General features: G+C 65.0%; 49 protein-coding genes (2 of these 49 cut by a window edge). 25 read left to right on the top strand and 24 right to left on the bottom strand.

Features of this window, described 5'->3' with window-relative positions:
- The 4 genes from ACNJYA_RS35285 to ACNJYA_RS35270 all read left to right on the top strand — a co-directional run.
- A protein-coding gene (locus tag ACNJYA_RS35285; RefSeq protein WP_439401610.1) for an aldehyde dehydrogenase family protein crosses the window boundary here: on the top strand, positions 1-49 show its final stretch. It extends 1,448 nt beyond the left edge of the window; 49 of the gene's 1,497 nt are visible here — the last part of the coding sequence; the start codon falls outside the window, past its left edge; its stop codon occupies positions 47-49.
- A gap of 119 nt (positions 50-168) precedes the next feature.
- Entirely contained in the window at positions 169-1,296 is a 1,128-nt protein-coding gene (locus ACNJYA_RS35280; RefSeq protein ID WP_439401609.1) for an alkene reductase, read from the top strand.
- Positions 1,297-1,537: 241 nt separating this feature from the next.
- The gene (locus ACNJYA_RS35275; protein ID WP_439401608.1) at positions 1,538-2,041 is read left to right on the top strand and encodes a GFA family protein; all 504 of its coding nucleotides are present in this window, start codon (positions 1,538-1,540) and stop codon (positions 2,039-2,041) included.
- Between the two features lie 106 nt (positions 2,042-2,147).
- The gene (locus tag ACNJYA_RS35270) at positions 2,148-3,809 is read left to right on the top strand and encodes a thiamine pyrophosphate-binding protein (RefSeq protein ID WP_439401607.1); all 1,662 of its coding nucleotides are present in this window, start codon (positions 2,148-2,150) and stop codon (positions 3,807-3,809) included.
- Positions 3,810-3,923: 114 nt separating this feature from the next.
- Here ACNJYA_RS35270 and ACNJYA_RS35265 read toward each other — a convergent pair whose 3' ends face one another.
- Complete coding sequence (locus tag ACNJYA_RS35265) at positions 3,924-5,303, bottom strand: LLM class flavin-dependent oxidoreductase (RefSeq protein ID WP_260381058.1); 1,380 nt, start codon at positions 5,301-5,303, stop codon at positions 3,924-3,926.
- A 275-nt stretch (positions 5,304-5,578) separates the two neighbouring features.
- Here ACNJYA_RS35265 and ACNJYA_RS35260 point away from each other — a divergent pair, with 275 nt between their 5' ends.
- The 6 genes from ACNJYA_RS35260 (at position 5,579) to ACNJYA_RS35235 (ending at position 11,314) form a co-directional block, all read left to right on the top strand.
- Positions 5,579-6,964: a M20 family metallopeptidase gene (locus ACNJYA_RS35260; RefSeq protein ID WP_260381057.1), complete on the top strand. Its 1,386-nt coding sequence runs from the start codon at positions 5,579-5,581 to the stop codon at positions 6,962-6,964.
- An 87-nt stretch (positions 6,965-7,051) separates the two neighbouring features.
- A complete protein-coding gene (locus tag ACNJYA_RS35255; protein ID WP_172787089.1) occupies positions 7,052-7,963 on the top strand; it encodes an amino acid ABC transporter substrate-binding protein in 912 nt (303 codons plus the stop codon).
- Between the two features lie 129 nt (positions 7,964-8,092).
- On the top strand, positions 8,093-8,824 hold the full coding sequence (locus tag ACNJYA_RS35250; protein ID WP_035997279.1) for an amino acid ABC transporter permease: 732 nt from the start codon (positions 8,093-8,095) through the stop codon (positions 8,822-8,824).
- Between the two features lie 3 nt (positions 8,825-8,827).
- Entirely contained in the window at positions 8,828-9,520 is a 693-nt protein-coding gene (locus tag ACNJYA_RS35245) for an amino acid ABC transporter permease (protein WP_439401606.1), read from the top strand.
- Between the two features lie 12 nt (positions 9,521-9,532).
- A complete protein-coding gene (locus tag ACNJYA_RS35240) occupies positions 9,533-10,264 on the top strand; it encodes an amino acid ABC transporter ATP-binding protein (protein WP_212260106.1) in 732 nt (243 codons plus the stop codon).
- 189 nt (positions 10,265-10,453) lie between these two features.
- The gene (locus ACNJYA_RS35235) at positions 10,454-11,314 is read left to right on the top strand and encodes a D-amino-acid transaminase (RefSeq protein ID WP_212260108.1); all 861 of its coding nucleotides are present in this window, start codon (positions 10,454-10,456) and stop codon (positions 11,312-11,314) included.
- Positions 11,315-11,444: 130 nt separating this feature from the next.
- Here ACNJYA_RS35235 and ACNJYA_RS35230 read toward each other — a convergent pair whose 3' ends face one another.
- The 3 genes from ACNJYA_RS35230 to ACNJYA_RS35220 form a co-directional block, all read right to left on the bottom strand.
- Positions 11,445-11,906: a carboxymuconolactone decarboxylase family protein gene (locus tag ACNJYA_RS35230; RefSeq protein WP_172787094.1), complete on the bottom strand. Its 462-nt coding sequence runs from the start codon at positions 11,904-11,906 to the stop codon at positions 11,445-11,447.
- Between the two features lie 26 nt (positions 11,907-11,932).
- Complete coding sequence (locus ACNJYA_RS35225; protein WP_439401605.1) at positions 11,933-13,546, bottom strand: MDR family MFS transporter; 1,614 nt, start codon at positions 13,544-13,546, stop codon at positions 11,933-11,935.
- Positions 13,547-13,663: 117 nt separating this feature from the next.
- Entirely contained in the window at positions 13,664-14,845 is a 1,182-nt protein-coding gene (locus ACNJYA_RS35220; RefSeq protein ID WP_439401604.1) for an HlyD family secretion protein, read from the bottom strand.
- 214 nt (positions 14,846-15,059) lie between these two features.
- Between ACNJYA_RS35220 and ACNJYA_RS35215 the strand changes: the two genes are divergently transcribed.
- Positions 15,060-15,971, top strand: a complete 912-nt coding sequence (locus ACNJYA_RS35215; protein WP_172787097.1) for a LysR family transcriptional regulator — start codon at positions 15,060-15,062, stop codon at positions 15,969-15,971.
- Between the two features lie 177 nt (positions 15,972-16,148).
- Here ACNJYA_RS35215 and iaaH read toward each other — a convergent pair whose 3' ends face one another.
- Together iaaH and ACNJYA_RS35205 are read right to left on the bottom strand one after the other, a co-directional pair.
- Positions 16,149-17,567 (bottom strand): indoleacetamide hydrolase, encoded by a 1,419-nt coding sequence (iaaH, locus tag ACNJYA_RS35210; RefSeq protein ID WP_271509328.1) that lies wholly within the window; start codon positions 17,565-17,567, stop codon positions 16,149-16,151.
- Positions 17,568-17,642: 75 nt separating this feature from the next.
- Positions 17,643-21,092 (bottom strand): indolepyruvate ferredoxin oxidoreductase family protein, encoded by a 3,450-nt coding sequence (locus ACNJYA_RS35205; RefSeq protein WP_439401603.1) that lies wholly within the window; start codon positions 21,090-21,092, stop codon positions 17,643-17,645.
- Positions 21,093-21,244: 152 nt separating this feature from the next.
- Between ACNJYA_RS35205 and ACNJYA_RS35200 the strand changes: the two genes are divergently transcribed.
- Both ACNJYA_RS35200 and ACNJYA_RS35195 read left to right on the top strand, forming a co-directional pair.
- On the top strand, positions 21,245-21,700 hold the full coding sequence (locus ACNJYA_RS35200) for an Lrp/AsnC family transcriptional regulator (RefSeq protein ID WP_172787099.1): 456 nt from the start codon (positions 21,245-21,247) through the stop codon (positions 21,698-21,700).
- Positions 21,701-22,040: 340 nt separating this feature from the next.
- A complete protein-coding gene (locus tag ACNJYA_RS35195; RefSeq protein WP_439401602.1) occupies positions 22,041-26,147 on the top strand; it encodes a bifunctional diguanylate cyclase/phosphodiesterase in 4,107 nt (1,368 codons plus the stop codon).
- On the opposite strand, the gene ACNJYA_RS35190 is transcribed toward ACNJYA_RS35195, so the two are convergent.
- The 5 genes from ACNJYA_RS35190 to ACNJYA_RS35170 all read right to left on the bottom strand — a co-directional run bounded on the left by ACNJYA_RS35190 (position 26,121) and on the right by ACNJYA_RS35170 (position 31,944).
- Positions 26,121-26,462 carry a hypothetical protein gene (locus tag ACNJYA_RS35190; RefSeq protein ID WP_172787181.1) on the bottom strand — a complete coding sequence of 114 codons (342 nt, stop codon included), beginning with the start codon at positions 26,460-26,462 and terminating at the stop codon, positions 26,121-26,123. The genes ACNJYA_RS35195 and ACNJYA_RS35190 overlap by 27 nt on opposite strands.
- A 224-nt stretch (positions 26,463-26,686) precedes the next feature.
- Positions 26,687-27,679, bottom strand: a complete 993-nt coding sequence (gene galE, locus ACNJYA_RS35185; protein WP_172787101.1) for a UDP-glucose 4-epimerase GalE — start codon at positions 27,677-27,679, stop codon at positions 26,687-26,689.
- 19 nt (positions 27,680-27,698) lie between these two features.
- Complete coding sequence (locus ACNJYA_RS35180; protein WP_439401601.1) at positions 27,699-28,502, bottom strand: WecB/TagA/CpsF family glycosyltransferase; 804 nt, start codon at positions 28,500-28,502, stop codon at positions 27,699-27,701.
- On the bottom strand, positions 28,495-30,870 hold the full coding sequence (locus ACNJYA_RS35175; RefSeq protein WP_439401600.1) for an exopolysaccharide transport family protein: 2,376 nt from the start codon (positions 30,868-30,870) through the stop codon (positions 28,495-28,497). The genes ACNJYA_RS35180 and ACNJYA_RS35175 overlap by 8 nt, the downstream gene beginning before the upstream one ends.
- Before the next feature lie 291 nt (positions 30,871-31,161).
- Entirely contained in the window at positions 31,162-31,944 is a 783-nt protein-coding gene (locus tag ACNJYA_RS35170; protein ID WP_439401599.1) for a class I SAM-dependent methyltransferase, read from the bottom strand.
- Positions 31,945-32,265: 321 nt separating this feature from the next.
- On the opposite strand from ACNJYA_RS35170, the gene ACNJYA_RS35165 reads away from it, so the two are divergent.
- Complete coding sequence (locus ACNJYA_RS35165; RefSeq protein ID WP_439401598.1) at positions 32,266-33,294, top strand: glycosyltransferase family 2 protein; 1,029 nt, start codon at positions 32,266-32,268, stop codon at positions 33,292-33,294.
- Positions 33,295-33,305: 11 nt separating this feature from the next.
- Here ACNJYA_RS35165 and ACNJYA_RS35160 read toward each other — a convergent pair whose 3' ends face one another.
- A complete protein-coding gene (locus tag ACNJYA_RS35160; protein WP_212259294.1) occupies positions 33,306-34,292 on the bottom strand; it encodes a glycosyltransferase in 987 nt (328 codons plus the stop codon).
- Positions 34,293-34,543: 251 nt separating this feature from the next.
- Here ACNJYA_RS35160 and ACNJYA_RS35155 point away from each other — a divergent pair, with 251 nt between their 5' ends.
- The 3 genes from ACNJYA_RS35155 to ACNJYA_RS35145 are packed head-to-tail and all read left to right on the top strand — an operon-like array spanning position 34,544 to position 38,124.
- Entirely contained in the window at positions 34,544-35,626 is a 1,083-nt protein-coding gene (locus tag ACNJYA_RS35155) for a glycosyltransferase (protein ID WP_212259295.1), read from the top strand.
- Positions 35,627-35,629: 3 nt separating this feature from the next.
- Positions 35,630-36,982 (top strand): O-antigen ligase family protein, encoded by a 1,353-nt coding sequence (locus tag ACNJYA_RS35150; RefSeq protein ID WP_439401597.1) that lies wholly within the window; start codon positions 35,630-35,632, stop codon positions 36,980-36,982.
- Positions 36,979-38,124, top strand: a complete 1,146-nt coding sequence (locus tag ACNJYA_RS35145) for a GNAT family N-acetyltransferase (protein ID WP_439401596.1) — start codon at positions 36,979-36,981, stop codon at positions 38,122-38,124. The genes ACNJYA_RS35150 and ACNJYA_RS35145 overlap by 4 nt, the downstream gene beginning before the upstream one ends.
- Positions 38,125-38,145: 21 nt before the next feature.
- Here the strand turns inward: ACNJYA_RS35145 and ACNJYA_RS35140 are convergent, their stop codons facing one another.
- The gene (locus ACNJYA_RS35140) at positions 38,146-38,685 is read right to left on the bottom strand and encodes an RBBP9/YdeN family alpha/beta hydrolase (protein WP_439401595.1); all 540 of its coding nucleotides are present in this window, start codon (positions 38,683-38,685) and stop codon (positions 38,146-38,148) included.
- A 122-nt stretch (positions 38,686-38,807) separates the two neighbouring features.
- Here ACNJYA_RS35140 and ACNJYA_RS35135 point away from each other — a divergent pair, with 122 nt between their 5' ends.
- Positions 38,808-39,284, top strand: a complete 477-nt coding sequence (locus ACNJYA_RS35135; RefSeq protein ID WP_439401594.1) for an Lrp/AsnC family transcriptional regulator — start codon at positions 38,808-38,810, stop codon at positions 39,282-39,284.
- Between the two features lie 36 nt (positions 39,285-39,320).
- Here ACNJYA_RS35135 and wrbA read toward each other — a convergent pair whose 3' ends face one another.
- The 3 genes from wrbA to ACNJYA_RS35120 form a co-directional block, all read right to left on the bottom strand.
- A complete protein-coding gene (wrbA, locus tag ACNJYA_RS35130) occupies positions 39,321-39,920 on the bottom strand; it encodes an NAD(P)H:quinone oxidoreductase (RefSeq protein WP_172787112.1) in 600 nt (199 codons plus the stop codon).
- Positions 39,921-40,071: 151 nt separating this feature from the next.
- On the bottom strand, positions 40,072-40,770 hold the full coding sequence (locus tag ACNJYA_RS35125) for a pirin family protein (RefSeq protein ID WP_439401593.1): 699 nt from the start codon (positions 40,768-40,770) through the stop codon (positions 40,072-40,074).
- 37 nt (positions 40,771-40,807) lie between these two features.
- Positions 40,808-41,560, bottom strand: coding sequence for an SDR family NAD(P)-dependent oxidoreductase (locus tag ACNJYA_RS35120; protein WP_439401592.1), 753 nt, complete (start codon positions 41,558-41,560; stop codon positions 40,808-40,810).
- Between the two features lie 119 nt (positions 41,561-41,679).
- Here ACNJYA_RS35120 and ACNJYA_RS35115 point away from each other — a divergent pair, with 119 nt between their 5' ends.
- Positions 41,680-42,615 carry a LysR family transcriptional regulator gene (locus tag ACNJYA_RS35115; RefSeq protein ID WP_439401591.1) on the top strand — a complete coding sequence of 312 codons (936 nt, stop codon included), beginning with the start codon at positions 41,680-41,682 and terminating at the stop codon, positions 42,613-42,615.
- A gap of 152 nt (positions 42,616-42,767) precedes the next feature.
- Here the strand turns inward: ACNJYA_RS35115 and ACNJYA_RS35110 are convergent, their stop codons facing one another.
- On the bottom strand, positions 42,768-43,025 hold the full coding sequence (locus tag ACNJYA_RS35110; protein WP_439364703.1) for a hypothetical protein: 258 nt from the start codon (positions 43,023-43,025) through the stop codon (positions 42,768-42,770).
- A 145-nt stretch (positions 43,026-43,170) separates the two neighbouring features.
- Here ACNJYA_RS35110 and ACNJYA_RS35105 point away from each other — a divergent pair, with 145 nt between their 5' ends.
- Complete coding sequence (locus tag ACNJYA_RS35105) at positions 43,171-44,157, top strand: tripartite tricarboxylate transporter substrate binding protein (RefSeq protein ID WP_172787118.1); 987 nt, start codon at positions 43,171-43,173, stop codon at positions 44,155-44,157.
- A gap of 96 nt (positions 44,158-44,253) precedes the next feature.
- Positions 44,254-44,610: a hypothetical protein gene (locus ACNJYA_RS35100; protein ID WP_172787119.1), complete on the top strand. Its 357-nt coding sequence runs from the start codon at positions 44,254-44,256 to the stop codon at positions 44,608-44,610.
- 53 nt (positions 44,611-44,663) lie between these two features.
- On the opposite strand, the gene ACNJYA_RS35095 is transcribed toward ACNJYA_RS35100, so the two are convergent.
- The 4 genes from ACNJYA_RS35095 to ACNJYA_RS35080 all read right to left on the bottom strand — a co-directional run bounded on the left by ACNJYA_RS35095 (position 44,664) and on the right by ACNJYA_RS35080 (position 47,563).
- Positions 44,664-45,518 (bottom strand): adenylate/guanylate cyclase domain-containing protein, encoded by an 855-nt coding sequence (locus ACNJYA_RS35095; RefSeq protein ID WP_439403508.1) that lies wholly within the window; start codon positions 45,516-45,518, stop codon positions 44,664-44,666.
- 45 nt (positions 45,519-45,563) lie between these two features.
- Positions 45,564-46,046 carry a YbaK/EbsC family protein gene (locus tag ACNJYA_RS35090; RefSeq protein WP_172787120.1) on the bottom strand — a complete coding sequence of 161 codons (483 nt, stop codon included), beginning with the start codon at positions 46,044-46,046 and terminating at the stop codon, positions 45,564-45,566.
- A gap of 37 nt (positions 46,047-46,083) precedes the next feature.
- Positions 46,084-46,815, bottom strand: coding sequence for a haloacid dehalogenase type II (locus ACNJYA_RS35085; RefSeq protein ID WP_439364701.1), 732 nt, complete (start codon positions 46,813-46,815; stop codon positions 46,084-46,086).
- Between the two features lie 136 nt (positions 46,816-46,951).
- A complete protein-coding gene (locus tag ACNJYA_RS35080) occupies positions 46,952-47,563 on the bottom strand; it encodes a TetR/AcrR family transcriptional regulator (RefSeq protein ID WP_439364700.1) in 612 nt (203 codons plus the stop codon).
- 114 nt (positions 47,564-47,677) lie between these two features.
- Between ACNJYA_RS35080 and ACNJYA_RS35075 the strand changes: the two genes are divergently transcribed.
- Genes ACNJYA_RS35075 through ACNJYA_RS35065 form a run of 3 tightly spaced genes read left to right on the top strand, consistent with a single transcriptional unit; the run spans position 47,678 to position 49,347 of the window.
- Positions 47,678-48,112, top strand: coding sequence for an ester cyclase (locus ACNJYA_RS35075; RefSeq protein ID WP_172787123.1), 435 nt, complete (start codon positions 47,678-47,680; stop codon positions 48,110-48,112).
- A gap of 43 nt (positions 48,113-48,155) precedes the next feature.
- On the top strand, positions 48,156-48,644 hold the full coding sequence (locus tag ACNJYA_RS35070; RefSeq protein ID WP_210268372.1) for a DUF3237 domain-containing protein: 489 nt from the start codon (positions 48,156-48,158) through the stop codon (positions 48,642-48,644).
- A gap of 1 nt (position 48,645) precedes the next feature.
- Complete coding sequence (locus ACNJYA_RS35065) at positions 48,646-49,347, top strand: aquaporin (protein ID WP_439367550.1); 702 nt, start codon at positions 48,646-48,648, stop codon at positions 49,345-49,347.
- Between the two features lie 53 nt (positions 49,348-49,400).
- Here ACNJYA_RS35065 and ACNJYA_RS35060 read toward each other — a convergent pair whose 3' ends face one another.
- Positions 49,401-50,324 carry a LysR family transcriptional regulator gene (locus ACNJYA_RS35060; protein ID WP_439364699.1) on the bottom strand — a complete coding sequence of 308 codons (924 nt, stop codon included), beginning with the start codon at positions 50,322-50,324 and terminating at the stop codon, positions 49,401-49,403.
- Between the two features lie 111 nt (positions 50,325-50,435).
- Between ACNJYA_RS35060 and ACNJYA_RS35055 the strand changes: the two genes are divergently transcribed.
- Complete coding sequence (locus tag ACNJYA_RS35055; RefSeq protein WP_439364698.1) at positions 50,436-51,131, top strand: alpha/beta fold hydrolase; 696 nt, start codon at positions 50,436-50,438, stop codon at positions 51,129-51,131.
- 160 nt (positions 51,132-51,291) lie between these two features.
- On the opposite strand, the gene ACNJYA_RS35050 is transcribed toward ACNJYA_RS35055, so the two are convergent.
- A complete protein-coding gene (locus ACNJYA_RS35050; protein WP_439401590.1) occupies positions 51,292-54,702 on the bottom strand; it encodes an AAA family ATPase in 3,411 nt (1,136 codons plus the stop codon).
- Positions 54,703-54,940: 238 nt separating this feature from the next.
- Positions 54,941-57,060: the 3' portion of an AAA family ATPase gene (locus tag ACNJYA_RS35045; RefSeq protein ID WP_439401589.1), read on the bottom strand. 925 nt of this gene lie beyond the right edge of the window; 2,120 of the gene's 3,045 nt are visible here — the last part of the coding sequence; its start codon lies beyond the right edge, outside the window — the gene reads right to left on this strand; its stop codon occupies positions 54,941-54,943.

Below are 57,060 nucleotides of genomic sequence, written 5' to 3'. Positions count from 1 at the left end.
CGTCGAGGAATATCTCAACGTGAAGGCCGTCTGGATCAAGACGGCGTAGCATCCATTCCTTCCCGCGTTCCACGAGGGGGAATATCTATTTTTGCAGGGGCGGCGCCTTTTCGAAGGGCCGCCCCTCGCTATATGATCCGCATCCTTCCATAGAAAGTCGGTGTCAGCATGAAATTCGAGGCGTTGTTCAAGCCGTTGCAGGTCGGTCCGTACAAGCTCGCCCATCGCGTCGCGATGGCGCCGTTGACGCGTATGCGGGCCGAGCGCGAGAGCTTTTCGCCGCGCTCGCTCAACGCCGAATATTACGGTCAGCGCGCAACGAAGGGCGGTTTGCTGGTCGCCGAAGCTTCGCCGGTGCTCTCGCACGGCCGCGGCAACCCGGCGACACCCGGCATCTATTCGGACGCGCAGATCGCCGGCTGGCGCAAGGTGGTGGATGCCGTGCATGCCAAGGGCGGCATCATCTTCCTCCAGCTCTGGCATGTCGGCCGCGTCTCGCATTCCTCCTTCCACGGCGGTGAACTTCCGGGTTCGGCCTCGGCAATCCCGATCAAGGCCGAAGGCATGAAGGCGATGACGGCGGACGGCAAGATCGCCGAGTACGAGACGCCGCGCGCGCTGGAGACCGAGGAGGTCAAGGGCATCGTCGAGGCGTTCCGGCAGGGCGCCACGAATGCGCTCGCCGCCGGCTTCGACGGCGTCGAGATCCACGGCGCCAACGGTTATCTGCTCGAGCAATTCCTGCAATCGCGCAGCAACCACCGCACCGATCAGTATGGCGGCGGAATCGAGAACCGCGCGCGCCTGCTGCTCGAGGTCACGCGGGCCGCGATCGACGTCTGGGGCGCGAACCGCGTCGCCGTGCGGCTGTCGCCCCACGGCATCGCCAATGATTCCGGCGAACCCGACCCGATGCCGCTGTACACGCATGTGGTAAAGGCGCTCGACAAGCTGGGTCTCGCCTATCTGCATTTCATCGAGCCGCGCTCCAGCGGCACCGGCCGCGCCGATGTCCACTGGGAGAACGTGCCCTCCGCCATGATGCTGTTCCGCCCGCTCTACAGCGGCATCTTGATGACGGCCGGCGGCTTCACCGGCGAGACCGCCAACGCGGCGATCGCGGAAGGCCACGCCGACATCATCGCCTTCGGCCGCATCTTCATCTCCAATCCGGATCTGCCGCGGCGCCTCGAGCATGATTATCCGATCACGCCGTACAACCGCGCGACGTTCTACGGCGGCGAGGAGAAGGGGTACACGGATTATCCTGTTTATGACGAGCTGACGTCGGCCTGATCTCACCCGTCATTCCGGGGCGACGCGCAGCGTCGAGCCCGGAATCCATTTCACGTCCTGGCTTGCCGCCAATGGATTCCGGGCTCGCGACCTCGTCGCGCCCCGGAATGACGATCTTGATTTGTGGCGCGGCCGCCACCACAATTTCCGTCATTGCGAGCGCAGCGAAGCAATCCAGAATCTTTCCGCGGAGACGGCCTGGATTGCTTCGCTGCGCTCGCAATGACGACGGAGAGAGACGATGGCCAAAGCCGCAGCCGCCGCAGGGATCGCCACCGGCCAATGCCTCTGCGGCAAGGTCGCCTTCGAGATCGACGTGCCGGCACGGTGGGCCTGGCATGATCATTCCGCCGCCAGCCGCCGCGCTCACGGCGCGGCCTACGCAACCTATGTCGGAAGCTGGAAGAAGCGCTTCCGCATCACCGCCGGCAAGTCCGCGCTGACCCGCTACGAGGACAAGGCGACGAAGACCGCGCGCAGCTTCTGCTCGCATTGCGGCACGCCGATCATGTACGAACGTCCGCGCGGCCCGCACATGGTCAACATCCCGCGTGCGCTGTTCAGCGAGCGCACCGGCCGCCAGCCGCTCTATCACATCGCCATCGAGGAGCTGCAGGAATGGGCCTATACCGGCGAGCCCCTGGTGCCGCTGAAGGGCTTTCCCGGCGTCGTCTGGCAGCGCGCGAAAAAGAAGAAGCGCCCGGGCGGCGAGGATCCGTTCGAACTCGGTCGCGAGGAGATGTAGCGCCTCTCCCGCGCAACGCAGCCATGACAGCGCTTTCTTGCGCGTCTGCCGACATCTCGGCCATCATGCCTCGTCCTTGCGGCAACGGTCCGCTCCTGGAGGAAACATGAAGAACAAGATCACCGGCCGCTCCGCCTTTCTCGCGCTGCTCAAGGACGAGGGCATCACGCATCTGTTCGGCAATCCCGGTACCACCGAGCTGCCGATCATGCATGCGCTGAAGGACCATCCCGATCTCACCTATGTGATGGCGATGCAGGAGAGCCTCGTGGTCGCGATCGCCGACGGCTACAGCCGCGCTTCGGGTAAGCTCGTCGCCTGCAACGTCCATGTCGCGCCCGGCCTCGGCAATGCGATGGGCTCGCTCTACAACGCCCAGTTCACGGGCACGCCGATGATCTTGACCGCGGGCCAGCAGGAGCAGGGCCACGGCCTGATGGAGCCGGTGCTCTATGGTCCGCTGGTGCGCATGGCGGAGCCGCTGGTGAAATGGGCGGTCGAGGTGACGCGGCTGGAGGACCTGCCGCGCATCGTGCGCCGCGCCGCCAAGGTGGCGATGACGCCACCGACCGGGCCGGTGTTCATCTCGCTGCCCGGCGACATCCTCAACAGCGAAGCCGGCATCGATCTCGGCCGCTCCACCCGCATCGATGCGCGCACGAAACCATCCGACGAGGCGCTGAAGGCCTTTGCCGCACGCCTGCTCAAGGCCGAGCGTCCTGTGATCGTCACCATGGACGAGGTGGTCAAGAGCGACGCGCTGAAGGAGGCCGCCGAACTGGCGGAGCTGCTCGGCGCTGCGGCCTATCAGTCCTCGACACCGTACGGCTCGCACTTCCTCTCGGAAAGCCCGAGCTTCGTCGGCACGCTCGCGCGCGTGCAGAAGGCCGCGCGCGATACGCTCGCGCCGTACGATCTGCTGATCGCGCTCGGCGGCGATCCCTTGCGGATGTCGGTCTACAGCGAGGTCGACGCGCTGCCTGACGGCCTCGGCATCGTGCAGATCGGCCTCGTCGATTGGGAGATCGCCAAGAACTACGGTGCCGAGATCGCGCTGAAGGCCGATTTGAAGGAAACGCTGCGCGCGCTGATCCCGGTGCTGAAGGAGATGGGCGGCGCGGCCCTCGCGAGCCGCGCAAGGCAGCGTCTCGCCGAGCTCGCGCCGAAGAACTGGACCGCGCGCCGCGCCGCTTTGGTCGAGCAGATCGGCAAGAGCGCCGGCCGCACGCCGATCGATCCGGACTTCCTCGTGCTGCAAATGGTCGAGGCCATGCCTGATAACGCCATCCTGGTCGATGAAGGCCTCACCTCCAGCCGCCAGGTCACGGCCCTGCGGCCGCATCGCGATCGCTACGGCTATCACGGCCTCGCCTCCGGCGGCATCGGCTGGGGCCTGCCGGCCTCGGTCGGGGCCAGCATTGCCAATCCGGATCGACCCGTCGTGTGCTTCTCCGGCGATGGCAGCGCGATGTACTCGATCCAGTCGCTCTGGACCGCGGCGCATCACAAGCTGCCGCTCAACGTCGTCATCGCCAACAATGGCGGCTATCGCATCATCAAGCAGCGCCTGCTCGCCTTCCACGGCGACGACAATTACGTCGGCATGGATTTCGTCGATCCGCCGGTGGATTTCGCTGGCATGGCGAAAGCGCTCGGCTGCGAGGCGATCAAGGTCAGCGATCCCCGCGAGCTGAGGGCGGCGCTGACGTCGGCGTTCAATCGTCCGGGGACGAAGCTGATCGAGGTGATGGTGGACGGAAAGGTGTAGGTCGGGCTCTATCCACCGTCATTGCGAGGAGCGCAGCGACGAAGCAATCCAGAATCTCTCCGCGGTGACAGTCTGGATTGCGTCGCTGCGCTCGCAATGACGAGGTGGAGGCAGCTAGCCCTTCCTCCCCACGCGATAGCCCGCCGCCGGGTGTGGCGCATCGAGCCTCGCACGCCCCCCACCAAACAGCTTCTCCCGCAACGTGCCCTTGGCATACTCGCTCTTGTACCGCCCGCGCCGGGTCAGCTCAGGCACCAGCATGTCGGCGATATCCTCGAAGTCGCCGGGCGAGATCGCGAACGCGACGTTGAGCCCGTCGACGTCGGTCTTCTCGAACCAGTCCTCGATTTTGTCCGCGACCATCTCGGGCGTGCCGACCACGACCGGGCCGGCGCCGCCGATGCCGACATGCTCGATGACATCGCGCACGGTCCAGACGCGGTCGGGATCGGCGCGGGTGACGTTGTCCATGGCGCTGCGGCCGGCATCGTTCTGGACGTGCCGCACCTGCTGATCGAGGTCGTAGCCGGAGAAGTCGACGCCGGTCCATCCCGACATCAGCGCCAGCGCGCCTTCGGGGCTGATGTGGCGGCGATAATCGGCGTATTTTTCCTTTGCTTCGGATTCCGTCCGGCCAAGGATGATCGTCATCATCGAGAACATCAGGATCTCGGCCGGGTTGCGGCCGAGCGCGGCGGCCTCCTGCCGGATCGCAGAGACGCGCGGCGCAATCACCTTGGCCGACGGTCCCGACATGAACACGCACTCGGCATGCCTGGCCGCGAACTGCCGGCCCCGCGGCGAGGTGCCGGCCTGGTACAACACCGGCGTGCGCTGCGGCGAGGGCTCGCTGAGATGAATGGTGTTGTTGATGCGGTAATTCGCGCCCTCGTGATTGACGCGATGAACCTTTGCCGGATCGGTGAAGATGCCGCGCTTGCGGTCGCGCAGCACGGCATCGTCCTCCCAGCTGCCCTCCCAGAGCTTGTAGACCACATCCATATATTCGTCGGCGATGTCGTAGCGGTCGTCATGCCCGGTCTGCTTGTCCTTGCCCGCGCCGCGCGCGGCGCTGTCGAGATAGCCGGTCACGACATTCCAGCCGATCCGCCCCTCGGTGAGGTGATCGAGCGTCGACATCCGCCGCGCGAACGGGTAGGGCGGCTCGAACGACAGATTGCTGGTGACGCCGAAGCCGAGATTTTGCGTCACTGCGGCCATCGCCGACAGCAGCAGCAGCGGCTCGTTTGACGGCGTCTGCGCTGCATTGCGCAAAGCTGCGTCAGGGCTGTTGCCATAGACGTCATAGACGCCGAGCACGTCCGCCAGGAACAGCCCGTCGAAGCGGCCGCGCTCCAGCGTCTTGGCCAGATCGATCCAGTAGGGCAGGCGATTATAGTCGGCGGTGCGGTCGCGCGGATGGGTCCACAGGCCCGGCGACTGGTGCGCGACGCAATTCATCGCAAAGGCGTTGAGCCTGATCTCTTTGGCCATGCTGGTCCCTCGGCGCCCCTGTACTGAGCGCTCTTCGAATGATAGATGTGCGCCCGACCTTGGCGAACTTCTTGCATATCGCTTGCGCTTGGCAAGGCCAAAGTCGGCGTCGCAGCTGCGCTCGGCAGGCCAATCCTAGGGAAGCAAGAACGAAATCCCAAGAGAGCTACAAGAAAACTACAAGAGAACTACAAGAGCAATCCAAGTCCCCGCCACTTTCGAGGGCCACCCCATGTCGGGTAAGGTCCTTCGTCTCACAGTCTCGAAAAGCAAGTATGACCAGAGCCGACGCCATCGCCCGCGCCCGTGAGGATTTCAAGTCCGGCGCGTTCCTCGCTGAACTCGACCGCCGCGTCGCCTACAAGACCGAGAGCCAGAATCCGCAGCGCGGCCCCGAGCTGCGCGCCTATCTGGAGCAGGAGATGCAGCCGGCCTTCGCCGCGCTCGATTTTTCCAGCCGCATCGTCGAATCCCCGAGCGGCAAGGCGCCGTTCCTGTTCGCCGAGCACCACGAGAGCGCGTCCGCGCCGACCGTGCTGGTCTACGGCCATGGCGACGTCGTCGACGGCATGGAAGGCGAGTGGCGCGATGGCCGCGATCCCTGGCGCACCAATGTTGCGGGGACGCGCCTTTACGGCCGCGGCACCGCCGACAACAAGGGCCAGCACAGCATCAATATGGCGGCGCTCCGCGCAGTGCGCGACGCGCGTGGTGGCAAGCTCGGCTTCAACGCCAAATTCATCATCGAGATGGGCGAGGAGATCGGCTCGCCCGATCTCGGCAAGGTCTGCGATCTCCATCGCGACGCGCTCAAGGCCGATTTGTTCATGGCCTCGGACGGGCCGCGCCTCTCGGCCGATCGGCCGACGCTCTTTCTCGGCTGCCGTGGCGGCATCCGCATCCATCTCGACGTGAACTTGCGCGACGGCGGCCACCATTCCGGCAATTGGGGCGGCGTGCTCGCCAACCCCGCGACCATCCTGGTCAACGCGATCTCCACCCTGGTCGACGGCCATGGCCGTCTCCAGCTCGATGCGCTGAAGCCGCCGCGCCTCACCAACCAGATCCGCAGCTATCTTGCCGACGTCGAGGTGGTCCCGACCGCGGACGAGCCCGCACTCGCGGAGAACTGGGGCGAGGAGGGGCTTTCGGCCGCCGAACGGCTCTACGCCTGGAACACGCTGGAAGTGCTGGCGATGTCCTCAGGCAATATCGAGAAGCCGGCCAACGCTATTCCGGGCCAGGCCAACGCCGTGCTGCAACTGCGTTTCGTGGTCGGGACGAAGGTCGAGGGGCTGATCGAGGCGATCCGTGCGCACCTGGTCGGACGCGGTTTCCCGATGGTCGAGGTGCGCGCGGCGCAGAGTTTTGCTGCATCGCGCACCGATTTCGACAGCCCGTGGATCAAATGGGCCGCGGATTCGGTGCAGGAGACCACCGGCAAGGCGCCGGCCGTGCTGCCGAATTTCGGCGGTTCGCTGCCCAATGACGTGTTCTCCGAGATCCTCGGCCTCCCGACGATCTGGGTGCCGCACTCCTATCCCGGCTGCTCCCAGCATGCGCCCAATGAGCACATCCTGCTGCCATTGACCGAAGAGGCCTTGACGGTGATGGCCGGGCTGTTCTGGGATCTCGGCGAGTTGCCGGCGCCGTTAACCTGAGCCGTTAATCCAGCCGAAAGTTACATTCTAATCCGGCCCGATTTGTGCTTGCATCCGGGCCGCACCATCCGAAAGGGGAAGTAAAACGTGAAACATTTCCGTCACATCGGGCTCGCGCTCGCCGCGACCTTCGTCGTCAGCCAGGCCGGGGCCCAGGAGCTGACCGGCACGCTGAAGAACATCAAGGACACCGGCGCGATCACGCTCGGTTTCCGCGACTCCTCGATCCCGTTCTCCTATCTCGACGACAACCAGAAGCCGGTCGGGTTCGCGATGGACATCTGCTACAAGATCGTCGACGCCGTGAAGAAGGAGCTCAAGCTCGACAAGCTCGAGGTCAAGCTCAACCCGGTGACGTCGGCGACCCGTATCCCGCTGATGGCCAACGGCACCATCGATCTCGAATGCGGCTCGACCACCAACAATGCCGAGCGCCAGAAGCAGGTTGCCTTCACCAACACCCACTTCCTGACCGCGAGCCGCTACGTCTTCAAGAAGTCGAGCGGCCTGAAGTCGATCGAGGACCTCAAGGGCAAGACCGTGGTCTCGACCGCCGGCACCACCAATATCAAGCAGCTCACCGAGGCCAACGTCGCCAAGGGCCTCGGCGCCAACATCATTCCGGCCAAGGATCACGCCGAGGCCTTCCTGATGGTCGAGACCGATCGCGCGATCGCCTTCGTCATGGACGACATCCTGCTCGCGAGCCTCGTCGCCGGCTCGAAGTCGCCGGGCGATTATGAGGTCTCCAAGGACGCGTTCTCCAAGCCCGAGCCCTACGGCATCATGCTGCGCAAGGACGACGCGCCCTTCAAGAAGGTGGTCGATGCTGCGACCGCCGCGCTCTACACCTCGGGCGAGGCCGAGAAGATCTACAACAAGTGGTTCACCCAGAAGATCCCGCCGAAGGGCCTGAACCTCAACACGCCGATCTCGGCCGAGCTGAAGAACGAGTTCGCCAAGCCGACGGACTCGCCGAACCCGGACGATTACAAGTAAGATGCATCATCCGCCTCTCCCCGTTTGCGGGGGGAGGCGGTACATTCGGCCTTTTCTGGAGGGAGAATGGCCGGACATTTGCATAGGCGCCCAGGACATCCATGATGGGCGCGTTCGCGCGGGGGACACGTGAACTACAACTGGAACTGGGGAATTTTCTTCCAGCCGAATCCGATGGGGACCGGCACCTATCTCGACATGCTGCTGTCGGGTTTGGCGCTGACCCTCAAGACCGCGGCGCTGGCCTGGGTGATCGCGCTGATCACAGGCTCGATCGTCGGCGTCATGCGCACGCTGCCGTCGAAAGGCGCCAATTGGTTCGGCTTCGCCTACGTCGAATTCTTCCGCAACATGCCGCTGCTGGTGCAGCTCTTCCTGTGGTTCTTCGTGCTGCCGGAGATCCTGCCGAGAGCCGCGGGCCTGTGGCTGAAGCAATTGCCGAACGCGCCGTTCTGGACGGCTGCGATCGGGGTCGGCTTCTTCATGTCGGCGCGCGTGGCCGTGCAGCTGCAGGCCGGCATCTCCTCGTTGCCGCGCGGGCAGAAGATGGCGGCGACTGCGCTCGGCCTGACCACCGTGCAGGGCTATCGCTACGTGCTGCTGCCGATGGCCTTCCGCATCATCCTGCCGCCGCTGACGTCCGAATTCCTCAACACCATCAAGAACACCGCGGTCGCCATCACCATCGGCCTGCTCGAGCTGACCGGACAGGCGCGCTCGATGCAGGAATTCTCGTTCCAGGTGTTCGAGGCCTTCACCGCCGCGACCATCCTCTATCTCCTCGTCAACGCCGTCGTCGTCACCGCCATGCGCTTCCTCGAGCGCTGGGTGGCGATCCCCGGCTACATCACGGGGAAATAAGCGATGTTCGGCAATCTCGATTTCGATGTCATCCGCCGCGCGCTGCCCTATCTGTTCTACGAGGGCATGACGTTCACACTGACGCTGACGGCTCTTGCTGCCCTCGGCGGCCTGGTCTTCGGTACGGCGCTCGCTCTGATGCGCCTGTCCGGCTTCAAGATTCTCGGCCGCATCGCCGGCATCTATGTCGACTTCATGCGCTCGCTGCCGCTGGTGCTGGTGATCTTCTGGTTCTACTTCCTGGTGCCCTATATCGGCCAGTGGCTGACCGGAGCCTCGCGGCCGATCAGCGTCGGCGCCTTCGCATCCTCGCTGATTACTTTCATCATGTTCGAGGCCGCGTATTTCTCCGAGATCATGCGCGCCGGCATCCAGTCGATCTCGCGCGGCCAGCCGGCCGCGGCCAGCGCGCTGGGGCTGACCTACGCGCAGACCATGCGCTACGTCGTGCTGCCGCAGGCCTTCCGCAACATGTTGCCGGTGCTGATCACGCAGACCATCGTGCTGTTCCAGGACACTTCGCTGGTCTACGTCCTGTCGATCACCGACTTCCTGGGCGCGGCGAGCAAGGTGGCGCAGCGCGACGGCCGCCTGGTTGAGATGTATCTGTTCGCAGCGATCGTCTACTTCACCATTTCCTGTATCGCGTCCTACGGCGTCCGTCGCCTGCAGGCGCGCATCGCCATCATTCGATAGAGCGTGTCGATCATGATCGAAATCAGCCATGTCAACAAATGGTACAGCCCCACCTTCCAGGTGCTGACCGACTGCACCACCAATGTCACCAAGGGCGAGGTGGTCGTGGTCTGCGGCCCCTCGGGCTCGGGCAAGTCGACGCTGATCAAATGCGTCAATGCGCTGGAGCCGTTCCAGAGCGGCGACATCCTGGTCGACGGCACCAAGGTCAACGATCCCAAGACCAATCTGCCGAAGCTGCGCTCGCGCGTCGGCATGGTGTTCCAGCATTTCGAGCTGTTTCCGCACCTCAAGATCATCGACAATCTCTGCCTCGCGCAGGAGAAGGTACTGGGCAGGGGGCATGACAAGGCGCTGACCAAGGGGATGCAGCTGCTCGAGCGCGTCGGCTTGAAGGAGCAGGCGCAGAAATTCCCGGCGCAGCTCTCCGGCGGCCAGCAGCAGCGCGTCGCCATCGCGCGCGCGCTCGCCATGGATCCGATCGTGATGCTGTTCGACGAGCCGACCTCGGCGCTCGATCCGGAAATGGTCAGCGAGGTGCTCGACGTCATGGTCGATCTCGCCCGCGAGGGCATGACCATGATGGTCGTGACCCACGAGATGGGTTTTGCCCGCAAAGTCGCCAACCGCGTCATCTTCATGGACCGCGGCGAGATCGTCGAGGACGCGGCGAAGGACGATTTCTTCGGCAAGCCCCGCAGCGACCGCGCGCAGAAGTTCTTGTCGAAGATTCTGTCGCATTAACCGGTCGTCATCCCGGGGCGCGCTTAGCGCGAGCCCGGGATCCATCGGGCGCCAGTACCGGGGTGAGATGGATTCCGGGGTCATTCGCTTTGCGAATGCCCCGGAATGACTGATCGAGGGTTTATCGGGCTCGCCAAATCTCCTATACCGATAGCCAATTCCCCCCTTTTCCCTCCCAGGAGACCTGCCTTGGACTCGATCGCCTACGTCAACGGCTCATTCGTCCCGCTCTCGGAAGCCAGGATCTCGGTGCTCGATCGCGGCTTCCTGTTCGCCGATGGCATTTACGAGGTCTCGGCCGTGCTCGACGGCAAGCTGGTCGACAATGCTTCGCATCTGGCGCGGCTGGAGCGGTCCGTCGGCGAGATCAGCTTGAGGCTGCCGGAGACCATCGAGCGCATCACCGAGCTGCAGAAGGAGCTGATCGCCCGCAACAAGCTCGTGAACGGCCTCGTCTATCTCCAGGTGACGCGCGGCGCCGACAAGGGGCGCGACTTCCCGTTTCCCAAGGCTGACGTCAAGTCGAGCCTGGTGATGTTCACCTCGGAGAAGGACATCATCAACACCCCGGTGGCCAAGACCGGCATCAAAGTCATCACGGTGCCCGACATCCGCTGGGAGCGCCGCGACATCAAGAGCGTGGCGTTGCTGGCGCAAGTGCTGGCGAAGCAGGCCGCGGCCGAAGCCGGCGCCGGCGAAGCCTGGATGCTGCAGGATGGCTATGTGACCGAGGGCGGCTCGTCCACGGCGTTCATCCTGACCAAGGACGACGTCATCGTCACCCGCAAGAACTCCAACGCCATCCTGCCCGGCTGCACCCGCAAGGCCGTGATCGCGCTTGCAGAGGAGCGCCAGCTCCGCGTCGAGGAGCGTTCCTTCACGGTCGCCGAAGCGCTCGCCGCCAAGGAAGCGTTCATCACCAGCGCATCCTCCTTCGTGCAGCCGGTCGTCGCCATCGACGGCAAGACGATCGGCGACGGCAAGCCCGGTCCGACGGCGACGCGCCTTCGCGAGATCTACGTTGAGTTCGCCAAGGCGACGGCGGTTTAGGCCACACGCTCAGCTGCCGTAGGGTGGGCAAAGCGAAGCGTGCCCAACTTTTCTTGAATTCATGGAGAGATGGTGGGCACGGCGCAAGTGCGCCTTTGCCCACCCTACGAGACCGTCTGTTACGGCCGGCTCACGCCACCGACGCCTTCACCTTCACCGGATGAACGGCGCGGAACGCGATCGCAATCCGGTTCCAGGCATTGATGGCGCCGATCAGCATGGTCAGGTTCACCGTGTCCGCCTCGGAGAACTGCGCGCGGACCTGTTCGTAGACGTCATCCGGCGCATGCGTCTCCGAGATCAGGGTCACCGCTTCCGTCCAGGCCAACGCCGCGCGCTCGCGGTCGGAATAAAGCGGGGATTCGCGCCAGGCATTGAGTAGATAGATGCGCTGCTCGGTCTCGCCGCGCTTGCGGGCGTCCTCGGTGTGCATGTTGATGCAGAAGGCGCAGCCGTTGATTTGCGACGCCCGGATCTTGACCAGCTCGATCAGCGATTTCTCCAGGCCCGTCGACTGGATCTGCGCTTCCAGCGCCATCAGCGCTTTGATCGTGTCGGGCGCGGCCTGGTAGTAGTTCATGCGGGGCTTCATGGTCGGTCTCCTTTTCTTTGGCTGGGTCAGTGGGCTCCGCCGGCCGAGACTTGGCCGGGCTTCTTCAGGAAGAGGACGGCAACCAGGGCAACGATCAGCGCCATGCCGAGCAGATAGAACGTGTCGCTGAAGGCGAAGATAAAGGCCTGCTTCTGCACGGTATGGCCGATCGCTACATAGGCGCGATGCGCGGCGTCCGCACGGTCGAGAACGCCGTGATTGACGAAATATTGCGTCAGCTGCCCGATCCGCGTGCGTGTGGCTTCTTCGAACACAGAGACCGACTGCATCAGCACGTTGGAGTGATATTGCTCGCGCTTGGTCAGAACGGTCTGCAGCAGCGCGATGCCGACGGCGCCGCCGAGATTGCGCATCATGTTGAACAGGCCGGAGGCCGAGCCCGCATTCTCCGCTTCGATGCCTGCGGTTGCGACCGCCGACAGCGGCGCCATCACCAGCGCCTGGCCAATGGCGCGAACGACATTGGGCCACAGCAGCTGGTCGGCGGCATAGTCGTTGGTCATGTCGATGTTCATGAAGTTGGATGCTGCGAACAGAACGAAGCCGAAGCCGATGATAATCCGCGCATCGAATTTTTGCATCAGGCGCGGCACCAGCGGGATCAGCACGAGCTGCGGCAGCCCGGTCCAGGCCAGCACCGTGCCGATCTGCTCGGCGTTGTAGCCCTGGATGCGCGACAGGTATTGCGGCAGGATGAACACGGAGCCGTAGAGTGCGACGCCGAGCAGGAAGTTCGCGAGCATGCCGAAGCCGAAATTGCGGCGCACGAGCAGGCGCAGATTGAGCAGCGGCTTCTTCACCGTGAGCTCGATGATCAGGAAGGCGGTCAGCGCAACGGCGGCAATGACCGAGAGCTTGACGATGAAAGGCGAGCCGAACCAGTCGTCCTTGTTGCCTTCCTCCAGCACGGTCTGCAGTGCGGACAGGCCGATCGCCATGGTGATGATGCCAGCCCAGTCGCCCTCGCGGAGCAGCGAAAGATTCATGGGCTTCGCCTCGAGCGCGTACCAGAGCATGCCGACCATGATCGCGCCGGGCACGAGGTTGACGTAGAAGATGTATTGCCAGCCGAAATTCTCGGTGAGATAGCCGCCGATGGTCGGGCCGATCGCCGGCGCGAACGTCGCCGACAGCGCGAACAGCGCAAGGCCGACCGGCTGCTTGCCGCGCGGCAGCAGCATGATGATCAGCGTGAAGGCCATCGGGATCAGCACGCCGCCGGTGAAGCCCTGGATGGCGCGCAGCACGATCATCTGCGACAGATCCTGCGCCAGCGCGCAGGCCGCGGACAAAACCAGGAACAGGATCGCGTTGGTGAGCAGGTAGATGCGGATCGAGAACACCTGCGCCAGCCAGCCGGAGAGCGGGATCACCACGATCTCGGCGATCAGGTAGGAGGTCGAGATCCAGCCGCCGTCATCGATGCCGGCGCCGATCGCGCCCTGGATGTCCGCGAGCGAGGCGTTGACGATCTGGATGTTCAAAACCGCCATGAAGGCGCCGAGGGTGGCGCCGATCACCGCGATCCAGGTCCTTGTGGATACAACCGGCATCGTGGGCTCAGCAGGGACGGGGAGATTGGCGGAGGTGGCGTTGAGGGCCGGTTGGAGCGTGCTCATGGAAGCCTCGTCTCGGGTACGGAGACAGGATGCGTTAGGCGGGTGGTTTCGATCATCGCGGAAATTCTGGAAGGATCATCCGGTCGGATTTGACGGTCCGGCCGGAGCCTTCCGGCTTCAGTCTCCGCTTGGGTGGGGTGCGTTGTCAGCCAGACGTTTCGCGCTGTCGCGCTCGGCCAGCACCGCCTGTTTGGTGTCGACGGTCGGCACCGCGGACATGCCCGGCCGGAGTAGGCCCGTGAGGCTGTGATCGTCGAGCACGATCTTCACGGGAACGCGCTGCACGATCTTGGTGAAGTTGCCGGTGGCGTTGTCGGGCGGCAACAGCGCGAATTCGAGCCCGCTTGCCGGCGATAGGCTGTCGACATGGCCGCGCAGAATGGTGTCGCGGAAGCTATCGACGTGCAGCTCGACCGGCTGGCCCGGCCGCACATGGGTGAGCTGGGTTTCCTTGAAATTGGCGACGACATAGACGGCATCGAGCGGCACCACCGCCATCAATTGCGTGCCGGCCTGCACGTATTGGCCGACACGCAAGCTGCGGGCGCCGACCGTGCCGTCCACGGGAGCTGTGATTTCCGTATAGGACAGGTTCAGCGCGGCTTGCTGCGCGACCGCACGGGCGCGTTCGAGCTGGGCGGCAGCCTGGGCGCGCTGGGTGGTGAGCACGTCGACCTTGCGCTGCGCGGCGACGAGGCCGGACTTGGCATGCTGCAATTGCGCGCTGCTGGCGCGCAGCGCCGCATCGGTCTGCTGCGCGCGCTGGATCGTGCCGGAGCCCGACTTCATGAGGTCGTCGTAACGGGCGCGCTCCTCCTGCGCGAATTTCAAATTGGCGTCCGCAGCCGCCACATCAGCCGTGCTCTGCGCGATAATCGGCTGTTGCAGTTCGAGTTGGGCATCAATGTTGCGGACCGAGGCTTCGCCGGCAGCAACGTCGGCTTTCGCCTGGTCGAGCGCCGCCTTGAAATCGCGGTCGTCGATCTTGGCCAGCAGTTGGCCCGACCGAACCTTCTCGTTGTCGCCGACCAGCACCTTGGCGATGTAGCCGGAGACCTTCGGCGCGACGATCGTCGAGTCCGCCTTCACATAGGCGTCGTCGGTGGATTCGAGGTATCGGCCGTTGGTCCAGTAATCGTGTCCGTAGTAGGCCATGGCTGCCGTGCCTGCGAGGAGCGCGAGCGCCAATGCCGCGCGCCGAACCCTGTTCGGGGCTGGGACAGCGGGCGCCGTCTTGGCATATTCGTGCGCGATTTCAGTTGCTTGCTGGAAGGTCTCAGTGCGGGGCATTTCGGACATTTGCGTCTCCTGTCGTCTCGCTGAGACTATCGGTCTTGCTGGCTCAGGTGATAATCAGCTAAATTCTGGAAGGATTATCCATTGAGAGTGGATAATCTGAGCCGTCACCCTGGTTCGTGATGTCTACCGGGTCAGGGGCGCGACTGCGCCAGCGCGATTGCCGTCTCTGTCGCGCGATTGCTGCCGAGGCGCACATCCCAGTGCAAGGAAAGCCATGGATCGATTGACCAGCCTCGAAGTGTTCAGCCGGGTGGTCGAGGCCGGCGGCTTCTCTGCAGCAGCCCGCAAGCTCAACATGTCGACCACCATGGTGAGCAATCACGTGCAGGCCCTGGAAGACCGGCTCGGGGTGCGGCTGCTTCACCGCACCACGCGCAAGGTCAATCTGACCGAGATCGGCAAGGCCTATTACGACCGCTGCGTCCAGATTCTCGCCGACATCGAACAGGCCGACGACATCGCGAGCGAATTGCAGTCGGTGCCGCGTGGCACGTTGCGCATTCACGTCGCCACGCACATGGTGCCGTTCGTCGCGCCGATTGCGGCGAAACTGCTGTCGACCTATCCGGAGCTCAAGATCGATCTGCGCATGGGCGAGGCCGAGGTCGACCTCATCGAGGAAGGCTATGACGTGGCCCTGCGCATGATACAGCCGCCGGATTCGAGCCTGATCGTGCGGAGCCTTGCCACCTGGCGTCACGTGCTGTGCTGCTCCCATGACTACATCGAGAAGCACGGCCGGGTGCAGAAGCTCGACGAGCTCGCCGCGCACAATTGTGGTCGGCACTTGAACTATCCGTTCGGCGACGAATGGCGTTTCCTCGATCGCAAGGGCTCGCCGGCCTCGGTGCGCATCTCCGGCAGCTTCGTCACCAACAGCGGGGAAGCGCTACGGAAGGTCGCGCTGGAGGGCGCCGCAATCTGCCTGATGGCGGGGTTCCTCATTCAGGACGATCTCGAAGCTGGCCGCCTCGTGCGCCTGTTGCCGGAATATCGGACGGTCGAGCTCTCCATGAATGCGGTCTACCCGCATCGTCATCATCTATCGGCGAAGGTGAGGACCTTCATCGACCTGCTCGTGCATCACAGCGCCGAGCAGCAGAAGCTGATCAACCCGTATTCGTAAGCGACGGCGGGCAGAGCCGTAGGGTGGGCAAAGGCGCGTTGGCGCCGTGCCCACCATCTCTTCGTCATTGCGAGCGAAGCGAAGCAATCCAGAATCCCTCCGCGGAAAGATTCTGGATTGCTTCGTCGCAAGCGCTCCTCGCAATGACGAGAGGGCGAAGGGTAGGGCACGATTCCGTCAACGTGGCGGCGGCAATCGTCCAAACACGCTGTCGAGCGCCATGCCGATTGCGAGCAGCCGGCGATCGCTGCCCGCGGGGCCATCCAGCTCGAGTCCGATCGGCAATTTGCTGCTGGCGCCGAGCGCGATCGGGATCTGGATGCCGGGAATGCCGGCATTGCTGCCGGGGTCGGTGTTCTGAATGAACAGGCCGAAATTCTCGAGACTGCTGGACTCGGGGTTGGAGGGAATGGCGACGCGCGGCGTGGTCGGAAAGGCGATCGCATCGAGCCGGTTGTCGGCAAAGGTCCTGGCATACAGCGCCTGCAGCGCTGGCCGTGCAGTCCCGATCGCGGCGTCATAGATCGCCTTGGCGTCCAGCAGCGTACCATCGGGAGCCGGCAACTTGCGCGGGATCACCAGGCCATCATAGGTGCCCTTCACGTCGGCGCTGGCAATCTCCTCCGCCACTTTCTCGATGGAGAGGCCGGTGCCGGTGTGCTTGAGATAGGCGACCAGATCGTCATGGGCCTCGTACAGCGCGACGGGAAAGCTGACCTGGCCGTCGAGCTCCGCCAGTTGCGGCATCTCGATCTCGACGACCGTGACGCCTTGCGCCCTCAACTTCGTGACTGCCGCATGGAACGCGGCCTCTGTGTCGGCATCGAGATTGGCCAGCATCGATCTCACGATGCCGACGCGGACCTGCGTCAGATCCGCCGGCGCAAGCGCATCGCCACCGGCGATGACGCGGTCGAGCAGCGCGACATCCGCCATGGTCGCAGCCATCGGGCCCGCGGTATCGCGGGTATGCGAGATCGGCGCGATGCCGTCTTGCGGATAGCGACCGACGGTCGGGCGCAGCGAGGCGCATCCATTCAGGGCGGCAGGTACCCGCACCGATCCGCCGGTGTCCGTGCCGAGCCCGCCGGCGACGATCCGCGCGCCGATCGCCGCGCCCGTGCCTGACGAGGAGCCGCCCGCGATCAAGGCGCGATCATAGGCGTTGCGCACGCCGTACTCGGCGCCGGTCTTGAACGCGGTGTTGTAGCCGGAGATGCCGAAGGCAAGCTCGTGCATGCTGGTCTTGCCGATGATGACCACTCCGGCATCGCGCAGCTTTGCCACGACGGGCGCGTCGGCCTTCGGAATGTAATCCTTCAGCGCCGGTGTGCCGGCGCTACAGGGCAGTCCCGCGACCTCGATATTGTCCTTGATCACGACGGGTACGCCGCCGAGCGGCTTTGTCTTGTCGCCTGCCGCGTCGAACGCAGCCGCGGCCTTCAAGGCGCCGGCTTCATCCAGGGTGACAAAAGCATTGAGCTCGGCCTTGGCTTTGGCGCGGGCCAGGGCTTCCCGGGTGAATGCGGTGCTCGTGAACTTTCCGGCGGCGAGACCGGCCGCGGCCTCGGTCAGTGTCAACTGGTCGAAATCCATGATGCATCACCCGATTGCAAAGAGGCCATCAGAGCGCCCCTCAGGAGCAGAGGCTGAAGCGTCCGCGGCTCCGCGTCAACCGTAGGCGCGCATCCTTGCCGGCGATGGCGTATCGAGTTCGGTGAGCAGTCGTTCGACCTCGGTCTTCACTTTCACGATCGCGGCGTCCTTCACCGGGCCATAGCCGCGGATCTCCATCGGGCCTTTGGCAATCGCCACGAGATTTGGCAGATGCGCCGCGTCGAGTTCGCCCAGCATCCGCCCGATCAGGCCTTCATACCAGGCGATCAGTTCACGCTCGGCGCGCCGTTCCGCGGTGTAGCCGAACGGATCGAACGGCGTTCCGCGCAACCCTTTCAGGCGCGCGAGCATGACCAGAGGCACCTGGATCCACTGGCCGAAGGCGCGCTTGCGCGGCCGGCCCCGGGCGTCGCGCCGGGACGTCAGGAACGGCGGGGCGAGGTGATACTGGACGCTGAAGCCGTCCTCGAACTCGCGCTTCAATTCATCGAGAAAGCCGCTTTGCATGTGCAGCCGCGCCACCTCGTACTCGTCCTTGTAGGCCATCAGCTTGAACAGCGCGCGCGCGACCGCCTCGGTCAGCGCCTCGCTGTTCAGCTTGGCCTCGACATTGCGCACCTTTGCGACCATCGCTCGGTAGTGCGCCGCGTAGGCTTCGTTCTGATAGGCCGTGAGGAACTCGATGCGCCGGGCAATGGTCGCATCGAGCGTCTCGGCCTTTGGCGCATCCTCCGCCTTCGGCAGAAAATCCGGATCGGCAGCGGCGATCCGGCCCCAGGCAAAGGCTTGCTTGTTGCGTTCGACTGCGACGCCGTTGAGCTCAATCGCCCGCAACAAAGCCTGCAGCGAAACGGGGACAAGACCGCGCTGCCAGGCAAAGCCCAGCATGATGATGTTGGCGTAGACGGCATCGCCGAGCAGGCGCTCGGCCAGTACGTTGGCATTGATCGTGTCGAGATTGTGCTCGCCGATGACCTGATCGATTGCGCGCAGGCGGGCTGGCGCAGCGAGATCGGCGTCGCGGAAGCGGACCACGTCGCCGGTCGGCATTTCCGCGGTGTTGACTGCGGCACGGGTGCCGCGGCGATAGGTGCCTGAGGCCTTTGGCGAGGAGCTGACGACGAGATCGCAGCCGATCAGCGCATCGGCCGCGCCCTGGTCGATGCGGACCTGGTGCAGCGCCTCGGGGCTCGCGGCCAGGCGAATGTAGCTCAGCACAGGCCCGAATTTCTGCGCAAAGCCGGTGAAGTCGAGCACCGAAACGCCGCGGCGTTCCAGATGCGCGGCCATGCCGATCAGCGCGCCGACGGTGATCACGCCGGTGCCGCCGACGCCGGTCACCATGAGGTCGTAGGGCCGGTCGAGCGTTGCGGGCGCGGGCAGGGGAAGCGTTGCGGCGCGCTCGGTCGCATCGATCCGGCTCGCGCTCTTCTTGCGGCGCGTCGCGCCTTCGACCGTGACAAAGCTCGGGCAGAAGCCGTTGAGACAGGAAAAATCCTTGTTGCAGGCGGACAGATTGATCTGCCGCTTACGGCCGAACGGCGTCTCCTTCGGCTCGACGCTGAGGCAGTTGGATTCGACCGAGCAGTCGCCGCAGCCTTCGCAGACGAGATCGTTGATGTAGGCGAACCGCTTGGGATCGGCCATCTGCCCGCGCTTGCGCCGGCGCCGCTTCTCGGTGGCGCAGGTCTGCTGGTAGATCAGGACCGAGACGCCGGGAATATTGCGCAGCTCGCGCTGCACGGCATCCATCTCCTCGCGCGGATGGATGGTGACGCCGGCCGGCAGGTCGGACGGCGAGAACTGCGCGGGATTATCCGACACCAGGGCGATGCGCTCAACACCTTCGGCGCGGACGCTGTGGGCGATGGCATGGACGCTGACGGGCCCGTCGACCGGCTGGCCGCCGGTCATGGCGACCGCGTCGTTGAACAGGATCTTGTAGGTGATGTTGGCCTTGGCCGCGATCGCCTGGCGAATCGCCATCGAGCCGGAATGGTAGTAGGTGCCTTCGCCGAGATTCTGGAACACGTGCTTGTGCCCGGTGAAGCGTGACGAGGCTGCCCAGTTCACGCCCTCGCCGCCCATCTGGATCAGCGAGGAAGTCTCGCGGTCCATCCAGCTCGCCATGAAGTGACAGCCGATGCCGGCGAGCGCCTTCGATCCATCAGGCACTTTGGTCGAGGTGTTGTGCGGACATCCCGAGCAGAAATAGGGCGTGCGTGTCGCGCCGCTGACATTGATCGTCCGCGCGGCCTCCGGCATCAATGCGGCGGCGCGCGCGGCGAGATTGAGGCCTGGAAACATCGGATCGAGCCGGCGCGCGAGCACGTTCGCCAGCGCGCGAGGCGACAATTCGCCGATCCAGGAGATCAGCCGTGCGCCGGTTTCGTCGTGCTTGCCGACCATGCGCTCGGGCTTGCTGCCGGGATAGTCGTAGAAGTACTCCTTGAACTGGCTCTCGATGATGCCGCGCTTCTCCTCGACCACCAGGATCTCGCGCTTGCCCTTCACGAACCCCATCGCGTCGTGCAACGCCAGCGGCCAGACCATGCCGACCTTGTAGACGTCGATGCCGATGCGGCGGCAGGCCGCTTCATCGAGGCCCATCAGCCGCAACGCCTCCATCAAATCGAGATGCGCCTTGCCGGTCGTGACGATGCCGTAGGTGGCGCTGGGGATGTCGTAGATGTGACGATCGATCGGATTGGCCTTGGCGAAGGCGTAGACCGCGTGCTTCTTGGCTTCCAGCCGTTCCTCGATCTGCGGGCCCGGCAAATCGGGCCAGCGATAGTGCAGTCCGCCCGGCGGCGGCGTGAAGTCGGGGGTGTGGAAGAGGCGCGGCGGGCGCAGCGCGACGGAGGCGCCTGATTCTACGATCTCGGAGATCGCCTTGAAGCCGACCCACATGCCGGAGAAGCGGCTCAGTGCATAGCCATATTCGCCGAACGCCAGATATTCGCCCACATCGGCCGGATGCAGCGTCGGCATGAACCAGCTCATGAAGGCGACGTCGGACTGGTGCGGCATCGAGGAGGAGACGCAGCCATGGTCGTCGCCGGCGACCACCAGCACGCCGCCATGCGGCGAGGAGCCGTAGGCATTGCCGTGCTTGAGCGCATCGCCGGACCGATCGACGCCCGGCCCCTTGCCGTACCAGAGCCCGAACACGCCATCGACCTCGCGGTCGGCTTGCGTCTCGACCTGCTGCGAGCCCAGCACCGCGGTTGCCGCGAGGTCCTCGTTCACGGCGGGGAGGAATTCGATGCGGTCGCGCTTGAGCTGCTGCTGGATGCGCCACAGTTCGAGATCAACGCCGCCGAGCGGCGAGCCGCGATAGCCGGAGATGAAGCCGGCGGTGTTGAGCCCGGCCGCACGATCGCGTCGCGCCTGGTCGAGCGCGATACGGACGATGGCCTGCGTGCCCGTGAGGAAGACGCGGCCCTCCTCGCGCTCGTAGCGATCGGAGAGCTCGTACGTGTCGAGTGAGGAAATGGCGTCCATGGCGGACCTCGCGCGGCATCCTGCCCAGTGATGGAAGGTTATGCCCGAGGCGTTGGTAGGTCTTACCTATTTATCCCTTCTGTTGCAGAAATTCGGTAGGATTTTGCAAGTGGGCGTTCAATCTGGTAGATCTGCTCGAACTGGAGCCTCCCATGATCGAAGAGCAGGACAGCCGCATTCTCGCCCATCTCCAGAGAGATGGCCGCGCCACCAACCAGCAACTCGCCGACGAGGTCGGCATGTCCACTTCCGCCTGCTGGCGGCGGGTGCGGGCGCTGGAGGAAAGCGGCGTCATCCAGGGCTATGCGGCGCTGGTCGCGCGCGAGCAGGCGGGCTTTGCGATGTCGGCCATCCTCCACGTCTCGCTGGAGCGGCACGATGCGAAATTCGTCGACGAATTCGTGGCGAGGGTCACCAAGCGCCGCGAGGTGCTGGAGTGTTTTGCGACCACCGGGGACGCCGATTATCATTTGCGCGTCGTCGTCCAGGACATGGCGGCCTACAACCGCTTCCTCGACGAGTTCATGTTCCGCATCCCCGGCATCCGCTACGTCCGCAGCAACGTCGTGCTGAAGGAGATCAAGACCAGCGTGGCGCTGCCGTTTTGAGATGCGGAAAGTCCTGTGGGGTGGGCAAAGGCGCACTTGCGCCGTGCCCACGATCTCGCTCGACCTTGCGAAGGTCGGTAGGCCCGCTTCGCTTTGCCCACCCCAGGGCACCGCGATATCAATCTCCCGTAAACCAACACAAGGCGGCAAATTGGTAAACGGAACATGCCTTTCGTCGACGGTTCGGCCTCGCAGCGGTATTCCCGTCAGTTTTGTCGCGCTCGTTCGCAGCTCGTTCACTTTGATCGACGGTTTGCGCCGCGCAATAACGACCACTTAGGCGGTCGCCGCTCATAAAGGCACCGGGAGAAATAGGCAGAAATGCCCGGGAGCTGAGATCGTGTCGACGACACTCGCGCGCACCTTTGCGGCGTTGAGCGCCATCAATGAAGCGATTCTCTACGCGAGATCGCCGGAGGAGCTGTACCAGAAGGTCTGCGATGCCGGGTTTTCGAGCGGGGACTTTCTGGCCGTTGCCGTGTTCCTGGTCGAGCCGGACGGCCGAAGGTTGTGCTTCGCGGCCGGCTGTGGCGATGACATTGCGCGGCTCCGCTCGATCGTGATCACGACGGAAGCCGGCACGCCCGAAGGATCCGGCGTCGGCGGCGAGGCGTTTCGCGATCAGAAGCTGTGCGTCAGCAACGATTATCTGAACGATCCACGCTCGCTGGCCTGGCGCGAGGGCGCCGCCCAGGCCCACATCGGTGCGGCCGCGGCGCTGCCGCTGCTCTGCAACGGCAAGAGTGTCGGCGTGTTGTATGTGACGCGGAGCGAGCCCAACTCGCTGAACGAGCAGATGGTGTCGCTGTTCGAGCGCATGTCGGCGAACATTTCCTACGCGCTGGACAATTTCGCGCGTGAGACCGCGCGGCAGGCCAGTGAACGGGCGACACGGCGGCTCAACCGCATGTTCGGCGCCATCAGCGCCACCAACGAAGCCATCCTGCACGCCAAGACCGAGCAGGAGCTGTATCAACTGGTATGCGACGCCTCGGTCCACAGCGGCAAGTCGCTGGCGACCATCGTGCTGCTTCGCGAGCCGGATTCGCACTGGATGAAGCCCGTCGCCGCCACCGGCCAGAACCTCGAGCTGGTCACCCAGGCGCGCTATTCGGTCGATCCGGAGAATCCCTACGGCAAGGGCATCTCGGGCGAGGTATTTCGGACGCAGAAGGCCATCGTCGAGGACGATCTCGCCAGCCGCACCAGGGGCACGCCGTGGGAGCAGGCCAACGTCAACACCGGCGTCGCCGCCTGCGTCGTCGCGCCGTTGATCAGGCACGGCGAGAGCGTCGGCGTGCTGCTGTTCTTCATCAGCCGCTCCTGGGCCAAGGACGAGGAGATCGTCGCGCTGATGCTGCGCATGGCCGAGAACGTCTCGTTCGCGATCGAGAATTTCGGCCGCGAGGCCGAGAAAGCCCGCATCGCCGCAGAAGAAGAGTGCCTGGCGCGCATGTATGCGGCGCTCAGCGCCACCAACGAGGCGATCCTGCGAGCGCGGTCGCGGGCCGAGCTGTTCGATCTCGTCTGCGAGGCGACCGCCAAAGGGGCCAAGTTCACCTCGGCCACCATCGCGCTGGTCGACCATCGCACCGGGCTGCTGCGCGTCGCCGCCTGCTACGGCCCGAACGCCGATGAGGTTCGCGAGTTCACGTTCTCCACCTCCGACCAGGTGCCCGAAGGGCGCGGCCTGACCGGCACCGCGTTTCGCACGCGCCAGCCCGCCGTCAGCAACGACGTGCTCGCCGACGACCGTATCGCGCCCTGGCACGCCAGCGCCCGCCGTACCGGCATCGCATCCTCGGCGGCATTGCCGCTGCTCAACGGCGACCGGGTCGAGGGCATCTTTCTGTTCAACTCCCCGGAGCGCGGCACCTTCACGCCGGAGCTCGTCGAGCTGCTGTGCAGGCTTCAGGCCAACGTCGCCTTCGCGCTCGAAAGCTTCGACCGCGCCGACGAGAAGGCGCGGGCGGACAAGCAGCGCAATCGTCTCAGCGGCATGTTCGAGGCGCTGAGCGCAACCAACGAAGCCATCATGCGCGCCAAGACGCGCGAGGAGCTGTTCGAGGTGGCTTGCCAAGCGGCCGTGCTGGGCGACCTGTTCGCCGCGGCGACGATCGGCATCATCGACGAAGCAGGCGAGCTCGTCCGCGTCGTTGCGGTCAAGGGGCGCCTGCAGGAGCGCATAGCCGGACGGACCTCCGTCATTTCCGCCGACCATCCCGAGGGCCAGGGCATCATCGGCCTCTCGCTGCGCACGCGCCGGCCCAGCGTCATGAACGATTATCTGAGCGAGCCGCGGTCCGCCTATTGGCGCGCGAGGGCCATCGAGGACGGAACGCGGGCTGCGGCGTGCTTCCCGCTGCTGAGAGCGGGACGGGAACCGGTCGGCATTCTGCTCTTCCTCGCACCGGAAGAGAATACGTTCACGCCCGATCTGGTCGAGCTGCTCGGGCGCCTCGCGGAGAACGTCTCCTTCGCACTCGACAATTTCGAGCGCGCCGAGGAGAAGGCACGCACCGAAGCGCAGAAGGAGCGCCTCACCCGCATGTTCGCGGCCTTGAGCGCGACCAACGAGGCGATCATGCGCGCGAAGTCGCGTGCCGAGCTGTTCGACCTCGTCTGCCTTGCGGCATCGAACGGCGCCAAGTTCACCTCGACCACGATTGCCCTGGCCAGGCCTGGTACCGACCTGCTCGAGATCGTCGCCGCCGCCGGTCCGTCCGCCGGCACCACGCGCAATGTCCGTCTCTCGATCGATCCCGAGCGGCCGGAGGGGCGCGGCATGAGCGGCACGGCGTTCCGCACGCGCCAGCCCTGCATCAGCAACGATTATCTCAACGACGACCGCGTCCGCGTCTTCCACCCCATTGTGCGCGGGGATGGCGCGCGGTCGGGCGCCGCGTTTCCGCTCGTCACGCACGATGAGGCCGTCGGCGTCATGATCTACATGTCGACCGAGCCGGCGACCTTCACGCCAGAATTCGTCGAGCTGTTGCAGCGTCTAGCCGACAACGTCTCCTTCGCGATGGAGAATTTCGATCGCACCGACGAGAAGAACAAGGCCGACGAGCGCATCGAATACCTCGCCTCGCACGACAGCCTGACCGACCTGCCGAACCGCGAGACCTTCAACGGGCTCTTGCGCGAAGCGATCGATGCGGCGCAGCGCCATGATCACCGCTTTGCGGTGCTGTTCATCGACCTCGACCGCTTCAAGGTCATCAACGATTCGCTCGGCCACGAGGCCGGCGACCTGCTCCTGCTCCAAGTCGCGAACCGCTTGCGCGGCAGCTTGCGGGCGAGCGACGTGGTCGCGCGCCTCGGCGGCGACGAGTTCGTGGTGATCCTCGACCAGTGCGGCGAGATCGACGACGTTCAGCGCATCGCGACTGAATTGCTCGCTGCGCTCGCCGAGCCCATGGAGCTCGCCGGCCACGAGTGCCACACCACGGCCTCGATCGGCATCGCGATGTATCCGGCCAACGGCTCCGATGCGCAGACGCTGACCAAGAACGCCGACATGGCGATGTACCTCGCCAAGGAGGACGGCAAGAACGGCTATCGATTCTTCTCCAACGAGGTGAAGACGCAGTCGATCGAGCGGCTGTCGCTGGAGAGCGCGCTGCGCCGCGCGCTGGAACGCGAGCAGTTCTCGCTCAACTACCAGCCCAAGGTGGACATGGCGACCGGTCAGATCACGGGTGTCGAGGCGCTGCTGCGCTGGACCCATCCCGAGCTCGGCAACGTCTCGCCCGCACAATTCATTCCGCTCGCGGAGGAAACCGGGCTGATCGTGCCGATCGGCCGCTGGGTGCTGAAAGAGGCCTGCGCGCAAGCCATGGCCTGGCAGCGCCGCGGCCTGCTGCCGCTGTCGATGGCAGTCAACCTGTCGCCGCGGCAGTTTGCCGACGAGCATCTGTTGCAGGACGTCGACGAGGCGTTGGCGGCCTCCGGCATGTCGCCGGTGCTGCTCCAGCTCGAGGTCACCGAGAGCATGATGATGCGCAATGTCGGCCGCGCGCTCAAGGTGCTCGACTCCATCCAGAGCCGCGGCATCCGTCTCGCCATCGACGATTTCGGCACCGGCTATTCGTCGATGTCGCTGATGAAGCACTTCCCGATCGACACGATCAAGATCGACCGCTCCTTCGTGCGCGACCTGCCGCAGGATTCGGAGGATCAGGCGATCGCGCAGGCGATCATCAGCATGGGCAAGGCCCTCGGCATGACCGTCGTCGCCGAGGGCGTCGAGAATGCCGAGCAGGAGGCGTTCCTGCGCAGCCATGGCTGCGACGAGATGCAGGGCTTCCTGATCTCCAAGCCGCTGCCGGCCCGGCAGATGGCTGAGCTGCTGCGGCCGATGGTGCTGCCCGTCGCGCCGCCGCTCCAGCCGGAAGCGGCCGATGAAGACGCAGCCTTAGGGCTGAAACGCGCTGTCGTCTGACGGCTGCGGGTGCAGCTCGCGGACCTCGTGCTCTTCCCCCTCGGCCTTGCTCGGAAAATCCTGGGGGGCCGTCAGTGACGTCTGCTCGTTGAACAGTGCAAGAATGGCACGCGCGCCGTCGGCGAAGCTCGTCCCTTTGCTTACGTCCAATGCGCAGCAGCATGCTGCGCTCATCGGCTCCTGGTCGTCGACCACGGCCATGGCAGGCCCCCACCACCAGGCAGGCGCGGGCGAACGCTCGTCCTCCGGCACGACATGCCAGCGGACGAACTCCTCCATCACGCGCTCGAATTCCAGGCGGGCAGCCTGATGCATGTGGTCGATGCTCCCAGAATCGCGTCCGACGACGGGCCGACACGCCGACTTGATCGTCACTTCGCTCGGAAAATTCGGTTCGTGCAACTGGGCCGAACCATGCAGGTCGACGTCGTCGTCGACAATGCGGAACGCGCGGCTGTCGGCGATGCGCCGGCGCGGCCGCGACAATTCATTCTAGCCGCTCGAGGGCACGGCAAGCAAGCGATTGCAGCCGCGATTGCCTAACGCGGCCTGAACGGATGCGCCTTCTGGTGCCAGGCCCAGGCCGTGCGGACGACCGTCGGCAGGTCGGAGTGACGCGGCACGAAGTTCAGCACCTTTCTCGCAGCAGAGGGATCGGCGACCAGAAAGGTGGGATCGCCGGCGCGGCGCGGCTTGACCGTGTGCGGCACCTCGCGCCCGGTCTCCTTCTTGATCGCGTCGAGGATCTCGCGCACGGAAAAACCGGAGCCGGTGCCGAGATTGAAGCTGCCGCCGGCATGGCCTTGTTCCAGAAGCTTCAAGGCCGCGACATGCGCGGCCGCAAGGTCCGTGACGTGGATGTAGTCGCGGATCGCGGTGCCGTCGGGCGTGTCGTAATCGTCGCCGAACACCGCGAAGTCGACATGGCCCTGAAGCGCCATCATCGCGCGCGGAATGAGGTGGGTCTCGTTGTCGCGCAGCTCGCCGATGCCGCCGGCCGGATCGGCGCCGCTGGCGTTGAAATAGCGCAGGCAGAACGCACCGAAGCCATAGGCCGTGCGGTAATCGGCGAGCATGCGCTCGATCATCAATTTCGATGCGCCGTAAGGATTGATCGGCGCGCAAGGAAAGTCTTCCGGCAGCGCCTTGGAATCGGCGTTGCCGTAGACGGCGCCGGTCGAGGAGAACACGATACGATGGCAGCCCGCGTTGCGCATCGCCTGCAACAGCGACAGCGTGCCCTGGACGTTGTTGATGTAATATTTCTGCGGGTCGGTCATGGACTCCCCGACGAGGCTCGCCGCCGCGAAATGCATCACCGCCGTGATCTTGTGGTCGGCGAAGGCGCGCGCCAGCGCCGCGCCGTCGAGCAGGTCGCCCGTCACCAGCGGGCCGGATACGAAGCTGCGATGACCCGTCGAGAGATTGTCATAAACGACGGGCTGATAGCCGGCTGCGGTCAATGCGCGGCAAGCATGCGAGCCAATATAGCCAGCGCCCCCGGTGACGAGGACGGTCGGTCGGTCAGTCATATCGTATTCTGCTCTTCTCTTAGCGGAGGGGGCGGTTGCGGCTGAAGAGAAGATAGAGCGCGCGGGGGTTGGTGGTCAAATAACGCCAGAGCAGACGGCGCGGCTCGAGCAAGGTGCGCCAGGCCCATTCGAGCCCGATCTTCTGCATCCATTGCGGCGCGCGGGAACGGCTCCCTGACAAGAAGTTGAATAGTCCGCCGGATGTCTTGATGACGCCAACATTGGTCAGATGCGGCGTGAACTCCTTCACGAATGCCTGTTCGTTGGGCACACCGAGCGCGACCCACAGATAATCCGGCGCCAGGGCATTGATCTCCTCGACCTTGGCAAGCAGCGCCTCGCCGCGAAGATAGCCGTGGCTGCGCCCGACGATCTTGAGACGTGGATACATCTTCTGGACGTTTGCGACCGCAGCGGCGTTCTCGGGCTCGCTTGCGCCGAACATGTAGAAGGTGCGGCCTGCGGCTTCGGCCTTGCGCGCGACGACGTGGAACAGGTCCGTGGTTGCGACGCGCTCCGGCAGCGGGAACCAGGATTGCAGCTTCGAAGCTGCGACCAGCGGCTGACCGTCGGCGTTGATCAAATCAGCGGCACGGAACAGGCGTTCGGTCTGCGGCTCGGTCGAGCAGCGCGCCAGCACCTCGCCATTGGCCGAGGTCAGGAACAGCGGACGGCCGATGCGATGGTCGGGATTGGTCGCCTCGATCATGAAATCGGCGGTCTCTTCCAGGTCGAGCGCGGCCATGCGAAGTCCGCCGACGGTGATTCTCGGCACCTCGGCAGTTGCTGCTCGTCCGTCGAAGTTGACGCGGCGCTCAAGCATATTGTTTGCCTCGCTGGCGCGTTTGCATTGCAGGGGTCAGCTCGTCGAGCACGACGCCGACGAGCTTGCGCTCGGCCTGGCCGAGCGCGGTCAGGATCTCTTCCAGGCTGTCGTTGACGTCGAGGCTGGTCGGCAGCACGGCCACCAGCGAGTCGATGTCGTCGAGCAGCTTGCGGCCGCCGGAAGCGAGCGGCATGGCCGGGCCGTCGAGGATCACGAGATCATAGCCGCCGGCGGAACGGGCCTGCGCAATCGCCTTGCGGATGGCGTCGGCGGCCTTGCCGGCGTCGCCCTCCGCGGCGGGCAGCACCGAGATGCCGTTGACCGTCCTGATCTCGCGTGCGTCCTTGCTGCCGATCGAGAGCCAGCCGAGCCTGCTCGGCTCGCTCCTGCCGGGACGGATGACCTTGTTCGAGAGCGAGCGCGCCTGATGGTCGGCATCGATCATCAGCACGCGGGCGCCGTCGCGGGCAGCCGCCAGCGCGAAATTCAGCGCGGTCACGCTGCGGCCGCTGGTCCTACCGGCACCGACCAGCGCAACGACCGGCATCGCCTTGCCGCCGGCGCGCCGCGCCACCGCCGCGCGCAGGTCGCGCCAGGCGTTGAGCAGGCTCGTCAGGGGAAAGCCCGGGCGCAGCGTCGGCCAACCCAGCCGTGTGAGATCGACGCCGCCGCCGGTGGGAAGTAGGGCGCCGAGCGTGTGGATGACGTCGGCCTCCTGGAAGCGTGCGATCAGCGGCTTCTCGATCAATGGCTGCTCGACCATGGAAGGCTGCAGCGGAGGCGCGGCAAGTTCCGGCGGAGCCGACGCAGCTTCAGATGCGCGCGGGCTCTGCCGCGGCTGGGCAACCTCCGCAGCCCGCGGGAGCTCCGGTGCTCGGGATGCCTGTGGCGTCGGCGAGCGCTCAGGTCGGGCGGGCGTCGGCGTCGCGGGCGCGGTTGCGCCAGCGAACAGCAAATCTGCCACAACGAACCAGCTCGATGCAGCGATCGCCCCGAAAATGAGGCCGATCATCGCGAACAGGCTCATGGCCGGCGGGAACGAGCGCCGCTGTGGCACCGTCGCCTCGCCGATGACGCGGGCGGCCGAGGTATTCAGGCTCTCCTGCTCCTCGGTCTCGCGAGAGCGCTTGAGAAAGGACTGATAGACCTCGCGGCTGGCATCGGCTTCGCGCTCGAGCTCGCGCAGCCGCACGGCGGCCTGGCTGAGCTGGACGCTTTGCCGCTTCTGTGCTTCCAGCGCGCGGTTGAGCGAGGCCTCGAAATCGCGGGCGCGCGTCAGATCGTTCTTGGCGGACTGGGCGAAGCGGTCGATCTCCTCGTTGATGGTGCGCTTGAGGTCCTCGACCTGCTTCTCGGTCTGGCGCAGTGCCGGATGGCGCGGGCCGAGCTCGCCGGCCTGCTCCGCATATTTCTTCCGCGCATCGGCATATTGCGCGCGCAAATTCGCAATGGTCGGCGATTGCAGCGCCTCCGGAATCGCGCCCGCGTCGGCAGCTGTACGCCGGCTCGCCTCGATCTGGTCGAGCCGCGCCTGCGCATCCATCGTCGCCGCGCGGGCCGCGGAAAGCCGCTGGTTGCTGGCGGAGAGCTGCTGATCGCTGATCAGCGCATCCTGGGTGCCGACGAAATTGTTCTGGGCCTTGTAGGTCGCCAGCGCGGTCTCGGCGTTGCGCAGCCGGTCGCGCAGCTCCTTCAGGCGGCTGGAGAGATCGTTGGTGGCCCGCCGTGCCGCCGAAGCCTGCGAATTGCGGGATTCGGCGAGATAGGCATTGGTCAGCGTGTTGGCGAGCATCGCCGCCTTCGCTGGATTCGTCGACCAGACCTCGACGTCGACGATGAAGCTCTTCTCGGCCTTGCGAACGGCGATGTGCCTGTTCAGCGCCTCGAGCGCCGCAAGCTGCACCTCCTTCGTATCCGCGGCGGACGGCGCGCGGGGCTGCAGGCCGATCAAGCCGAGCAGCGACGACATCAGGCTCGCAGCGTCACCGCCTCCGAATTCCGGGTCCTTGTCCAGACCCGCCTGCTGGATCACCTGGAGCAGCACGCTGTTGGAGGTGATCAGGCGCGCCTGGCTCTCCACCACCATGGACATGCCGGAAACGTCCTGGGCGCGCGGCGTGAGCTCGCGGTCGACGAGCTGGAGCTCGCGCGGGTCGACATAGAGCTGAGCGGTGGCGGTGTAGCGGGGCGTCACGCTCTTGCCGATGGTGACGGCAAGCGTTGCGCCGAGCAGGGCGGCCGCGGCGATCGCGACCTTCCGCCGCCAGAGCAGATTGGCGAGCTCCAGCACGTTGAAGCCGGCCTGAGGCTTCCGCTCAGAGGCCTCCGGTCCGGCTCGATCGATCGGCTGGTTATAATCAAGCATGATCCCCAGCTTTCATTCCAAGTGCCGCGGGCTGAGGGGTTACTCTTCGCTTTACGCCACGCACCCGGGATATAGGTGCCCAATCAACGCAACAGGGAAAATTAACCATACTCATTGAGGGACTATTCACCGAAATGGCAAACAAAGCGTTTAAGCGCATGCCATCCCTCGGCGCGTCCTTATGACGCCCGCGATACCCGCCTCTTCCAGCAATTAACGGTTCGTTACCGCGCGCAGCATGGCCGCGAGCCGCCGTTCGTCCGGTGATGGGCCGCGCACGTGCCATCGCCGTCAGATCCTCCGAAGAATGACGTGATAGTCGCCGCGGCGGACGTCGGTGCCGCGCGGCAGCACGGCGTTCAGCACCGCGGCGCCGGCGTCGACCAGCGCCGCAACCAGCGGCTTGCGCCGGCGCATCTCGGGATAGCGCGGACTTTCGACCTCACGGCGGTAGATCATCTCGAGGCCGTTGGCGGCCGCGAATGCCTGGAGCCGGGGCAGCGTCACCAGCGGATGAAAGAAGGTCGGGAACGGAGGCTCGCCGGGCAGGCCGGCGGCTTTGATGCCGCGGATGTGCCGGTAGAACCAGACGTGAAACCAGTGCGGCGAATATTTGGTGACGACCCCGGAGAGCGAGCGCGGATTGGGCGCGCCGATCAGGATCATCCCGCCGCGCTTGAGCGCGTCACGGAAATTCAGCAGCGCGGCGTCGACATCAGGCAGATGCTCGATCACGTTGTAGCAGATCACAAGATCGAAGGTCTCGCGCGCGAAGCGGTAAGCCTGGACGTCGCCGAGGATCGCCTCGTCGGCGTAGGTGTTGTTGCGGACCTGGTCCTCGTCGATGTCGACGACGGTGACCTTGCTGCGGCTCAGCAAGTCCGGCGGCAGAACGCTGCACGAGCCGCCGCCTGCTTCGTAGATCGCGAGCCGGCCCCGCGGCAGCTCGCGGCACAGCACGTCATGGACGGCGAGCAGGCTGTCACGGGCTTCTCCGGGGACGAGATCATGCAGCGCCTCGGCCGCGGGGATCGCCGTGGCTGTCGCGAAATCGATGGTGGCTGGCTTGTTCATGGATTCTGACCGCGCTTGTTCTATTCAAATTTACAGGAAAAAATGCGCCTGCCCGAAGAGCAAATCCGATGCCGCATCGTCTCACCGGTCGCAGTGCTTACGGCCCGGTTAATGCGCATGCGCATTAACTACAGCATTGTTCATGTTGGAGCGTTGTCGGCGCGTGGACCGCCAATTGCAGCATGACGCGCGGCGAACTTGGTGGTCATGTGCCGCGCGGCAGTCGTCCATTATGGGACGCATCTGTTCCGCGGCGATGTGCCGTCGTGGGACGCGTATCGAAGCAGGGCTTTTTCAATACATCTCGGACATCTAGACCTCATGACATTGATCCCGACAGACCTGTCTGTGGCGCGCATCTCGGATGCCGTGGGCGATCCCAACCGGGAGATCGTGGCGAGCTCTCGCGTCATCGACCTGTCGGTCGGCATCGTCGTCTGCGTTCCCTGCTTCCGTCGTCCGCAACACCTGCGCCTGACGCTGGAATCGCTGGCGAACCAGCGCACCCCGCGTTCCTTTGCCGTCGTCATGGTCGAGAACGACGCGATGCGGCGCGAAAGCGCGCCGGTTGCCGCGGAGTTCCTGGCCGCCGGGAAGCTCCAGGGCGTTTGCCTCATCGAGAAGCGGCAGGGCAATTGCCAGGCGATCAATGCTGCCTTCGAGACCGCGCAGGAGCTGTTTCCCGCTGCAACCCGTTTCCTGATGATCGACGACGACGAGATCGCATCAAGCGACTGGCTCGAGCTGATGGTGCGCACCGCGGAGGCGACCGGCGCCGATGTGGTCGGCGGGCCGGTGCTGCCTGTGTTCGACGACGACAGCAAGCCCTGGCTGTCGCGTCATCCCGCCTTCTGTCCAGCCTACGAGTACAGCGGTGCGGTGCCGCTGATCTACGGCTGCGGCAATTGCCTGATCACGCGTGCCGCATTCGAACGGTTCGACCGTCCCGCGTTCGACCTGCGCTTCAATTTTCTCGGCGGCGGTGATTGCGATTTCTTCGTGCGGTGCCGTGACGCCGGCATGCTGTTCCACTGGACGGCGGAGGCCGTCATCACCGAGACCGTGCCGCACAACCGCACCAGCCTCGGCTGGATCGCAAAACGCGGCCTGCGCATCGGTGCGATCAATTATCGTGTGCAGTACAAGGCCGCGCGAAGCGCATCGGGGCGGGTGCGGGTGTTCGCGCAGATGCTTGGACGGTTGCCGCTGTCGCTGCTTCGCGCTGCCGCCTTGTCGACGTCGTCGAAAGCCGTCGTCGCGATGCATCCGGTGATGGTTGCGTTTGGCGCCGCCCTGGCGGCCCTCGGCCTCGAGCCGAAGCCTTACGAGGCCTCGAAGATCGCGTCTTGACGCGGCGGGGACTAGATGCCGAAGCGGGCGAGGGCGACCCGGATGGCCGAGCGTGGCAGCGATCTGAGCGACCGCCGGCCGATCATCGCGAGATAAGCGAACGCCTGGCGATACCTGCCGAAGCGGACCGCCTGCATCGCCGAGTAGGTGACGAGATGAATCTCGGCGGCGAGACGCAGCCCGGCCGTCATCCGCCCGGGCAGTCGCGCCAGGATCAACCCGTCATCGAACACCCGCGCAATGGCTGGGAAGAAGTCCTTCGGCGTCCGGACTGCGGCGTTCATGGTGTTGGCCGTGTGAAGACGATAATCGAGCAGCAGCTCCGGCGCGAATTCGAACTCGCCGATCGCAGCGAGGCGGCACCAGCAATGCCAGTCCTCGCAATATCTAAGGGACGTATCGAAGCCGCCGATGGCACGGAAAGCTTCGGCGCGTGCGAGCGCGATGCCGCCATTGACAATGAAATTGCCGGCGGCGAGCCGCGTCAGCACGTCACCGGACGGCTTCCGGCGCCCCTTCAAGAGGCCGCGCCGACCGATCTGGCGACCCTCGCTGTCGATCGTGTTGTAGTCGCCATAGACGAGAACGGCGCGCGGCGCGCCGCGCGCCGCAGCGAGCAGCGCCGCCACCGCACCAAGGCGCAGGCGATCGTCGGCATCGAGAAAGAGCAGCCACTCGCCACTTGCCTGTCGCGCGCCGAGATTGCGCGCGGCCGATACGCCGGCGGAATCGTTGCGGATCAAGCGCAGCCGCGGGTCACGCACGCCGCGCACGATCGCAACGGTTTGGTCGGCCGAGCCGTCGTCGACGACGATCACCTCGGTCACCTCGCGTTGCGCCAGTGCGCTGGCGAGGGTTTCGCCGACATAGGCCGCAGCGTTCTTGGCGGGAATGACGACCGATACCGATGTGGTCGAGCCGACCTGAAGCGGCAAGCGCGCCGGGACTGTCGCGCGTGAGGCGGCTGGCAGTTCGAGAACCTCTTCGGCGGTGATCACGCTACGGCTCGCCTTTAATGATCTGTTAACCAGGACCCGTGTGCCGCGCCGAGAAACGCTGACGATCGCCAAGTCCGGCGGCCTCGGATGATACCCGCATTGCGCTCGAACCCGTTGCCGAGAAGGCCCGCGTCTCGCCGGTTTCGTAGAATAACGTTAAGTCGCTGGCATTAAGCCTGTGGCAAATTTCAAAGAGTGCGGCAGACGGCCCCGTGCGAGAATGCGCATCGGACTGCCGCGGATGGAATCCAGTGCCCGCAAACACGTTCGAACACGACCCCGATGCGATGATCCTGAACCTCTTCTATGAGGACAAGGACGACCGCTGGTTTCCCGGCGACCGGCATCTGCGGCGCATGGCCCGCCGGTTGCTGCTCGGCGAGCCGCGCATGAGCGGCCAGCTGCGCGTGTTCCTCAATCTCTGTGCGGGGCTCGACCGGCTCGGCATTCGCTACCGCGTCAACGACTACGGTTATATCGCACAACATCCCGACGAGCTCGCCTGCATCGTCGGTCGCACCTTCCTGCTCGACAAGTTCGCGTGGAAGAACCCGATCCTGCTCGGCGTTGCCGCCCACAATCATCCGCTCGACGACCCCGACTTGTTCAAGCGTCTGCCGGTGAAGAAGGTCGTGGTGCCCGGTCCCTGGTACGTCGACATGTACCGGCCATATTGGCCCGAGACCGAGGCCTGGCCTGTCGGCATCGACACGAATCTCTGGGCGCCGTCGGCTCGAGCGCAAAAGACCGTCGATGTCCTGATCTACGACAAGGTGCACTGGGACCGCGAGCGCTACGCGCCGGAGATGATCGAGCCCGTTCGCGCCCGGCTCGTCAAGGAAGGCCGCTCGTTCACGGAGCTGCGCTACGGCAGCTATAAGGAAACGGATTATCAGGACGCGCTCGGGCATTCGCGCGCGATGATCTTCCTGTGCCAGAGCGAGAGCCAGGGCATTGCTTATCAACAGGCCTTGTCCTGCGGCGTTCCGGTGTTTGCCTGGGATCCGGGCGGACCGTGGCGCGACCCCGATTATTATCCGCACCGCGTGCAGTTCGCGCCGGTGTCCTCGGTGCCCTATTGGGACGAACGCTGCGGCGTCAAGTTCACCGACGTCGCGGGCTTCGAGGCCGGCTGGGACAAGTTCTGGGCCGGGTGCAACGCAGGCGCGTTCGATCCCCGCGGCTACATCCTGGACAATCTCACGCTGGAGCAACGGGCGCTGCAATATTACCAGATCGCGCTGAGCATCATGCGGCAACCCGCGTCGTCGCAGACCTCCGCAAGGTCGGTTGGCGAAGACCGGAAGCTCGACCTGCGTCACGAAATGTCTTGAACCATGGACCGCAGCGCCGCCGACATGACCGACGTCGAGGCCCAATCGTTCGGCCATATCCTGCGCGATCGCCTTGCAGGTTTCGATGCCGTGCCGCTGGCGCGCTGCCTCGTCGCGGTCGGGGCGCTGCTGCTGGTGCTGGTGACGCTCGATCCGTTCCCGGACCTGCGCAATCCCGACGTCACCATCATCGTCGGCGGACGAATGGCGCTGACCTATGTCGCCTGGGGCCTCCTGGCGGCGGTGGCAATGCTGTGTGTCGCAGCCACGGATGCGCCCGCGCTGAAGAGCCTGGTGACACCGTTGCATCTTTGCCTGCTGGGCTGGCTCGCGATCAATATCGCCTTTTCCGAGAGCCGCGGCGTCTCGATGCAGCGATTCGTGCTCGCGGTCAGCGTGACGTCGCTCGCCATCGTGTTGCCGTTGCTGCCGGCGACGCAGCGCAGCTTCAGTTTTTGCCTCGGTGCCGCCGCACTCGTGCTGCTCACGCTGTGCTATCTCGGCGTCTTCCTCGCCCCGCAATATGCGATCCACACGGCGCTCGACGTCACCGAGCCGCAGCTCGCCGGCGACTGGCGCGGCAGCTTCGGCCACAAGAACATCGCCTCGGCCGTGATGACGATCCTGGTCTATGTCGGCTTCTACCTGTCCGCCGTCGGCTCGTTCGTGATCGGGCCCGTGATCGCCGTGCTGGCCGGCACCTTCCTGATCTTCACCGGCGGCAAGACGTCGTCGGTGCTGTGCCTCGCGATCTACGCGCTCGCATCACTGGTCTATGTCACCCCAGGCCTCTGGCTGAAGCGGATCATCTGTTTCGTGCCGCTGGTTGCGATGAACCTGTTGACCGTCGGCAGTGTCCTCAGCCCTGTGCTCGCGTCGATGACGCGGCTGCTTCCGCTCGATCCCACCTTCACCGGACGCTCCGCGATCTGGGGCTTCGCGCTCGCGGCCGTCGCCGAGAAGCCGATCATCGGCCACGGCTATGCGGCGTTCTGGGACGACGTCAGTGCGCGGGCCACCGCCCAGGGCGCCGAATGGGCGACGTCGGCGGCGCACAGCCACAACAGCTACCTCGATCTCGCGGTCACCATCGGCTTGCCGGGGCTGCTGCTCGTGATTCTCATCTTCGTGCTCGCCCCGCTCGGCAATTTCCAGACGGCGCAGGCTCACAGCCGCAGTGGCGCACTGGCCAAGCTGCTCCTGACGGTCTGGTTGTTCGGCCTGTATTACGGCGCCACCGAGACTTTCCTGCTCGAACGGCAGAATCCGATCTGGTTCATGTTCGCGCTGGCCGTGGCCGGCCTGCATTTCCTGGCCAGGTTCCAATGCGTCAAGCAGATCGAGCCCCGCGGATGACCTTCCTCAGCCTCGATCAGCCCGATGACTTTGCGTCCCGCGCGTCGGCCGTCGCCGTCGACGTCCTGCGGGATTGGCGGCACGCGGCCTTGCGCCTGAGCGCGGGGCACCGCACCGCGTTTCAGCATGTCGACTGGCTCGGCGCCTGGTACGCGGCGTTTCACGACGTCGCTCCGCTGATCGCATTGATCTCCGATGCTGCCACCGGCAAGGACATCGCGGTCGTGCCGATGATCAGCCATGTCAGGCGCGGCATCCGCATCGTCGAGTTCGCGGACCTCGGCGTCTCCGACAACAACGCACCGATCCTGGCGCTCGATGCCACGTTGGACGCGGGAAAGGCGGACGCGATCAACACGGCGCTGATCGGCGCGTTGCGCGCGCTGCCCGACCGCCTCGATCTGCTGCGCCTGAGGAAGATGCCGGCGGAGGTCGGCGGCAAGCCGAACCCGCTGGTCGCGCTCGGCCGGATCGGATCCTCCTCGCTCAACGGCAATCTCGTGTCGATGGACGACGCCTATGACCACTATCAGGCCTCGATCAAGCGCCTGCAGATGGGGCGCTGCTGGCGGGTCTTCAGCCGTCATGCCGGCGCACGGTTCGAGATCGCCGCCGATGTCGGGCGTGCGCACGAGCTATTGGACGTGATGGATGTCCAGCAGCAGGCGCGCATGCGAAAGCTCAAATCGCCGTTCGTTCTCAACGACGAGACCCATGCGCGATTCTATCGCGAGGTCGTCCGCCGCGGCGTGGCGGACGGTTATGCCATGGTCTCGGCGCTGGTGTGCGACGAAGGCGTCGTCGCCACCGCGCTCGGCGTCAAGCATGGCGCGACCTATTTCCTGCTGCGCATCAGCCATGCCGGCGATCCATGGTCGAACTGCTCGCCGGGCCTGCTCGTCACCGAGCGCACCATGGCCGCGCTGCACGCGCAAGGCGTGCGCCGTTTCGACCTCAGCATCGGCAATCAAGCCTACAAGCGCCGTTTCCTTGCCGAGAGGGTGCCGCTGACCGACGTCAGCGTCGCGCTGTCCTGGCGCGGTCTGCCCTATGCCTGGCGCGATCACGCCGCGCAGGGCGTGCGCCGTCACCCCAGGCTCGCTGCCTTCGCCGCGCGGGCGATGGGCAAGGGCGCGCGCTGACGGGCGCCGTCTGTTTCGCCATCACCTCGGAAGGCCCGCGCGGAAGGCATCCAGCAACGCGCGTCCTTGCGGCCAGTCGCCGAGCCCGCTCGCGGCATTGATGTGGCCGAGCGCGCCCGGCACGATCAGGCCGGACTGCCAGTCCTGCGCCCGCCGCCGCGTAACCTCGAGCGCTCCATAGGGATCATTCGTGCTCGCGATGATCAGCGCGGGAAAGCGCAACGCGCGGCGGGGGACCGGCTTGAACGCCGCGGCCTCGGCAGGAAAATGGCTGCCATCCGGATCGGGCACGGCGACCAGAAAGGCGCCCGCAATCGCGGAAGGGAAGCGCACGGCCCAGTGCGCCACCAATAGGCAGGCGAGGCTGTGTGCGACCAGGACGGGCGGCCTGGCGCAGCGCGCGACCGCGTGCTCCAGGGCCTGCTCCCAGTCGTCGAGCTCCGGCTGGTCCCAGCTCGCCGGCCGGAAGGGCGTGAAGCGCGCATCAGCGCGCTCCCATAGCGTCTGCCAGTGATTATCTCCGGAGCCGCCGAGCCCAGGCAATGTGATGATGTCGTGCATGTACGTCCCGTGATATCTGAGGTGACGCCGCAGTGTGACCGATTGCGGTCCTGCATCACATGGCAAGTCATCGGCGAAATCGACCATCTGCCGATGATCTCAAGGTGGAACGGAGAATTGAGTTGGATCGCTTCGGGAGCATCGATGCCAAGGATTTGAAGATCCTCGAGGCGCTGCAAGCCAATGCGCGCGTGCCGTTGTCCGAGCTCGGCCGTTCCGTCGGGCTGTCCCAGCCGGCCGTGTCCGAACGCGTCAAGCGGCTCGAGGAAGCCGGCATCATTGAGGGCTATGGCGCCCGCATCAACCCGCGCGCCCTCGGGCTCGGCCTGATGGCGCTGGTGCGCCTGCGCACCTCGCACGAGCACATCAAGACCTGCCTCGAACGCTTCAGCGAAATCCCTCACATCATCGAAGTCCATCGCGTCACGGGCGATGACTGTTTCGTGCTCAAGGTGCTCGTTCCGGCGCCGGAGGATCTCGAGACCATCGTGGATCGCATTGCCGGTTTCGGCGCTGTGACGACCTCGCTGGTGCTACGGAGCGAACCCGTGCGGCCGATCGGCAAGGACCTCGTCAGGAGGAAGATCGAGCGGAGCTGAGGCGGCATTCCTCGAGGGAATGCCGCTCGGGCCGCATCAGCCATGCAGCTTTTTGGCGGTCTCCGCGATCTGGCGGCCCTGATAGCGCGCGCCGGCGAGCTCGTTGGCGCTGGGCTGGCGGCTGCCGTCGCCGCCGGTGATCGTGGTGGCGCCGTAGGGCGCGCCGCCCGTGACCTCGTCGAGCTTCATCTGGCCGGCAAAGCCGTAGTTCATGCCGACCACGACCATGCCGAAATGCAGCAAGTTGGTGATGATCGAGAACAGTGTGGTCTCCTGGCCGCCGTGCTGAGTCGCGCTGGACGTGAAGGCGCCGCCGACCTTGCCGTGCAGTGCGCCCTTGGCCCAGAGGCCGCCGGCCTGGTCGAGGAAGTTCGCCATCTGCGAGGCCATGCGGCCGAAGCGGGTGCCGGTGCCGATGACGATCGCATCGTAATTGGCGAGGTCCTCGATCTTCGCAACGGGGGCTGCCTGGTCGAGCTTGTAATAGGAGGCTTTGGCGACCTCAGCCGGCACCAGCTCGGGCACCCGCTTGATGTCGACGGTCGCGCCGGCCTCGCGCGCGCCTTCGGCGACGGCATTGGCCATCGCCTCGATGTGGCCATAGGCGGAATAATAGAGGACGAGAACTTTAGTCATGGTGGTCTCCGTTGGGGGAAGAAATGAGTCGTTCTGTTCGGTGTCGTTGCCGGGCTTGACCCGGCAACCCATCGTTCTTTGAACAGCTCCTTGCGAAGGGCGATGGATGCCCGGCTCAAGGCCGGGCATGACGAGTTCATGTGGATGCGGTTTACGCGGCGTCGACGAGCACGAGCTCGGAATCTTCCAGCGCCGTGATCTTCAGCTTGGCCTCGTCGCGGATCGCAGCGCCGTCGCGGGCGTTGACCCGGACACCGTTGATCTCGACGGCGCCGGCCGCCGGCACCAGATAGAGATGCCGCGACGCCTGCGGCGCGTACTCGGCGCTCTCGCCCGCCTTCAGCGTGGTGGCGAGCACCCGCGCATCGGCGCGGATCGGGAGCGCATCCGTGTCATCCTCGAAGCCGCTCGCGATGGTGACGAGCTTGCCGGAGCGGTCCGCCTTCGGAAATGGTTTTGAGCCCCAGGTCGGCTGCCCGCCGCGCTCGGTCGGCTCGATCCAGATCTGGAAGATCCGCGTCCTGGTCGGCTCGAGATTGTACTCGGAGTGGCGGATGCCGCTGCCGGCGCTCATCACCTGCACGTCGCCCGCTTCGGTGCGGCCCTGGTTGCCCAGGCTGTCCTGATGGGTGATCGCGCCCTCGCGCACATAGGTGATGATCTCCATGTTGGCGTGGGGATGGGCGGGAAAGCCGGTGTTCGGCGCGATCTCGTCGTCGTTCCACACCCGCAACGCGCCGTGGCCCATGTTGTTCGGGTCGTAGTGGCCAGCGAAGGAGAAATGATGCTTTGCCTTCAGCCAGCCGTGATCGGCGCCGCCGAGTTTATTGAAAGGTCTGAGTTCGATCATTTGCGTAATTCCTTGGGTTGGACGAGCGGCGCCTTGATCAGGCGCCGAACCCGCCGTCGACGTTGAGCACGGTGCCGGTGACGAAGGAGGCTTCCGGGCTTGCGAGGAACACGATTCCGGCGGCGACCTCCTCGGGGCGGCCGAAGCGCTGCAGCGCGTGCTGCTTGCGCTGCGCTTCCGCGAAGTCGCGGTCATCGTTCGGATTCATGTCGGTGTCGATCGAGCCGGGCTGCACCACGTTCACGGTGATGCCGCGCGGGCCGAGGTCGCGTGCGGCGCCCTTGGTGTAGCCGACCACGGCCGCCTTGGTGGCGACGTAGTCGGCAAGCCCAGGGAACGTCGCGCGGTCCGCGAGCATCGAGCCGACGGTGACGATACGGCCGCCTTCACCCATCAGCTGCGAGGCGGCTCGGATCGCCGCGATCACGCCGTGCACGTTGATCTGGTCCTGGCGAGCCAGCGCTTCGGTGTCGGCCTTGGCATCGTCGGTCGCGCCACCGGCGGCGACGCCGGCATTATTGACGAGGATGTCGAGATGGCCGAATTCCCTGGCGACGTCGTTGACGAGCTGTGTCACGTCCTTCGCCGAAGCCTGGTCGGCCTTGAACGCACGCGCCTTGACGCCCTTCGCCTTCAGCTCGGCGACGACGGCCTCCGCCTTGTCGGGCGAGGCGACGTAGCTGATGGCGACGTCGGCGCCTTGATCGGCGAGAGCGCGGGCCGAGGCCGCGCCGATGCCGCGCGAGCCGCCGGTGACGAGGGCAACCTTGCCGGAGAGCTTCTTGGTCATTGGATTTTCTCCATGTTCCGAATGTCTGATGGCTCTTGGATAAGCTCTCCCCTGTGGTATAGAAATAGAAACTGTTGAAACACATTGTTTCCTTAAATGCCCCCTCAGGACCGCCCGCCATGGCAAAACTCCCCGACTTCGAGGCACTCGCGATCTTCGCAAAAGTCGTGGAGCTGCGGTCCTTTGCCGGGGCCGCGAGCGAGCTTGGGATGTCCAAGGCCACGGTGTCCAAGGCGGTCACGCGGCTCGAGGAGCGGCTGGGCGCCCGCCTGTTCAACCGCACCTCGCGCCGGCTCGCGCTGACCGATGCCGGCCACAAGCTGGCCGAGCGTGCGACGCGCCTCTTGGCCGACGGCGAGGCCGCCGAGAACGAGGCGCTGGCGCAGTCGGTGGCGCCGCGCGGCCTGGTGCGGCTCGCCGTCCCCATGACGTTTGGCATCAAGGCGGTGGCGCCGCTGCTGCCGGAATTTTTCGAGGCCTATCCGGAGGTCTCGGTCGACCTTCACCTGAGCGATGCGACCGTGGATCTGATCGGCGAAGGTTTCGACATGGCGGTACGAATCGCGCGGCTGCCCGACTCGTCGCTGATCGCGCGGCGGCTCTTCACCATGCCGCGCTACACGGTCGCCGCACCGTCCTATCTCAAGCAACACGGCCGGCCGACGCACCCGATGCATCTCGCCGAGCACAAATGCTTCGCTTACGCCTATCTCTCCACGCCCAACGTCTGGCACTACACCAATTCGGCCGGCGAGCAGGCCAGCGTGCGCCCGGGCGGCCAGCTTCGCGTCAACAACGGCGAAGCCGTGATGCCGGCGCTGATCGCGGGTCTCGGCATCGCCGAGCTGCCGGAATTCATCGTCGGTGAAGCGATCTTGTCAGGCGAGGTCGAAGTGATCCTGAACGACTGGAAGCAGGCCGAGGGCGCCGTGCACCTCGTGACCCCGCCCGGCGGCCCCCGCCCCGCACGCGTCGAAGCGCTCGCCGATTTCCTCGCAGCGAAGCTGCCCGGCACGTGCAAGCGGCGGCCGCGCGGGAAGGTGAAGGGGGCGTAGCGCGAACGGCTTCAGCGCCCCTGTCGTTGCGAGCCACCGGGTCCGCGTAGAGCGCGGCCCGATGACAGGCTCCGCGAAGCAATCCAGAATCTTTCCGCGGCGAAAGTCTGGATTGCTTCGTCGCAAGAGCTCCTCGCAATGACGGGGTGTGGCTACGACACCTTCACGCCATCGCTCGCGACAACGCGCAGGCTCGGCTTCAGCGTCCCCTCCAATTGCGCCTTCAATTCGTGAACGCGTGGGTCGCTCGATCGCGCCGCGCACACCCCGTATTGATGGACGGATTGCGCCAGCGCGCGCCGCGCTTCCGGCGTTCGCGTCAATTCGGGCGTCGAAAGCCGCAACACGATCGCTGCGAGATTCACCAGCATCTCGTCCAAGGCGACGTCGATGGTTCCAAGATTGTGCATCACTCACTCCCTGGAAGGCCAACAATGGCTGCAGGCCGGCGTTCCTGGCCACCCTGGACATGGCTAACGCTTGGTAAACGTCTTGTTCCTGGCCGTCCCTACGTTAGGCTGGCCCGTGAACAAAGAAAATCAGGGGAGGCCCACCATGGATCGCCGCGATCTCTTGCGCGCCGCTGCGGCATTGCCGTTGGTGCGGGCAGCCCTACCGGAGAGCGCGTTCGCGCAAGCCTATCCGGCGCGCAACATCACCATGATCGTGCCGTTCCCGGCCGGCGGACAGGCCGACCTCGCGGCGCGTCCCGTGGCACAGGCCCTGGAGCGGATCCTCGGCAAGCCCGTGATCGTCGACAACCGGGCGGGAGGCGGCGGCGGATCGGTCGGCAATGCCGCGGCCGCGCGTGCCGAGCCCGACGGTTACACACTGCTGATGACGCTGTCCTCGCTCGCGGTGCTCCCCGAGGCCGACCGGCTGTTCGACCGGCCTGTCGCGTACGAGGTCTCGCAGTTCATGCCGATCGCGCGCGTGCTCGCCGATCCGACGCTGCTCGCGGTGCCGGCCTCGGCGCCGTGGAAGACCGCGCAGGATTTCGTCGAGGATGCGAAGACGCGGCCGGGCCAGATCGCCTATGGCTCGTCCGGGCCGTACGGCACGCTGCATGTCGCGATGGAGATGTTCGCGAGCAGCGCGGGCATCAAGCTGCTGCACGTGCCGTTCCGCGGCGCGGGCCCTGCGCTGACCGCGATCCTCGGCGGCACCGTGCAGGCGATCGCCGCCGCACCGGGCACGCTGAAACCGCAGGTCGACGACGGCAGGCTGCGCGTGCTCGGCAATTGCGGCGCGCAGCGCATCGCGAGCTTCCCGGACGTGCCGACCTTCCAGGAGCTCGGCTACAAGGACGTCGAGTTTTACATCTGGGCCGGGCTCTTCGCACAGAGTTCTCTTCCTGCGCCGATCGCGACCCGCCTGCGTGAGGCGATGGCGCAGGTGATGACGAGTCCTGATGTGCTCAAGGCGTTCGAGACCTCGGGCAGCCTCGTCGCCTATCAGGACGCGCCGGCCTTCGCGCAGTTCATCGCCGCCGACAGCGCGCGTCTGATCGCGGCGGTGAGGAAGATCGGCAAGGTGGAGTAGGTTCCAGCCGCGCTTTTCACATTTTGTTGTTGGTCCAGAACAAGCCCGTGTCTCATTGATTGAAGATAGTTCGAAAGACTTGGGAAGGATCTGGACATGCGAGCAGAGCGGATTGCGCTGGGTGTGGCGCTTGCGGTCGGCGGCATCGTGGCGCAGAGCGCTGCGTCCGCGCAGGAATACCGCGGCACGATGGAACAGCAGATGGCTTGCACGCCCGATGTGTGGCGGCTGTGCAGCGATCAGATTCCCGATGTGAACCGTATCGTGGCGTGTCTGCAACAGAACACCCCGCAGCTCTCCAGCGGCTGCCGTGCCGTGTTCCAGTCGAACAACCAGGCTCAACCGCAGCAGCCGGTCCCGCGCAATCGCGCCGCACCGCCGCCGCGCTTTAACAATGCGCCGCCGCCACCTCCGTACGGGCAACCGCGTCCTTATTACGAATATGACGATTAGGCTCTGAGGAGCGCATGAGAGATGCGCGCCGGCATGCGATCGTGCCGCTTCGTTCAGCGCTCCGGCCTGCTGCCCGATTGAGGACGCGGTCCGAGCACCATCCGCAAGACGACACCGAACAGAATGGCTGCGACCGGCCAGTGAAACCAGATCCTGTTGCTGGTGAACAGATTGATCAGGATCAGGAAGGCCGACACCGTAAGAGCCGCAGCAACCGGGCGGGGCAGCCTTGCGAGCCAATCCGAGACGACATTCGTCGGCGAAGACGGCACGCGCCTGTCGTCCATCCGCGGAGCCCGCGCTCGCTCTGAGGGCGTTGCGCGCTCCTCGAACGGGAAGCTCCCCGGCCCGGCGGCTTGACCACCCACTTGTCCGCTCACTTGGCCACCCAGGGTCAGCCGGTAACTGGTCAGCGGAGCAATGTTCTTCATCGGGCGCTGGCCGAGGCAGTCGAAGCCAACGGCTAGTTTGTTGTGCACCTGATCGTAGACGGAGCTCGAGATCACGACGCCGCCGGGGTCGGCGAGCTCCTGCAGGCGCGATGCGATATTGACCCCGTCGCCATAGATGTCGGAGCCGTCCACCATCACGTCCCCGAGGTTGATGCCGATGCGAAACCGCATGGGGTTGGCCTGGGACGCATCCGACGCCTGGCTGGAGATCTCCTGCTGAATCTCGACCGCGCATTGCACGGCCTCGACGACGCTGGCGAACTCGGCGATCACGGCATCGCCCCAGGTGTTCACGATCCGGCCGTCATGGCGCTCGACCAGGCGCGCGATGGCCGCGCGGTAGCGGCGGAGCGTCTCCAGCGTTCCGGTCTCGTCCGCTTCCATGAGACGAGAATAGCCGTACACGTCAGCGCACAGCACGGTGGTCAGTCGTCGTTTCACCTTGTCGTCGGTCATCGCCGCCATGCTAGCCCGCCTGACCGGCAATGCAACCAGGCATCGTTATCCGGCGCCGTCCTGCGGCCTGACCTCGCAGACGTCCACCCATTCGGCGGCGGTCAGCTCGGCCATGCGATCGGGGGTGATGCGCACCGCACTGTGGGTCGAGCCCGCCGCCGGCACCACGACATCGAACGCCTTCAGCGAGACGTCGCAATAGACCGGCAGCGGCGACTTCAGCCCGAACGGGCAGACGCCGCCGACCTCGTGCCCGGTGATCTCGGCGACTTCCTCCAGGCCCAGCATCTTCGGCTTGCCGCCGAACTGCGCCTTCACCTTCTTGTTGTCCATGCGCGAGGTGCCGCTCGCGACGATCAGGATCACGCGCTCGCCGACGCGCAAGCTCAGCGTCTTGGCGATCATTCCGGGCTCGACACCATAGGCCTCGGCCGCCAGCGCCACGGTCGCGGAGCTGATCGGGGATTCGATGACGGAAATATCGGGGGCTTTCTCGGCGAAGAAGGCGCGAACGGATTGCAGGCTCATTCCGGGCAGCTCATTCCAATCTTGCAGGCGGTGTCTCTTAAGCGATTCTCGGCAGCTCGGAGAGGGCGCGGACACGATGATCCGGTGCGAAGCCGAGCTCATCCATCTGGGTCCGGATCGCCCTGAACATGGTGAGCGGTGCCACGAGTTCGGTCTCCACGCAAGCCAGCGCCATGGCTTCCGGCGTCACCCGCTCGATCCAGGCGACCTTCAATCCGAACGATTTCGCCCCGGCGGCGTCCCAGGGATTTGAGGAGACGAACAGAACCTCATCAGGCGCGGTGCCGAGCACCTCGCCGACCAGCTCATAGGCCTGTGGGCTCGGCTTGAAGATTTTCTTCGCGTCCACGCTGATGGTGGCATCGAGCAGGGCATCGAGCCCGGAATTGCGCACCAGCGCATCGAGCATGTCCGGGCTGCCGTTGGAGAGGATGGCGAGCTTGCGCGGTCTCAGGGCCGCGAGCGTTTCCGCCGCATCCGGATAGAGATCGAGATGCAGATACTTCTCGATCACGCGCTCGAACGTCTCGTTCTCGTAGGCCAGCCCGAGCACGCGCAGCGTATAGGCGAGCGAGTCGCGCGTGACCGCGTCAAAATCCTGGTAGCGCTGCATCAGCGAGCGCAGCCAGGTGTATTCGAGCTGCTTGATGCGCCAGACCTGCGTGATGATCTCGCCATAGCCGGGAAACGCATCCTCGGTCACGTCAGCGACCGACTGGATGTCGTAGAGCGTGCCATAGGCGTCGAAGACGACGGCTTTGATGCTCATTGGCTGTCCTTCCGGGCCGTTGTGGTCACGAGCAACTTTGATCGGCAGGGTACCTCATCCCCAGTACCAAGGAACAACGGACGTCTGCCACTGCAACCGTGACCGGCGGCCCCTGGACCCAAGTGCTCGCAGCCCGCTATTTACGGCGAAACGCGTCCAGCAACCCCTCTATGATCTTGCGACCGTGAATGCGGGTTTTCTTGGGGTCGGACGCCGTTGGAAGCTTGATCGACAGCTCGCAAATGACCGCGTCAAGCATGTGTCCAAGCAGATCTATCTCATCGAAGACCAGCTCACCTTCGCGCTTGAGCGCCCTCAGCGTCGCCTTCAAAAGCGCCATTGGGTACTGCTCTTCGATCTCTGCGAAGCGGGCATGGCCGAGAACGACCGGCGCTTCTTGAACCACAATTCGCGCGTAATCAGGCTCGATCGAAACATCCAGATACGCATCGATGCCGGTGTAGAGCCGCTCCCATATTTTCGACTTCCGCTTGGAGAGCTCCTGCACGCGTGCAGCGGCATCCGATTGCAGCGAAACGACGACGGCGTCGAACAGAGCCTTCTTATCCTCGAAGTGGTGATAGAACGCACCGCGCGTCACTCTCGCAGCCCTTGAAATCGCCTCGATGCCCGCGGCCTGATAACCCTCACGGGCGAATATTTCCCGCCCCGCACCAAGCAGCGCTTGCCGGGTGGCTTCCGCATATTCCTCACGCCGCGTTCGTTGGTCAGTAGCAGCCTTGTTCATGGGCCATTTACATACCGCTTGACATGAAACATGCAAATTGAATATCACATACTCATAGTATGTGGGATGGTCCTGGTATGTCAGACCGAGGAGGTTGCCGTGAATGGAGACCGGATGTTCGAGCTGGCGCAGGGTCTGGCTGTTGCCAAGAGCAGGCAAGACGTCGCCTCTGCACTTGCCTTTCTCGACAGGGACATGGTGCTCGAAGGACCCGCGTTCGGCACCCGCGCAAAGGGACTTGCGGAAAACGAGGCGGCGCTGGCGCGGTTTTTCAAGTCTTTCCCGGATTACAACGTCGTGCTGTCCGGCCACGCCAACGACGCCGAGACGCTGGTTTGCTGGGGAGAGGTGCGAATGACCATGACGGGAGACCGCTTTGGGGTCACTCCCAACGGAAAGCGCGCCGAACTTCCGGTCTTTATCCGCTTCACCTTCCGCAATGACCTCATTGCAAGCGAATACTTCTTCTTCGATCTCTCGGCCCTGTGCGCGCAGTCAGGGGTCTCGACCGATCAGGTCCGTCGGAAGCTCTTTGGCGAAGTTCTCTAGTCGTCTGGGGGCATCACACGTTTACGCAATGGAGAATGGCACGATGGATCCGCGCATAAAACCTGTTGCCGATATCAAAACGGTGCCGCTGTTCGACATCGTCGTTGATCTCGATCCACGTCTTTCCTTTGGCGAGACGCCCGTCGGCCGGCGGGTTCTATTCGGCGCCGCGGGGGGATCGTTCGCCGGAGAGCGCGTGCGCGGCGAAGTTCTTGCTGGCGGCGGCGACTGGGCCCTCTTCCGGCCCCACGGAGAGATGGCTCTCGACGTGCGTCTGACCTTGCGTACTGACGACAACGAACTGATCTACATGACCTATGGCGGACGCTGGATCACCCCGCCCGAACTGAAGGCCGACATGGCCGATCCGGCCAAGCGCTACACGGTCGATCCCTCACGCTACTATTTCCGAACGCAGCCGTTGTTCGAGACAGGCTCTTCCGCCTACGCCTGGATGAACGACATCGTGTGCGTCGGAACCGGATATCTCGTCGAGGGCGCGGTGGCCTACAAGATCTTTCAGGTTGTCTGACGTGACAGCAAGCGAGGGCTCGGAATCCCCTTCTCCCGACTTCAATTTGTCGCAACGACTCGCGGCGGAGGGACTCGGGACCTGCTTTCTGCTGATGGCCGTGGTGGGCTCCGGCATTCTCGGGGCCCGGCTGGCCAGCGGCAACACGGCTGTCGCGCTCATTGCCAATGCACTTGCGACGGCGGCGGTGCTATATGCGCTGATTGAATGGTTGGGTCCTGTGTCCGGGGCTCATTTTAATCCCCTGGTGACCGCCGCGCTCGTCATCAGAGGCGATTTGCCGCTTCGAACGGGAATTTCATACGTTCCCGTTCAACTCGTCGGCGCCTTGTTGGGAGTGGGTGTGGCGAATGCAATGTTTGCAGCGCCGGTCTTTTCCTTCTCGGTCAACGACCGAAGCGGCTTTTCCAATTTGTTGAGCGAGTTCGTCTCGACATTCGGACTGCTCGGAGCGGTGTGGGTTTGCTCACGGCTTCGTCCGGCATCAGTTGCTGGCGTTGTCGCCGCTTACATCGGCGGTGCCTTCTGGTTCACAGCGACCGACTTTGCCAATCCAGCGGTGACCATCGCACGCGCTTTTACCGACTCATTCGCAGGCATAAGGCCCCAGGATGTCATCGGCTTCATCGCGGCAGAGGTCATCGGCGCGGGTGCCGCGATCGTTGTGTTTCGCTGGTTGTTGCCGGCACGAGCTGGTGTTTGAGTTTTGAAGCGAACACCGCCTAGTCGACTTCATCGGACTTTCCGCATCCCAAATTATTGAACCTCGACATAGCGGATGATGCTCTGGTTCTGAACGTTTGCGATCAATTCATCTGCCCGAGACAACAGCCGATGAAGCAACGGTGAGGAATTTGCCTGGTTGTATCCCAAGGCTAAATCGACCGTTGGCGTTCCCCCGTCGAGCGCTCTGGCGACAACGTTGGGTGCCAGCATATTCTGCGCATAGAGGGGAACCAGGCTAACTCCGCCCGTGGACGCGACGAGCGACATGGCCGAAGATATGTTTTCGCCTTCGTACTTTGCCTTGAGCGTGATTCCCGCCCTTGTTGCGTAGTCTTGAATGACGGCTTGGAGCACCGGAGAGGTTCTTGCCGAGCTGACGTACACTTCCCGAGCGAGATCCTGCGGCCGAATCTTCTTGCGCGATGCCAAACGGTGATCAGCCGGCAGCACGGCGATCAGGGGCTCCTTCGCCAGCGTCTTGAAGACCAGACCAACACTCTCCTTTTCAGGCCGTAGGAAACCGACGTCCAACTTTCCCCGCATCAATGCGAGGGCGATTTCTGGGGAAGATAGAGTACACAGCGTGACTTCGACCTCGGGTGCTTCCTCGCGGAGCATGCGCAATAGATGAGGCAGCCAAGTCACCTCCAATCCGACCAGGAAGCCCATCGACAGCACGGGTCTTTGCGGCTCGGCCGTCCGCCGAGCGCCATCCATCGCCGCCTCGACCTGCAACAGCGCCAGCCGTGCGTGATCGAGAAACACTTTTCCTGCGGCCGTCAGCGTCACGCCGCGCGCCTGGCGCTCGAATAATTGTACGCCAACTTCGTTTTCCAGATCGCGAATCTGCCGGCTCAAGGACGGTTGTGAGGTGTTCAGCCGCCGCTGGGCAGCGGTCAACAAGCTGCCTTCCTCCGCAACGGCAACGAAGTAGCGCAAGTGCCGAAGTTCCATTTGCCCTCGTATATCTCCAAGGCATAGCTCCGAGCCTACAAGGTCTTAGTCATCAACAGAAGGAGGATTTAGCTTCGCGCAGTTTCCAACCACCAAGGGACAAGGAAGAAAATGTCGACAACCTCCAAGCCCAGCATCGTGTTCTGTCACGGCCTCTGGGCCGACGGCTCATGCTTCAGCAAGGTCATCCCCACCCTGCAGGCCGACGGTCACCAAGTGATCGCCGTCCAGTACGGGCTCAATAGCTATGCAGATGACGTCGCGACCGTGAAGCGCACGCTGGGGCGGGTCAACAGTCCCGCAATCCTCGTCGGTCACTCGTACGGAGGCGCCACCATCACGGGCGCGGGGACCGACGAGCGCGTCGCCGGCCTGGTTTACATCGCCGCCGTCGTTCCGGATGTTCACGAGACCGTACAGAGCGAGCTCAACAAATACCCCACGGAGATATTCTCCCAGATCGAGGTCGCAGGCGGACGCGTCTGGATCAAGCCGGAAGGTGTCAAGTACTTTGCTGGAGATCTTCCCGAGCAGGAGCAGAAGCTAGTGTGGGCGACCCACTACCCGCCCGCCGCCGACCTGCTCGAGCAGCAAGATCTCGATGAGGTCGCCTGGAAGACGAAGCCGAGCTGGTACATCCTCGCCCGCAAGGACCAGACCGTGCATCCCGATCTTCAGCGCTTTCTGGCCAAGCGCATCAACGCCACCACGATCGAGACCGACAGCAGCCATGTCACCATGCTGTCCCAACCCGACCTCGTCATCGACGTCATCCGCAAGGCGGCAGCCGCCGTTCAAAAAGGCTGATCGAACCAGGTGTTGGCATGGACGAAGCCGCCATGGGGCGGCTTCGCCCCGGCGGCCAGGCCGTTGTGGTCACAAGAACTCCGCTTGGAGGCGTGCGCATGAACGGCAGCGCGCCACTGCTCAACACACGAGGTCGAGGTCGGATCGGTCAGGCGCATCTCTATGGGTATTTGGAATCCGTCGTCGTCTCGGAGCGGACGGTGATCTCTCGAAGTACTACCCTGGCCGCCTGTAGGTCCGGTGTCGCAAAACCCTCCGTGAACTGGCTATGGAGTGGTGCGAGCAGGTCTCGTGCCTCGGCATACCGATCCTGTTCTCTCCACAATCCTGCGAGGCGTGTTGCTGCGCGCAACTCCCAGAGCTTGGCGCCCTGCTGGCGCGCAATTGCCGCGGCGTGGCTTAACCGAGCTTGCGCGGCGCTCGCATCGGCGTTCGGCAGCCGTAGCATCAGCTCGCCCATCATCCGGTGCAGCTCGGCCTCGAACCATCGCTCGCCGGTTTCTTCCACGCGGTGCAGCGCCTCGCTAATAACATCCAGGCCCTCGTTCACTGCACCGGACCGGCCGTGGACCTCGGCAAACAGACTTCGGAAATAGGGCACGAGGAAGCCTGCTCCGGTGGCCTGCCACATCGAAAGCCCGTCTCGGATCTGCGCGAGACCGGCCCGAAGATCTCCAGCCTCGGCCAGCGTCCAACCGCGAATGATGATACCGGCTCCGAGGAAGTGTGGGGAATCCTGCTCGGCTGCCAGTGCGATCAGCGCATTCGCCCGATCGCCGGCCTCGTCGTGGTTCTGGCAAAGCTGCGACAGGATGCAGCCGTACAGTAGGGCATAGCCGAGGGTGTTGCGGTGGGACAACTCCTTCGCGCCGCTCAGTGCCTCTCGGCTCCTCGCCTGAGCCTGCTCAGGATAGCCGAGGGCAAACAGTGCCCAGGATAGAACGGAAAGTCCCGCCACACTGGGATCCTGCGCGAACAGGAAGGCAAGCGACCCGTGAGCGGTCGGATCGTAGAGGGCGAGCGTCCGCTCCAAATGGGCGCGCGCAGCTGTCAACTCGCCGCGAAGCAATTCAGCGGTTCCGACGATGCGATTGCCGATGGTTTCGGCGGCAGCATCGTTCTGTGCCTGGGCGCGGCGGAGCAAATCCTCGCCTGCAGTTCGACCGGCCTCGAGCTCCGCCCGTACGACGTGAAAAACCCACTTCCCATAGAGAACGGGAAAGAGCCGCGACGTCTCGCCGAGGCGCTCGCACAGGTCTCGGGCCCGTGCGTTGGTCCGGCCGACCTCCGGTGCGGCCCAGCCCTTTGCCGCCATCAAGGCGACGCCGAGCGCGATTTGCAGCTCGAGCTCCCGCCTCCATCGTGGGGCGTCGTCGGGGAGAGCAGGAATCAAGTCGAGCCCCTTGGTCAATTGCGTGATCGCCTCTGCTGTGGCCGACCGCGCGATCTCTGCTTGTCCCGCCTTCAGCCAATAGTCGATCGCCGGTTCGGCCAGGCCTGCTTCCGTATAATGATGGGCCAGCAGCTCGGGCTGCGCCTGCACTGTCTCCGGAAAATGCTGCTCGAGCGCGGCGGCGATCCGGGCGTGCAAGCGCTGCCGCTTCGCCCGCACCAGCGTCGCATAGGCGGCGTCCTGCACGAGCGCGTGCTTGAAGCTGTAGGTCGCCAGGGGCGGCGTCCCGCGCCGGAACACCAGGCCCGAGCCGACGAGGTCGTCCAACCCCGCCTGCAGGTCGCTCTCTGGAAGCGCCGTCGTCCTCGCGAGCAGTTCATGAGAGAATTCCCGGCCAATCGCAGCCGCGACCTGGGCCACCTCACGAGCGGGGGCCAGCCGGTCGAGCCGGGCCAACAGCGACTCCTGGAGCGTGGTTGGGATGGCCATGGGCGGCAGCGGCCCGGCGAGCGCGTAATGGTCGCCCTCATCGCGGAGCAGGTTGGTCTCCAGCACGGTCCGCGTCAGCTCCTCGACGAACAGCGGCACGCCGTCCGTCTTGGCGACGATCTGATCGAGCACCGCAGGCGGCAGAGCCTTACCACCGCTCAGCCGCGCGACCATTGCTGCGCCCTGCCGGCGGCTCAACCGACTGAGGGTCAGCGAGGTGACGTGGGCATAGCGCGTCCAGCGCGGCACGAACTCGGGCCGGAAGGTGATGAGGACCAGCACCGGGGCGCGCTGCACCCTGTCGGTCAGAAGATCGAGCAGCTCAAGGGAGGTTGGATCTGCCCAGTGCACGTCCTCGTACAGCGCCAGCACGGGCCGGCGCGTTGCGAGACCGAGCACCTGATCGACCAGAACTTCGAGCGTCCGCTCCTTCTGCCGATGCGGGCTCATGTCGAGCGGCGGGTAGCGCGCATCTGTCTCCAGCGATAGCAACGCCGCGAGCAGCGAAGCCACCGCGATGACGTGCTCGGTCGATAGCGCAAGCAGCGCCTCGAGTTTGTCGAGCCGGGTTGCAGCGGGATCGTCCGCAGCAAAGCCCGCTGCCCGCTCCAAAAGCCCGATCACCGGATAGAGTGGGCTGGTCTGATGGTGCGGTGAGCAGTAGTGACTCAGAGGCGTATGCGGCTCATGTTCCAGTCGCCCGCGCAGCGTCCGCACGAGGCGTGACTTGCCGATGCCAGGCTCGCCCCCGAGCAGGACCACCTGGCCCTCACCCTCTTTGGCGCGCTCCCAGTGCTCGAGCAGGAGGCCGATCTCGTGGTCGCGACCGACCAGCGGCGTCAGGCCTGCGCCGTGCAACGCCTCGAACCGGCTCTCGGCGGCGCCTTCGCCGACCACACGCCACGCGCGCAGGGGATCGGGAAATCCCTTTAAGATCTGCAGGCCGAGCTCGGCGAGCTCGAACAGGCCGCCAATGAGCTCTCGGGTCCGTGTGGAGATCACCACGGTGTCGGGCTCGGCCAGGGTTTGCAGGCGCGCGGCAAGGTTCGGCGTGTCGCCGACCACCGTCTCCTCGCGCGCCGCGCCTTCGCCGATCAGCTCACCGACAACGACCGGGCCGGTCGCGATGCCGATGCGGACCGCCAGCGTCTCACCATGCGCCGATGCCAGACTATGGACCGCCGCGACCGCGGCGAGGCCGGCCCGCACCGCGCGTTCGGCCTCATCTTCGTGGGCGCGCGGATAGCCAAAATAGGCTAGGACACCGTCGCCCATGTACTTCGCGACGTGCCCTTCGAACCTTCCGATCGCGCCCGCCACCGCGTTCTGATAGGTCCGCAGGACTTCGGCCATTTCCTCCGGATCGAGCCGGGCCGCGAGCGCGGTCGAGTCGACAAGGTCGACAAACATCACGGTGAGTTGGCGGCGCTCGGCCTCGGATGCAAGCGAGGCCTTCCAGGAGATAGCAGCGCTCGCGGCGTTGGCGGGAGTCCGCGCCGACATTGAGCCGTCGCGCAGAGCGGCAATGGCGGCGAGCAGCTTGCGGCGATGACCGATCGAGGCGACGCCGATCCCGATCAAATCCTCAGCCGTGAGGTCCATGAGGACCTCGGCATCGATGTCATGCTCGCGGAACGCCTGTTCATACTGTCCCAGCCCCAGACTGCACAGCCAAGCCATGACGTCCATGGGGGCCTCCCGGCTCTTGTCTCAGCACCAGGTACATCAGCCTACCGCAAAACGGTCTGAGCGAAGCGCGATAAAACGTCACGAACGACTGCGGGAAAACGGCAATTCCTGGGAGCAGGCACTCGAATAGATAACCGCGCGGTGCAACGCTCTCCAGGTCCGGTCCGGCCCTATGGGAGCAAAACCGACGAGATCCACAGACGATCTGGCCAAGAGATCCCCATGCCCGAATGCGGAATTAACTGCCGGAACGTGGGATCGGCTTCTGCGGCTTGGCGCTGGCAATGGTCTCCCGAAGCACTGCGCTGGCAGCCTGCAGATCCGGCGTCCCAAAGCCCTCGGTGAACTGGTTGTAGAGTGGACTCAGCAGGTCGTGCGCCTCACCGCACCGACCCTGTTCTTTCCACGATTGAGCGAGGCGTGTCGCCGCACGCAACTCCCACAGCTTGGCGCCCTGCTGGCGCGCGGTTGCAGCCGCAATGCCGAACCGTGCTCCCGCGGCCCTCGCATCGGCGTTAGGCAGCCGCAGCATCAGCTCGCCTGTCATCCGATGCAGCTCGGCCTCGAACCATCGCTCACCGGTTTCTTCCACTCGGTGCAGGGCCTGTGCGACCAGATCCAAGCCTTCTTCCGCCGCGCCGGAACGGCCGAGCACCTCGGCCTGAAGACCGAGGAAATAAGGCTCATAGAGCCCAGCTCCGGTGGCGCGCCACGCGGGAAGGCCCCGCAGAAGTTGCGCGAGCCCTGTCTCCAGCTCACCCGACTGAGTCAAGGCCCATCCCCGGATCACCGTGGCTGCCGCGAGAAAATGCGGAAAGTTCTGCTCCGTCGAGAGCTCGACGAGTGTCTCGGCTCGTTCCTGTGCCTCTCGCCACGCGCCGCGGTACTGCTCGAAGAAGCACGAGAACAACAGGGCGTATCCCAGCGTGTTGAGGTGAGCGAGTTCGCGGGCGGAGTCGAGCGCCTCGCGGCTCCGCGCCCGGGCCTGCTCCGGATAGCCTAGCGCAAACAATGTCCATGAGATCCCCGACAAGGCCGCAACGCGCGGATCCTGCACGTAGAGAAAGGCGAGGGAGCGATGCCGCTCCGGGTCATAGAGAGCGAGCGCCTGCTCCAAATGGCTGCGGGCAGCAGCCACCTCGCCGCGCCAGAAGGAACCGGTCCCGCTGACGCGGTGAGCCACCAGGGTTGCGGAGGTCTCTTGATGGTCCTGCACCCGGCGCAGAAACTCGTCTGCCACTTCGCGAGCCGCTGTGTGCTCGGCGCGTACGCCGTGAAATACCCATTGACCGTAGAGCACGGGCCAGAGTTGGGAAGTGGCCCCGATCTGCTCGCAGAGTTCGCGAGCCCGGGCGTTGGCGCGTCCCGCTTCGGGTGCTGCCCAGCCCTGCGTGGCCATCAGCGCCACGCCCAAGGTTATCTGGAGGTCAAGCTCGCGCCGGCTCCGATCGGCCTCGGGGACACCCTTGAGCAGATTCAAGCCGTTATGCAACTGCGCCACCGCTTCGGTCATCGCCGAGCGAGCGATCGCTCGTTGCCCCGCCCTCAGCCAATAGTCGATCGCCGGTTCGGCCAGGCCTGCTTCCGTATAATGATGGGCCAGCAGCTCGGGCTGCGCCTGCACTGTCTCCGGAAAATGCTGCTCGAGCGCGGCGGCGATCCGGGCGTGCAAGCGCTGCCGCTTCGCCCGCACCAGCGTCGCATAGGCGGCGTCCTGCACGAGCGCGTGCTTGAAGCTGTAGGTCGCCAGGGGCGGCGTCCCGCGCCGGAACACCAGGCCCGAGCCGACGAGGTCGTCCAACCCCGCCTGCAGGTCGCTCTCTGGAAGCGCCGTCGTCCTCGCGAGCAGTTCATGAGAGAATTCCCGGCCAATCGCAGCCGCGACCTGGGCCACCTCACGAGCGGGGGCCAGCCGGTCGAGCCGGGCCAACAGCGACTCCTGGAGCGTGGTTGGGATGGCCATGGGCGGCAGCGGCCCGGCGAGCGCGTAATGGTCGCCCTCATCGCGGAGCAGGTTGGTCTCCAGCACGGTCCGCGTCAGCTCCTCGACGAACAGCGGCACGCCGTCCGTCTTGGCGACGATCTGATCGAGCACCGCAGGCGGCAGAGCCTTACCACCGCTCAGCCGCGCGACCATTGCTGCGCCCTGCCGGCGGCTCAACCGACTGAGGGTCAGCGAGGTGACGTGGGCATAGCGCGTCCAGCGCGGCACGAACTCGGGCCGGAAGGTGATGAGGACCAGCACCGGGGCGCGCTGCACCCTGTCGGTCAGAAGATCGAGCAGCTCAAGGGAGGTTGGATCTGCCCAGTGCACGTCCTCGTACAGCGCCAGCACGGGCCGGCGCGTTGCGAGACCGA

The sequence above is a fragment of the Bradyrhizobium sp. BLXBL-01 genome (assembly GCF_051853025.1).
Taxonomy (GTDB): Bacteria; Pseudomonadota; Alphaproteobacteria; order Rhizobiales; family Xanthobacteraceae; genus Bradyrhizobium.
This window is presented reverse-complemented; position numbering and strand designations above follow the sequence as displayed.

Bases quoted from the DNA above. Each gene is read 5' to 3' on its own strand.
- ACNJYA_RS35280 (WP_439401609.1), top strand. From the start codon at position 169: ATGAAATTCGAGGCGTTGTTCAAGCCGTTGCAGGTCGGTCCGTACAAG.
- ACNJYA_RS35275 (WP_439401608.1), top strand. From the start codon at position 1,538: ATGGCCAAAGCCGCAGCCGCCGCAGGGATCGCCACCGGCCAATGCCTC.
- ACNJYA_RS35270 (WP_439401607.1), top strand. From the start codon at position 2,148: ATGAAGAACAAGATCACCGGCCGCTCCGCCTTTCTCGCGCTGCTCAAG.
- ACNJYA_RS35265 (WP_260381058.1), bottom strand. From the start codon at position 5,303: ATGGCCAAAGAGATCAGGCTCAACGCCTTTGCGATGAATTGCGTCGCG.
- ACNJYA_RS35260 (WP_260381057.1), top strand. From the start codon at position 5,579: ATGACCAGAGCCGACGCCATCGCCCGCGCCCGTGAGGATTTCAAGTCC.
- ACNJYA_RS35245 (WP_439401606.1), top strand. From the start codon at position 8,828: ATGTTCGGCAATCTCGATTTCGATGTCATCCGCCGCGCGCTGCCCTAT.
- ACNJYA_RS35240 (WP_212260106.1), top strand. From the start codon at position 9,533: ATGATCGAAATCAGCCATGTCAACAAATGGTACAGCCCCACCTTCCAG.
- ACNJYA_RS35230 (WP_172787094.1), bottom strand. From the start codon at position 11,906: ATGAAGCCCCGCATGAACTACTACCAGGCCGCGCCCGACACGATCAAA.
- ACNJYA_RS35225 (WP_439401605.1), bottom strand. From the start codon at position 13,546: ATGAGCACGCTCCAACCGGCCCTCAACGCCACCTCCGCCAATCTCCCC.
- ACNJYA_RS35220 (WP_439401604.1), bottom strand. From the start codon at position 14,845: ATGTCCGAAATGCCCCGCACTGAGACCTTCCAGCAAGCAACTGAAATC.
- ACNJYA_RS35215 (WP_172787097.1), top strand. From the start codon at position 15,060: ATGGATCGATTGACCAGCCTCGAAGTGTTCAGCCGGGTGGTCGAGGCC.
- iaaH (WP_271509328.1), bottom strand. From the start codon at position 17,567: ATGGATTTCGACCAGTTGACACTGACCGAGGCCGCGGCCGGTCTCGCC.
- ACNJYA_RS35205 (WP_439401603.1), bottom strand. From the start codon at position 21,092: ATGGACGCCATTTCCTCACTCGACACGTACGAGCTCTCCGATCGCTAC.
- ACNJYA_RS35200 (WP_172787099.1), top strand. From the start codon at position 21,245: ATGATCGAAGAGCAGGACAGCCGCATTCTCGCCCATCTCCAGAGAGAT.
- ACNJYA_RS35190 (WP_172787181.1), bottom strand. From the start codon at position 26,462: ATGCATCAGGCTGCCCGCCTGGAATTCGAGCGCGTGATGGAGGAGTTC.
- galE (WP_172787101.1), bottom strand. From the start codon at position 27,679: ATGACTGACCGACCGACCGTCCTCGTCACCGGGGGCGCTGGCTATATT.
- ACNJYA_RS35180 (WP_439401601.1), bottom strand. From the start codon at position 28,502: ATGCTTGAGCGCCGCGTCAACTTCGACGGACGAGCAGCAACTGCCGAG.
- ACNJYA_RS35175 (WP_439401600.1), bottom strand. From the start codon at position 30,870: ATGCTTGATTATAACCAGCCGATCGATCGAGCCGGACCGGAGGCCTCT.
- ACNJYA_RS35170 (WP_439401599.1), bottom strand. From the start codon at position 31,944: ATGAACAAGCCAGCCACCATCGATTTCGCGACAGCCACGGCGATCCCC.
- ACNJYA_RS35165 (WP_439401598.1), top strand. From the start codon at position 32,266: ATGACATTGATCCCGACAGACCTGTCTGTGGCGCGCATCTCGGATGCC.
- ACNJYA_RS35150 (WP_439401597.1), top strand. From the start codon at position 35,630: ATGGACCGCAGCGCCGCCGACATGACCGACGTCGAGGCCCAATCGTTC.
- ACNJYA_RS35145 (WP_439401596.1), top strand. From the start codon at position 36,979: ATGACCTTCCTCAGCCTCGATCAGCCCGATGACTTTGCGTCCCGCGCG.
- ACNJYA_RS35140 (WP_439401595.1), bottom strand. From the start codon at position 38,685: ATGCACGACATCATCACATTGCCTGGGCTCGGCGGCTCCGGAGATAAT.
- wrbA (WP_172787112.1), bottom strand. From the start codon at position 39,920: ATGACTAAAGTTCTCGTCCTCTATTATTCCGCCTATGGCCACATCGAG.
- ACNJYA_RS35125 (WP_439401593.1), bottom strand. From the start codon at position 40,770: ATGATCGAACTCAGACCTTTCAATAAACTCGGCGGCGCCGATCACGGC.
- ACNJYA_RS35120 (WP_439401592.1), bottom strand. From the start codon at position 41,560: ATGACCAAGAAGCTCTCCGGCAAGGTTGCCCTCGTCACCGGCGGCTCG.
- ACNJYA_RS35115 (WP_439401591.1), top strand. From the start codon at position 41,680: ATGGCAAAACTCCCCGACTTCGAGGCACTCGCGATCTTCGCAAAAGTC.
- ACNJYA_RS35110 (WP_439364703.1), bottom strand. From the start codon at position 43,025: ATGCACAATCTTGGAACCATCGACGTCGCCTTGGACGAGATGCTGGTG.
- ACNJYA_RS35105 (WP_172787118.1), top strand. From the start codon at position 43,171: ATGGATCGCCGCGATCTCTTGCGCGCCGCTGCGGCATTGCCGTTGGTG.
- ACNJYA_RS35100 (WP_172787119.1), top strand. From the start codon at position 44,254: ATGCGAGCAGAGCGGATTGCGCTGGGTGTGGCGCTTGCGGTCGGCGGC.
- ACNJYA_RS35095 (WP_439403508.1), bottom strand. From the start codon at position 45,518: ATGACCGACGACAAGGTGAAACGACGACTGACCACCGTGCTGTGCGCT.
- ACNJYA_RS35090 (WP_172787120.1), bottom strand. From the start codon at position 46,046: ATGAGCCTGCAATCCGTTCGCGCCTTCTTCGCCGAGAAAGCCCCCGAT.
- ACNJYA_RS35085 (WP_439364701.1), bottom strand. From the start codon at position 46,815: ATGAGCATCAAAGCCGTCGTCTTCGACGCCTATGGCACGCTCTACGAC.
- ACNJYA_RS35080 (WP_439364700.1), bottom strand. From the start codon at position 47,563: ATGAACAAGGCTGCTACTGACCAACGAACGCGGCGTGAGGAATATGCG.
- ACNJYA_RS35075 (WP_172787123.1), top strand. From the start codon at position 47,678: ATGTTCGAGCTGGCGCAGGGTCTGGCTGTTGCCAAGAGCAGGCAAGAC.
- ACNJYA_RS35070 (WP_210268372.1), top strand. From the start codon at position 48,156: ATGGATCCGCGCATAAAACCTGTTGCCGATATCAAAACGGTGCCGCTG.
- ACNJYA_RS35060 (WP_439364699.1), bottom strand. From the start codon at position 50,324: ATGGAACTTCGGCACTTGCGCTACTTCGTTGCCGTTGCGGAGGAAGGC.
- ACNJYA_RS35055 (WP_439364698.1), top strand. From the start codon at position 50,436: ATGTCGACAACCTCCAAGCCCAGCATCGTGTTCTGTCACGGCCTCTGG.
- ACNJYA_RS35050 (WP_439401590.1), bottom strand. From the start codon at position 54,702: ATGGACGTCATGGCTTGGCTGTGCAGTCTGGGGCTGGGACAGTATGAA.